Origin of the sequence: Exiguobacterium sp. RIT341 (assembly GCF_000632205.1) — a bacterium.
Taxonomy (GTDB): domain Bacteria; phylum Bacillota; class Bacilli; order Exiguobacteriales; family Exiguobacteriaceae; genus Exiguobacterium_A.
In genome coordinates this window covers 114,433-171,612 of sequence record NZ_JFYW01000009.1, presented here as the reverse complement: position 1 = coordinate 171,612, position 57,180 = coordinate 114,433, and the positions used below count along the sequence as shown (strand labels likewise).

Sequence of the window (57,180 nt, the reverse complement as noted above, 5' to 3'; positions counted from 1 at the left end):
CAACGGCAAAGGCGAAGACGGCAAATCAATGGTCCGTGTCGCACACTTTGCACCAGATGCACCTGCTGTTGATGTCGCACCAAAAGGTGGAGACCCACTCTTTAGCAACCTTGAATTCTCAAAAGTCTCTGACTACGGTACACTCGATGCAGGTACGTATGACCTCGAAGTCCGCCCTGCAGGCGCAACGGATGTCGTCAAAGCACTTGATGGCGTCAAACTCGACAGTGGCAAAAACTATACAGCTCTCGCAATCGGTTTACTAGAAGGCGAGCCAGCGTTTGATGTTCTCTTAATTCCAGATGGCGGTGAAATGGCATCAATGCCAGATACAGGACTTGGTGGTTCTGCTGATACGACTTCTGCTACACCATGGGCAGTCGCAGCAGCAGCTGCCTTGTTAGTAGGAACAGCGTATGTCGTCCGTCGTAAACAAAACGCTTAAGAGTAGTCTGCTTCTCTTACTCGTATTAGCCGGATGCCAATCGGGATCACCTCCAGGTACTACAAAGCCGGAAAAACCAAAACAAACTGAAACGACGTCTTCTTCGTCCACTCCATCCGAAATGGTGGACGAAGAAGCATTCATTCCAACGCGTATTATGATTCCGACGCTCGATGTGAAAGCAAACATCGAAGTCGTCGGGAAGGATAAGCAAGGACGGATGGATGTGCCAAAAAAAACGGATCAAGTCGCGTGGTATAAATACGGTGCGAAAGCCGGTCAAACCGGAAATGTCGTATTAGCAGGACATCTAGACGATGAAAAGGGACCTGCTGTCTTTTATGATTTAGCCAAGATGAAAAAAGGGCAACGGATTGAAGTGACAGGGAAAACAGGACAACAGGTGTCATACGTGGTGACGAACGTCATGTCCTATCCTGTCGATGAAGCACCAGTCGGATCAATCTTTGGTGCGACCGTCATGAACAAACTGACGCTCATTTCATGCATTGGTACGTTTACAAACTCAAAAGGGTACGATCAACGTCTTGTCGTCACGGCAGAACAAGACAATTAAAAATGAAACAGGTCTCTCACTTCGGCTATGACCGAAAAAGAGAGACCTGTTTTTTAGTGTGTTTCTGAAGCTGCGACAAGATCCGTCGTCAGTGTCGTCAAGCCTTGCGTCGTTTTACTGAGACCTTGGATCGTCTCGACGATTTGTCCAAGGTTTTCTTTATTACGACCAAACAACGTCAGTGAGTTTTCCATTTCACTCTTAACGGTTTGGATTCCTTGTTTGACTTGTTGTAATTCTTGCTGAGATGCAGTGTTGGCGCGTGTGATGTCTTCCATCTGAGAAACCAGTTGTGTAATGTTGCCATTGTTCTTTTGAATCAGACCATTGATGCTGCTACTTAATGACTTGGCATTTTCAGCAAGGTTCCGGACTTCCGTCGCTACGACAGCGAATCCTTTACCGTGTTCACCGGCGCGGGCTGCTTCAATCGAAGCATTTAACGCGAGTAAGTTCGTTTGATTGGCGATCGCTTCGATGCTTTGTGTCATCTGGACGATCTCATCCGACGTCGTTTTCAATTCGTGGATGCTTTCAAGCGAAGTACCAACTTGTTGTGTTGATTGAGCGAATTGTTGCTCCATCTGTTGCATCTGTCGTTCGTTAGCAATCGTCATTTGGACGAGTTGCTGGCTCGTCTGCTCCGTCTGATCTGTTTCTGCCAACACTTGTGAAGCACGTCGGCTCGTTTCGATGATGGCATGATCCGTATGTTCGACGGAGCTTGCGACTTCTTGACTGACACGAACGACGTCTGTCAGCAGTTGACGGCGCGACTCGTTCGCTGCCGTTACTTCATGAAGACGAGAATCGACGTACTGACTCGTTACGATTTGAGCATCTAAGTTCATCGCGTGAGTCAATGCAAGCACGGCTGTTGTCAGTTGCGCTGGGTCATGCTGATAATGTTCGACGATTTTAGGAATCAACAACGTCTGAAACGCAGCATATGAAGCGATGAACCAAGTGACGGGAACGAAGTTGTGTTTATGCGTCTGTCCCATCCGTGTCCGCATCGCAAGGAAGGATTCATCCATGTTTCCTGTCAGAAGACTCGTGAAGTAGTCTGCAAAGACTTTTTTCAATCGTTCGCGTGTCGATGATTGTTTCGCGATCGTTGCCATCTCTGGATTCAATAATAGATGGTCAAGCACTTGCTCGAGGACCTCATCTAAGATGCCTTGAACGATAGGTGCCATCGATTTAAGTGTCTGTAGCTGTTCTTCTGTATACCCCATGTATACGAGACGAGATGTAAGATCAGGATCTGCCGTCTTCGTGATGAGATGAGAATCAGGAAAGCCGATTGTAGCTTGATAAACCGAAGTAGTCTTACTTTTAAAAGGATTGCGCACGTAGTTGCCTCCAATACTCAAGATGTGAATAAAATGATGTCTGTTTCTTATCGGTTCATCTTGACGAAGCGATACTGGTTTTCGAAAAAAAGACGAGAATATTGAAAAACATTGACCGGAAACAAAAAAACTCATGGCAAGTGCCATGAGGAGAATGAAAAAAGACAGGATTAGACCGGTTGATCTTCCTGGAATGCTTTTTTGGCGTCCACGATCGAGCGCATTCGTTGAACGCAGGTTTGAACGAATTGAATATCGATGGAGGTGAAACGGGTGACAGGTCCACGAGCTGACTCGGCACTGAATGTGAAGGTTCCGAGATTCCAAAGTTCGATTTTGAATCGTTTTCCTTTGTTGTCGTCGAAGTGTTCTACGAATTCGATTTGCGGTACCATACGAACCCCTCCTTACTCCGTATATTCCCGCTTTTCAAAAAATAAAAAAGCCAAACTGCGTGTTAGAAGCAGTTTGGCATGGATGTTTAAGCAGTCGGCACATCATAGCCGATCTCTTCGATTGCATCGACGAGGCGCTCACGAGGAACGTCTTCATGCTGTACCGTCACTTGGTTTTGTTCCAGTGAGACAGTAGCATGTTGTACACCTTCGACTTCAGATAAAGCTGATTCGACACTCGCTTTACAGTGATTGCATGTCATACCGATAACAGATAACGTTGTTTCTTTCATGATGAAGTTCCTCCTTCAGATAGTGGGGTACGTTTTAATCGTAACGCATTCGTCACGACAGAGACAGAACTGAATGCCATGGCGGCGCCCGCAAGCCATGGAGCAAGCAGACCAAGAAAAGCAACAGGGATGCCAATCGTATTGTAGCCGAGTGCGAAAACGAGATTTTGACGAATGTTTTTCATTGTCTGCTCACTTAGTTCGATCGCAAGTAAAACTTGTTTTAAATCGTGTCCAAGCAACGTCACGTCGGCTGCTTCGAGGGCGACATCTGTGCCGCTGCCGAGCGCGATGCCGACGTCCGCCGTTACAAGAGCGGGAGCATCATTGATACCGTCTCCGACCATCGCGACACGTTTCGTTTGTTGAAGTGACTGAATGACATCTGCCTTTTCAACAGGTAAGACGTCAGCAAAGACGAACGCTCGATCAAGTCCGAGTTCTTCTGCTAGATGATCAGCAACTTCACGACGATCACCGGTCAAGAGATACACGTCCTTAGTCTCTCGCAACCGCTGGATTGTTTCTTTCGCTGAATCTTTTAACGCGTCACGGATGGCATATCCGGCAGCGACTTCTCCATCGACGGCGACATACACGAGTGTCGCTCCGAGTGACGTCCAGTCAGGAAGGGCGATGTTTCGTTCCTGAATCATTCGCGCTGAACCAACGATCAAATCATGTCCCATGATTTGTCCTGTGATCCCACGTCCTGATTCGACATGGAACTGTTCGATATCAAAAACGACATCCCGCTCTGCTGTGATGGCACGGGCAAGAGGATGTTCGGATTGACGTTCGAGCGCGGCAGCGAAATCGAGCGCTGTCTCCGTGCCAAACGTCTCGACGACGACAGGGCGACCGACTGTCAGTGTTCCAGTCTTATCAAAGACGACAGCATCGACATGTTGGAGGTTCTCCAGTTGAGCCCCCCCTTTAAAGAGAATCCCTCGTTCCGCTCCTTTTCCGGTTCCGACCATGATTGAAGTTGGTGTTGCGAGTCCGAGTGCACACGGACAGGCGATAACGAGAACCGCGATGGCAGGACGAATCGCTTCTGCAAAGGAACCGGTGAACATCCACCAAGCGGCTAATGTCAGAAGCGCGATGGCGACGACGATCGGTACGAACACACCAGAAATCCGATCGGCTTGGCGCTGAATCGGCGCTTTTTCGGTCTGCGCTTGCTCGACGACGCGAATGATTTGTGCGAGAACCGTTGCTTGCCCGATCTTTGTCGCCTCGATTTGTAAGGAACCGTTCGTATTCAGCGTACCACCAATGACGGATGCGCCAACAGTCTTATGAACAGGAACGGATTCACCGGTCAACATCGACTCATCGAGATACGCATCACCTGCGCGAACAATACCGTCTGTCGGAATTTTATTTCCGGGTTTTACGAGCAACACCATCCCGGCTTGGATCGCCTCAATTGAAACGATCCGTTCCTGCCCATCTTCCAAAACGATGGCTTCTTTCGCTTGTAAGGAAAGCAGACTTTTAATCGCTCCTGTCGTCTGTTGTTTCGCACGGTCTTCGAGAACCTTCCCAAGCAAGACGAGTGTAATCAGAATCGCACTTGTCTCAAAGTAGAGGTGTGGCATATCAGAGACGAACAGCATTTCAGCAACGGAATAGAAGTAGGCTGCCGATGTCCCGAGCGCGACAAGGACATCCATGTTAGCACTCCCGCTCCGTAAGCTTTTATAAGCCCCGCTATAAAAGGGCGCACCGATGATGAATTGAACCGGTGTCGCTAAAGCAAATTGTAGCCACGGGTTCATCAAGAATGGAAGATGGAATGGACTATTCGGAATATGTGTCAGCATGCTCGCGAGCAAAGGGAGCGAAAGAACGGCTGCGATGACGAAGCGATACAGCATCCGACGATTCGATTTTGTTGCGTGTGGTGCTTGTTTGACCGTGGCCTCGTAGCCGATTTTGCGAATTTTTTCGATGATCGCTTGATCATCATAGGCATCAGAAATCGAGACACGAGCCGTCTCGAGTGGTAAGTTGACCGTTGCTTCGACGCCGTCCATCCGGTTCAGGACTTTTTCAATCCGAGCGGAACAGGCGGCACATGTCATCCCTTCAATATCAAACTCAATCGTTTTTGACATCAGAAAACCCTCCTTACTTTTTCAGACGGGCAATGACTGCCATCAACTCATCGACGTAAGCGTCCGTACTGTCTTGACGAGTCGCGACCTCATGCATGCACATTTTGACGTGGCGTTCGATGATTTGTAGTTCGACCTGTCGAAGTGCTGCTTGAATCGATGCGGTTTGCGTCAAAATGTCGATACAATACCGGTCTTCAGAAACCATGTTGGCAATCCCGCGGACTTGTCCTTCGATACGCTTTAATCGTTTCATTAAAGCGTCTTGTTCTTCATGTGTTCGTGGGACGACAGGGTGATCGTGTGCCATAGTCGTGCCTCCTTTAGTAATCTTGTTGTTATCTTTACTCTAACATATAGGTATGGGGGGTACCAGTATATAGCTCAAACAATAAAAAAAGCAGTCGCGAGAGGCGACTGCTTTTGCACTTATTGATTGGAGACTTGCGGTTTGACGATCGTTTCGTTCAATGAGCGTTGATCGCTAATGATGTCTTCAGCTTGTGTCGCCCGTTTAATGAAGAAGGCGAGGACGAATGCTAGACCAGCAATGAACGTCGAGATGAAGAACGCATAGTTGATTCCGTCAAGCGTCGCTTGCATCGTAATCTGCTGTTTTAAAGCAGAAGCTGCTTCAGCTGTCGGTTGACTTGTCATGTTCTTCGCCGCTTCGGCCGCGAGCTCTGTGCCACGAGTCTTCGCATGCGTTGACATGATAGTTACGAGCAACGCCGTTCCGATTGCACCAGATACTTGTTGCAACGTATTGTTCATCGCTGTGCCGTGTGGATAGTAGCGTGTTGGTAACTGATTCAAACCGTTCGTTGAGACCGGCATCATGACCATTGACATCCCGAACATCCGTAACGAATACAGGATGATCAGATGCGTATACGTCGTATCCATCTCAAGTTGACTGAAGTAATAACTCGTGACGACTGTGATGAATAAACCAGTCAATGCAAGAGGACGACCACCAATCTTATCAAACAGCTTCCCGTTGATCGGTGACATGACGGCCATTAAGATGGCACCCGGTAACAGCATGAGACCCGCATCAAGTGGTGAAATACCGCGAATCGTCTGGACATAGATCGGAAGCAATAACATGCCCGAGAACATCGCCATCGTGACTACCATCGAGATCGCAGAAGACAAGGCGAACATCGGGTAACGATAAATCTTGAAGTTGAGCATCGGACGTTCCATATGCAGCTGACGATAAATGAATGTCACGAGTGCGATGACCCCGACGATCAGTGCTCCATAGACGTGGAAACTATCCCAACCTTTAGAGCCGGCAGAACTGAATCCGTACAATAAGCCACCGAAACCAAGTGACGAAAGTGCAACGGAAGCCAGATCGATCCGAGCGGCAGACCGTTCCTTGACGTCACGAAGTAAGAAGAAACCAGCGACGAGAACGATTAAGGCGATTGGTGTGATGAAGTGGAACAGCATCCGCCAATCGTAGTGCTCAATGATCCAACCGGATAACGTTGGTCCGATCGCTGGAGCCCCCATCATAATCAATCCGAAGAAGCCCATCGCAGTCCCGCGTTTTTCAATCGGGAAACTGACGAGCATGACGTTCATTAGTAGCGGCATCATGATGGCAGAACCCGACGCTTGAATCATCCGTCCTGCGAGCAACACAGGGAAGACGTCTGCGAATCCGGCAAGAATCGTTCCGGTCGAGAAGAGGGTCATCGCGAGTAAGAACAAGCGACGAACCGAATACTTTTGAATCAAGAAAGCAGATGTCGGAATTAAGACACCATTGACGAGCATGAAACCAGTCGACAGCCATTGAGCAGTAGCTGGTTCGATCGCTAGATCCTTCATGATTGAAGGAAGGGCGATGTTGAGCAAGGTATTATTTAAGAAAGCGATGAATGCCCCGATCATCAAAACGGCGAGGATGCCGTAAGGAGCTCGAGCTGTGTGAGTTGCACTTTGTTGCATGAATATCCTCCTAACTAAACTAACGGTACAGATTTCTATACGGTCGTTCTATCTGTAGTTTATCTTAATCCGATTTAGTTCGAATTACAAATAATAATAGCTAAGAAAGATAATTTTATTTTTTATGTAGTTTTGAAAGCGTTTTTCTAAATGAGGAAAATGATTCGTAGGAAATAAAAAAGCGCAATCCTTCTCGTTAGAGGAAAATTGCGCTTTGTCTTCAGTTTGAAACAGCCAGAAGCTTGTTTCATAGTTAGCGTTACTGAACGTTCGTTTCGAGTGCATCCTTTGTAATGTCGTAGTGAGATGCTGTCCAGACAGATTTGCCGTCCTGAATGAAAAGAACTTGTGGCGACTCATGTCGGACATTATAGTGTTCAGCGATGTGATTCGATAAGGTCCGAGCTTCTTGGACGAAGAGATATGCTGTCGGAACAGATGTTTCATCCGCGAACTTCGTATACTCTGAGAATCCTGCGGCACTGATCGGACACGTCGTACTGTGTTTGCAAATCACGAACGCGCTATGCTCGGACGCAAATTGATCAAAATCAGAAATAGACTGCAGTTTACGTGGTTGTGTCATAATATATCACCCTCCATACGTCCGGAGACGTTCACTTAACTTTAGATTTTCCCGGTAATCGACCGGACAGTCAATCAATACGGGTCCATCGCTCGCGAAAGCTTGATCAAGACAATGGGCAAGCGAACCGTGTTCACCGACGCGAAGTCCAAGCGCACCGAAAGCATGAGCCAGTTGAACGAGATCCGGATTATCAAAGGTGATGTACGATGATTTTCCATATGCTTGTTGTTGTTTCCATTCGATGAGACCATATGTCCCGTCTCGCCAAATTAATACGACGAGTGGCAGCTTCAAACGAACGGCGGTCTCGAGGTCCTGACCGTTCATAAGAAAAGCTCCGTCTCCAGCGGCGCAGACGATACGTCGGTCGGGGTAGAGAAGTTTGGCTGCGAGTGCACTCGATAAACCATAGCCCATTGAAGCAAACCCATTCGAAATGAACAATTGATCTGGATGTGTCGTTTGATAATGGCGAGCGAGCCAGACTTTATGTGCTCCGACATCCGAGAAAACCATTCCGGCTTCACCAACCGTCCGTTCGAGCTCACGAACGATGCTTTGAGGATGTAAAGGGAGCGCGAGGGAATATGTTTCTTGAATCTCTTGGCGCAACTTATCGCGATTCCGTTGCCAACCGCTCCAGGAACGCTTTGGAAGCAGTGGTGTCAAAACGGTCAATACATCTGAAAGATTGCCGACTAGATTTGCAACGACTGGATAGTAGGCATCGATTTCGTGAAGGTTCGTATCCAGATGAACGACCGGCGTCTTTTTCGGATTCCATTTTTCCGGGGGCAGTTCCGTGATGTCATAACCAATCGTAATGATTAAATCACTCGCATCAAGAATTCGTTGGTTGTAATCAACATCCGGCAAACCGATCGTATGCGCGGCAAGCGGATGTTGTGAGGAGATGGAGCCTTTTCCCATCATTGTCTCGACGACCGGAGCATCCAGCTGTTCGACGAATGCCCGAAACGCCTCAAGTGCGTGTTGACGGTGAATCCCGAAACCGGCAATGATGACAGGACGTTGCGATCGCTCGATCAATCGTAAAACGTCCGGATCATCAATCGTCAACGGATGAAGATATGTCGGAGCACTGTCGTTTTTGACAGGAGTCACAGGTTGATCTCGTTCTTGTTTTGCGACGTCTTCTGGGAAAGAGATATGCGTCGCTCCCGGCTTTTCGCTCTGTGCCGTCGCAAAGGCACGACGGACGATTTCCGGAATCACTTCTGGTGTCAGAACGGACGTACTTGACTTCGTGACCGGACGATATAGATCAACGAGATCAAACATTTGATGCGACGCTTTATGTTGCCGTGATAGTGCTCCTTGTCCTGTGATGGCAACGACAGGAGAATGGTCCATCGTTGCACTCGCAATTCCCGTCATCATGTTAGTCGCACCAGGACCAAGCGTCGATAAGCAGACACCCGGTCGTCCACTCAGGCGACCGAACATCGCTGCCATGAACGCAGCGTTCGTTTCGTGACGCGTCGTGATGAACGTGATCGACGAACGACTAAGTGATTCGAGCAATGTGATGTTCTCTTCACCGGGAACACCGAAGATATGCGTGACTCCCTCTGCCTCTAAACATTGGACGAACCAATCCGCCGCGTTCATGCTAGTCCACCGATTGAGATGTATTTTGTCTCGAGATACGCTTCGAGTCCTTCACTACCGCCTTCGCGTCCAAGACCGGATTGTTTCATTCCACCAAATGGTGCTTGTGCAGCAGAAGGAACCCCATCATTCCAGCCGACGATTCCATAATCAAGCCCTTCGATTGCACGAATGGCACGCGCGTAATCCTTCGTAAAGACGTATGAAGCGAGACCGAATGGTGTCTGGTTGGCGTAACGAACCGCTTCTTCATCAGAACTGACACGCTGGACGGGAGCGACAGGTCCGAACGTCTCCTCGTTCATGATCAACATGCCGGGTTTTACGTCAGCGAGCACGGTTGCTTCATAATAATAGACATCGTTCTCCTCGTCCGTTGTTCCTGTTCCACCCGTGACGACACGAGCACCGGCTGAAGTAGCGTCATCGACATGTTTTTTAACTTTATCGTAACCCGCTTTATTAATCATTGGACCGATCTTTGTTTCGGCATCCAGACCGTTCCCGGTTTTCAATTTTGCCGTCTCCTGACCGAGTTTTTCAACGAACGCGTCATAAATCGAATCAGATACATAGATCCGGTTTCCGCAGACACACGTCTGTCCGCCGTTTCGGAATTTCGACTTGATCGTCTCCGCAACAGCTAAATCGAGATCGCAATCATCAAAGACGAGAATCGGTGCATGTCCGCCGAGTTCAAGCGACATCGCTTTGATCGTCTCTGCTCCTTGAGCCATCAGTGTCCGTCCGACTTCGGTCGAACCAGTGAAGGTGATCTTATCGACATGCGGATGTGTCGCGAGTGATTCACCGAGTGCTTTCCCGCTACCTGTAACGGCATTGACGACGCCTTCTGGAATCCCGACTTCCTGACAAAGTTCAAGTAAACGAAGTGCTGTTAATGGAGTCGCGGTGGGTGGTTTGATGACGAACGTACATCCGGCAACGAGAGCCGGAGCCAATTTTCGGGTAATCATGGCTGCTGGGAAATTCCATGGTGTGATCGCGGCGACGACACCAACCGGTTGTTTGATGACTTGAAGTCTTTTAGAAGCATCGTGTGTCGGTATGACACGTCCGTATGCCCGTTTTCCTTCTTCTGCGAACCATTTGACGAAGTTTGCCGCATACTGGACTTCACCTTCTGATTCAGCTAGCGGTTTTCCCATCTCAAGCGTCATTAACCGGGCGAGTTCATCTTTTTTCTCGATCATTTTGGCATAGAGTTTTTCCAAGAGTTCAGCGCGTTCATATACTGTCCGCTTCGACCATTCTGGAAAAGCCTTCCGTGCTGCTTCGACAGCATCATTGACGTCTGATTTTGTTCCGTTTGGTACGCTACCGACGACTTCTCCGGTTGCTGGATTCGTGACATCTGTCCGTTCTCGTCCGTGATCCAGCCATTGTCCACCAATAAAGAATTGTCCCTTCATCTTGAAAATCCCCCTTTTTTACGTGCATTGGTTAGGGTATACCCGAACGAATAAAAAAAGATTCATTTTGGAAAGGAAAGGTTATGCAAAAAGGTAGAAATTGACCGATAAACAGTGTAGGATAATTCAGTAAATGTAATGTAAGTTCAACTGAAATATTCGATGTGAACGAAGAGTGATCCCCATTGATGTGAAATGGTGAAATCATCCTCGAGACATTGACTTTAAAAGTGGATTTGATAAGATAAAAGTAAAGGGTTTGCGCAATCGGTTGCGCAAAACAAAATGAAGGACGAACAAATATACCTAACTCCTACTAATGACTCACCTACGAGAGGATTTCTAACACATGACACAAATGATACCGCGCCCTGAGACGGCCCAACAAACAATTACACGAGCTTGGTGGAAAGAAGCAGTAGCATACCAAATCTATCCACGCAGCTTTTATGACGCAAATAACGATGGAATCGGCGATATTCCGGGTATCATCGCAAAACTGGATTACTTGAAGGATCTTGGCGTCGACGTTTTGTGGATTTGTCCGATGTTCAAGTCACCGAACGATGATAACGGATATGATATCAGTGACTATGAAGACATTATGGATGAGTTCGGAACAATGGCAGACTTCGATCTCTTAATGGAAGAAGCGCATAAACGAGACATCAAAGTGTTACTTGATCTCGTCGTCAACCACACATCTGATGAACATCCATGGTTCCTTGAATCGCGTTCGTCAAAAGACAACGAGAAACGCGATTGGTACATCTGGAAAGATGCGATCAATGGAGGAGAACCGAACAACTGGGAAAGTATCTTCGGTGGATCAGCATGGGAATATGACGAGAAGACTGAGCAATACTTCCTGCACGTCTTCTCCCGTCGTCAGCCAGACTTGAACTGGCAAAACCGCGATATGCGTCAAGCGGTCTATACAATGATCAACTGGTGGCTTGATAAAGGCATCGATGGTTTCCGAATCGATGCGATCAGTCACATCAACAAGGATCAGTCGTTCGGCGATCTCCCGAACCCACTTGGTATGCCGTATGTGCCGTCGTTTGACATGCATATGAACGTCGAAGGCATCCATGCGTATCTTGAAGAGCTAAAGGATGAGACATTCTCGAAATACGACATCATGACTGTTGGGGAAGCAAACGGCGTCTCGCCGGAAGAAGCGGATCTATGGGTCGGAGAAGAGAACGGCAAGATGAACATGGTCTTCCAGTTCGAGCACATGGATCTCTGGCGCGCAGACGCTGAAAAAGGCGTTGACGTCGTCAAACTGAAACAAGTGCTGACGAAGTGGCAAAAAGGACTTGAAGCAACCGGTTGGAATGCCTTGTACCTCGAAAACCACGATAAGGTACGTTCGGTCTCCCTTTGGGGTGACGAGGAACAGTACTGGAAAGAGAGCGCGAAGTCGCTTGCGATGATGTATTTCTTCATGCAAGGCACACCGTTCATCTATCAAGGTCAGGAAATCGGGATGACGAACGTTCAGTTCCCGGATATTTCGGATTATGATGACGTCGCGACGAAAAATATGTATGAGATGCAACTCGCTTCCGGGAAGACACATGAGGAAATCATGGAAGTCATCTGGAACTCGTCACGCGATAACTCACGCACACCGATGCAATGGACGAACGAGCAAAATGGTGGCTTCTCGAATCAATCCCCATGGTTCGGTGTTAACCCGAACTACGCGGACATCAATGTCGCGTCACAAGAACAAGACGAAGACTCGATTTTGAACTTCTATAAACGAATGATTCAAATCCGCAAGATGGAAGAGACATTGATTTATGGCGCGTATGATCTCATCTTACCGGAAGATACGAAAGTCTATGCCTATACACGGACGCTTGGTGACGAACAGTTCTTGATCGTTACGAACTTAAAAGGCGAAACAGCAGAAATCGATACGGATATCATCTTGCATTCGGATAATATGTTGCTTGGCAACTATCCGACGATGCACCACGAAGGAACAGAACTGGATCTTCGTCCATTCGAAGCTCGTCTGTACCGTGTTCGCTAAGATGTTTTGAACGGATTCGAAGTACATCGAATCCGTTTTTTTGTTGCGCGTAAGCAGAAGATGCATCAGACGAAAAAATCGTGTACGCTAAACGATGAGGTGATAGAAGTGAAACCAGTAAAGTACTCGGTGTCATTACGACAGGTGACGACGATTGAAGATGGTCCGATGCGTGAATCGGTCGAACTTGAGGCGGACGGCACGTTGTTCGAAACAAAGGACGGTTTTGCCGTGAAATTCGTTCAACCGGATGAACAACCGATTGATACGACGATCAAATGGTCAAAAGACCAGATCGCCCTGAATCGCAAAGGTCCTGTTGCGATGCATCATGTTTTCATTTTAAAAGAGACGACTAAAAGCCAGTATGGCAGTCAGTTCGGTCAAATGTTGATGGAGACAGACACGGAGACGATTGAGATGAAACCGCAGCAGATGAAGTTTCGCTATACATTAAAAATGAATGGACAAGCAGTCGGTACGTATACGATTGATTTAACTTGGAAACGGAGTGAGACGAATGGCATTTGAACAAACAGTACGTCAAATGGAACAGATGTTGGAAGAGGAATGGTTCGAGTGGCTCGAGAGCGATGAGCCGCGCTACAACGAATGGCGTGATCAACTCGAAGGACTCGCAGAGCAGGTCATCACGGAATACAATCCGAAGGTCGACCCGGAGTCAATCGATACGCTACTTTTAATCAATGAAGAATTACCTGTCTTATACGGTGAAGATACCGTCATGCTGTATACAGCGCTTTTGAAAGCACGTCAGGAAGACGATCAAGTATATGAGCGTTACTTGACGATCCTGGGTGCGTTTGCAGACGAACAGCATCCAGCGATCCGTGAAGTCGAAAAGTTAGTCGCGAAAAAGGATTATAAAAATGCCTTCGCACGTGCAGTCCGTCTGCCACAGTCGCTCGGTCTAGAATAAATAATCAGTGGACCATCTTGTTTTAGACAAGGTGGTCTTTTTAGGAGGAAGCGTCATGTATCCACTCTATCGAATCATCGTCGCGATCATCCGGAAGGGCGATCAACTGCTCATTGTCAACAATCAATCGGGTCAGGACAACCGGTGGAGCTTACCCGGTGGATAGATTGAAGCTGGGGAGACACTCGAGCAAGCACTTCGTCGTGAGGTTGCTGAAGAGACTGGCTTGGCAGTCACATCATCGTCGTTTGCCTTCTTGACGGAGAACTTCATGCCAACTTATCAAGCGCACAGTCTCGTCACTTATTTTGATTGCGAGGTGAGCGGAGTACTCGATCCGAATGATCCTGATGAAGAAATTAGCGAGACGAAGTGGATCAATCAAAGGGAGCTAACGGAATACATCACAAGTGAGGATATCCGTCTTCCGTTATATACATACTTAACAGAACAACACAAAGGTTATTATATGTTTGAAGAGATGAAGTGGTAAGCAAAAAGAACGGATCATCCTTATGAAGGAATGTATCCGTTCTTTTGCTTAGAATGCTGCTTCTTGACGAGCAGATGTTTCAGATAATAGACGTGTATGGATTCCGCGTTGTTTCAAAGCTTGTTGGAAGGAGGTGTCGATTGGACGATATCCTTTTTCAATCAACTCGTTGATATAGATTTTATTATAGATGAACGAAAATACGAGACTGACGAGACCTGTTCCAAAGCCTACCGTAGCAGTACCGACGACAAGTGCAAGAACGAGTTGAATCAATCCCCATTTAAAATCGCCTCGGAAAAAAGCTGGGAAAAAGCCGAAAAAGAATGTTGTCCAAGAAAAGCCTACTTTGACTTCTTTGACGAGACCGCTTGGATGTTGAAGAATACCTTGCATAATGAAAACCTCCTGATATGTATATAAATAAAATGACCATATATAAGATAACTTACTTTTTATGGATGTGTTTTATTTTTTTGACAGATTAAGTCAATGAATAAGTAAGAAATTTATTTAAAAATTTATGAATGAATAGTCATTCATTATATGCTATACTCATTTCAACACAACTGCTTTAGGGGGAAAGGGGTTTGTTCGAACATGAATACGTTTTTAATCATCAACTGGATTGCCTTCCTACTCGTCATCGGTTATGCAGGCTATCTGTTCACATCACTCGTCAAAAGTCGTTATGCCGCCATTAAACGGGGGAAAAAGGCGGAATGGACGCTGACGAATAAAGAACGACTAGACGCAGTTTTAGTTAACGTCTTTGGTCAAAAGAAACTATTAAAAGATAAGAAAAGTGGCGCCATCCACGTCATGATGTTCTATGGATTCTTACTCGTTCAATTCGGAGCGATTGATTTTATCTGGAAAGGACTTGCCGTCGGTCAGCGTTTTCCGCATGTCCCGCTCGGTCCACTTTATCCATTTTTTACATTCTTTCAAGAGATCGTCATGCTCGTCATCTTGATTGCCGTCGTCTGGGGTTTTTATCGCCGGTATGTCGAGAAGCTCGTCCGTCTGAAGCGAAATTTCTTAGCAGGTCTTGCCTTGATCTTCATCGGTGGCTTGATGGTTGCCGTCCTCTTCGGAAACGGATTCTTCCTTGTCTATGAGAACCACTCGACGCTCGGTGAACCCGTCGCTTCAAGCATTGCGTTCTTATTCGGCTGGGTACCGGAATCGGTCGCTTTCGGATTATTCGTCTTCTTCTGGTGGGCGCATCTTTTGTTCTTACTTAGCTTCATGGTCTACATCCCACAAGGTAAGCATGCGCACTTGATTGCCGGTACAGCAAACGTCTGGCTCGGGCGGACATCGAAAGTTGGTCGTTTGGCACCGATTGATCTATCCGTCATGGAAGAAGCAGAAGACGACGAAGCGGAATTCAGCTTCGGGGTCAATCGGATTGAAGATTTCAATCAAAAGCAACTCGTTGATCTATATGCCTGCGTCGAGTGCGGTCGCTGTACGAACATGTGCCCAGCAAGCGGAACTGGGAAGATGTTGTCACCGATGGATTTGATCGTTAAATTACGGGACCATCTTAATATGAAAACGGCAGCCATCACACAACGTTCACCATGGGCACCTGCTTTTGCGTTCGAAGGATCGCAAGGAAATCAGATTGCCTCGCTCGCAGCAGCCGGACAGATGGATATCGTCCCGGATTCATTGATTGGGAACGTCATTACGGAAGAAGAAATTTGGGCGTGTACGACGTGCCGAAACTGTGAGGATCAGTGTCCGGTCATGAACGAACATGTTGATAAAATCATCGACCTCCGTCGCCATCTCGTCATGATGGAAGGCAAGATGGATCCGGAAATGCAACGGACGATGGCAAACATCGAACGTCAAGGTAATCCGTGGGGGATGAACCGAAAAGAGCGCGAAAACTGGCGGAAAAACCGTGATGAACTCGTCGTTCCGACAGCGAAAGAAAAGAAGAAAGCAGGCGAAGAGTTCGAGTACCTGTTCTGGGTCGGTGCGATGGGATCGTACGATAACCGGAGTCAAAAAATCGCTATGGCGTTTGCGCGTATTCTGAACGAGGCAAATATCTCGTTTGCGATTCTCGGAAACGATGAGAAGAACTCGGGCGATACACCACGTCGAATCGGTAACGAAGTCTTGTTCCAAGAACTCGCGGAAGCAAACATCAAATCATTTGAGAAGTATGGCGTCAAAAAGATCGTCACGATTGATCCGCATGCCTACAATACATTCAAAAATGAGTACCCAGACTTCGGACTCAGTCTGGATGTCGAAGTCTATCACCATACCGAATTGCTCGCTCGTCTGATTGATGAGAAACGCATTACACCGTTACATGAAGTTAAGGAGCGGGTCGTCTATCACGATTCGTGTTACCTCGGTCGATACAATGATATTTACGACGCACCGCGTTATATTCTCGAGAAGATTCCAGGCATCACTCTCGTCGAGACAGAACGTAACCGTGAAAAAGGCATGTGTTGTGGTGCTGGTGGCGGTATGATGTGGCAAGAAGAAAAAGTTGGTGCACGTGTCAACGTCGCGCGGACGGAACAATTGTTGACCGTCCAACCATCCGTCATCGGGTCAGCATGTCCGTACTGTTTGACGATGCTTAGTGACGGTACGAAGGCGAAGGAAGTGGATGAAGCGGTCGCCACGTATGATGTCGTCGAATTATTAGAACGCTCGATCGTTGGTATAGCGGTCGAAGAGCCAATTGCCACAGTTTAAAATTAGAAGTGTATAAACGATTATTCTCGTATCAACGGGAGTAATCGTTTTTTTATTAAAAGCATGACGTTTTACTGTACGGTTTTGACATGATAAAATAAAAGGACTAACTATGGCAAGGAGGTGAGAATCTTTTGGGAAGGCGTTACTTCGAATCGGTCAGGTCGCGGAGACCACCGGCTTATCAAAACGAACGATTGATTACTACACATCACTCGGTCTCTTAACATCAGAGCGTACTGCATCGGGCTACCGTTTGTATGACGAATCGGTCATTCATCAAATCGAAAAGATTGAATATTTGAAGTCTCAACGGCTTTCCCTGCAAGAGATTCTTGCTTCTTTTACGGAACGAGAACAAAAAACAGGAGAGACGATTTATCAGGAAGTACAACAATTACAGACGACGGTTGAAGGACTCGAGCAACGTTTGTTGCAGTCGACGGAAGTCGAAAAACAAGCGATTCGCTTAGAACTGTCCCGGCGTCTGACATTGATTGCTTCTCTGATTGCACAGCTTTAATACAAAACAATGGAGGTGACCCCTGTTTAGGGGATTTTGGATACTATATTATTCATCAATTTATTTTTAGTGGTGTTGTTGATTGTGTTGACGGCGTTCTTCGTCGGATCGGAATTCGCTGTCGTCAAAGTGCGGATGTCGCGTTTGGATCAGATGATCCAGGAAGGCAATAAAAGTGCGGTCCTTGCGAAAAAAATCGCCGGTGATCTTGATTATTACTTGTCTGCCTGTCAGCTCGGTATTACCGTCACGGCACTCGGTCTTGGGGCACTTGGAGAACCGACAGTCGAAAAGATCTTGCATCCGGTCTTCGATGACTTCGGGATCTCTGCTGCTGTTTCAACACTCTTGTCGTTTGGTATCGCATTTGTATCCGTAACGTTCTTACACGTCGTCATCGGCGAACTTGCTCCGAAGACACTCGCGATTCAGTATGCAGAACGCATGACATTGTTATTTGCTCGTCCGCTGTATGTGTTCGGGAAGATCATGTATCCGTTCATCTGGTTACTCAACGGTTCAGCACGCATGTTCCTTGGTCTGTTCGGTGTCAAACCAGCAGGACATGAACAAGCCCACTCAGAAGATGAATTGAAAATCATCATGGCGCAAAGTTTCCAAAGTGGTGAAATCAATCAGACGGAACTTGCTCTCATGCAGAACGTCTTCGCCTTTGACGAGCATATTGTCAAAGACTTAATGGTTCCACGAATGCGGATGGAGACGATCTCGGAACGTTTGACGAAGAATGAACTGATGGAAATCTTCATGGATAATCCGTATACGCGTTATCCGGTCACAGAAGAGAACGATAAAGACCGGATTCTTGGATACGTCAACGTCAAGGAAGTCTTGACGGATTTTGCGAACGGGAACGAACATCCGGTGACACATTACGTCAAGGAACTACCGGTCGTTTCTGAAGTAACATCACTTCAGGACACATTGCGGAAGATGAAACGGACCCGGACACACCTCGTACTCGTCGTCGATGAATATGGTGGAACAGCAGGACTCGTCTCGATGGAAGACTTACTCGAAGAAATCGTCGGCGAAATCCGTGATGAATTCGATGCAGATGAAGTCGAAGAAATCGAACAAATCAAATCTGACGAATTTTTACTGGACGGTACTGTATTACTCGTGGATTTAGAAGAACGTTTCAACATTCGATTTACGAACGTCGAGGACGTGGATACGATCGGCGGCTGGATTCAGATGCACAACATTGATCTTCAACCCGGTGAGCACATCGATACACCAGACTTTTCGGTTGAAGTAATGGAGATGGAGAACTATCAAATCAATCGCGTCAAGATTTGGTTGCATCCAGCTGAACAAGTAGAAGCAGAAGGATAAGATGGTCGGTTCCTCATCGAGGAGCCGATTTTTTTATATCACATCAGTCAAAAAATTAAGAACTTGCGGATTGTGTGAACTTTCAGCGGTCATGATAGGAGAATGATGGAGTGAGCGGGAATGTAATCTACAACTACCGTATTGTCGATTCGCGTCCTATGAAACGAGGAGGTATTCCGTGCTTGATCAGATTCCATTCTTACTGAGTCGTTTAGGTATGTTAGCACTGTTAGCCTTTCTATTGTCCCAGTGGCGCATTTCTCGATACATATTCAAGATGGACCGCGGGATGAATGTACCACTTCTTTTAGCATTCGTATCATCTGGTATTTTAATGAACTATGCGGGAATCGTGCTTTCGAATGATACAACGATCGATCCGTTACTCGGGTTATCCGTCAAAAAGGATGCTTTATTACTTGATACACGTTTAGCAGTCATCGTGACGAGCGGTCTGATCGGTGGACCAATCGTCGGTGGGATCACAGGATGTCTAGTCGGGTTGCACCGCTATTTACTCGGTTCTCTAGGAGCAGAAGCAGGTTGGATCATTGCGATGATAGCTGGACTCGTGAGTGGATGGTACCGGAAACGTTGGCGCTTACGGGATGACTATGCCTTGATTCCACCAGTCGGCATCGTCTTAGCCGCATTGTTCTTTGAAAGTGGAATCACGTTGTTGCTGGCTCCAGACACGACGCAGGCGCTTGATTTAATCAGTCATGCGGTGTTTCCGCTATTGTTCGCGAACACATGTGGTGTGGTACTGTTTATCATGATTTTACGAACGCAACTTCGACTCGAAGGTGATCTCTTCGTCCGACAAACGGAGCGTTCTGATCGGTTATTACAAGCGTTGCAACCCTTACGAAAGCAGGGGTTGACGTCAGAAGTCGCCCGACAAATCGGAGCGACATTATTAAAGGAGACGAAAATGCAACGTGTCGTCTTACTCGGAGCGACGGAAGTCGTCATTGATATGACGGAACAGCAACCTGCTGTCTGTGGCGAACAACCGAGACGTGAGGAACAACAATGGATTGAGGCAGAAGAACCCGTCCGACAGGAAGATGAACTGACGGGACAGATTCTAAGCTTTCATCCAATACGCATCAACGGTCAAAAGGCGGGTGTCATCTGTTATTTCTCGAAAGATCTATTTGACGATACGGTCGAGCGAATGACGGAACAACTTGTCCGTTTATTAGCACGAGAGTTATACATGCACCGAGAAGAGCAGTTGCTCCGATTAAGCGGTAGAAAGATGAAACCTATGTTACACGTCAGTTATCTCAAAGGCATCATCGAAGAAATTCAGCGGACAGCCGATCCCGGAACTCCTGTAAAACATCAATTGAATGCGTTGCTTCAACTTTTGACGACAGCGACGCGGCACGATGAACATCCACTGCGTGAGGAACTAGCGACGCTAAAAGCTTATCTATCGCTCGAAGGTACACGCCGCCGTCCGAATCAATTGACATCCGCTGATATCACGGTCGATCTCGACATCGAGACTTCCGTTGAGGAATACTTCGTTTTCCCGTTCCTCGTGACACAGCTTGTCGATAATGCACTACGTCATGCGTTCGTAAGGGCAGGACGGCATCACCGGATTGATGTCCGCGCCTTTAAGTCGACGACGGGTTGGGTTATCGAAGTCGCAGACAATGGGCAAGGAATGCCGCTTGCTGTGATGCAACAACTGGATCAAAAAGAATCAGGTGATTCGAATCTGTTCTTGATTCGACGCGCACTGGATGTGACATATGGTCCGGCTGCGTCACTACGCGTCTATTCCATTATCCATCAAGGAACACGAATCGAAGTCCGGCTACCTTTTCCATCGCCTTGACGACAGTGGCACTTTGCTACTGTTGTTTTTTTGTGTTGCTTCAAGGGTAAATAGGAAAACAGCAAAACGTATTGTACAGGAGGAAGCAGATGATGATTACGACAACAGAAGTGGGTCAACTAGGAGATCAGTACTTGTTGCGGTTCACGTTAGAGAATGTTCATGGACATAGTGTCGATATCTTGAACCGAGGCGCAAAAATTCTTGCGATACGGGTTCCAGATCAGCAAGGAATGATTGAAAACGTCGTACTCGCATTTGATGACCTGTCAGAATACCAGGATGATCCACACCATTTAGGCGCAACGATCGGACGTGTCGGAGGACGAATCGCGAACGGAGCGTTCGCGCTCGAAGGAATGACGTATGTACTTGAACAAAATGAAGGCGAGCATCATCTTCACGGGGGAAGCGAGAATTGGGCGAACCGGATGTTCACGCACGAAATCAACGATGACCGACTTGTCCTACGATTAGATAGTCCGAATGGAGAGAACGGCTACCCAGGTCACTTATCGTTTGAGTTGACCTTCGAATGGACAGACGAGAACGTCCTGCATGTTCATTATGAAGCGGAGACGACGGCCTCGACACCGTTCAGTCCGACGAATCATACGTACTTCAATTTGACGGGTGAGGCGAAGACGACAATCGAACAGCACGTCCTGCGAATGGACGCCCCTTTTTATATTCCGTTGACGAAAGATGCCGTACCGACCGGTGACATTCTCCCGGTAACAGACACCGTTTTTGATTTTCTCGATGCCCGTTTTCTACATGAAGTCACACACGCACCAGACGAACAACTTCGTCAAGCGGGTAGCGGGGTGGATCATCCCTTCCTGCTTAGAGAAGGTGGGGAGATCGTTCTTGACGAACCAATCAGCGGGCGGCGGTTACGGGTCGTAACCGACCAACCGGGGGTCGTCGTCTACACGGCCAATCACTTGTCAGGCGAGTTCACGATTTGTGGAAGACGGGCAACGCCGTACCTGGGCATCTGTTTTGAGACACAAGGGCTACCGGATGCGATCAATCAACCAGATTTCCCTTCCGTTGTCTTGCGTGCCGGTGAGCACTATCATAAGCGTACATCGTTTCATTTTCAGATGATGTCATGAGGTATCTTGCGATTTCCACTCCTGTATATGGTAGGATAGAGCGAGAAGAATCTAACGGAGGCTAAGGAAAATGACTAAAATTGCATGGGTGACCGATAGTATGGCCTATTTCACGAAAGAAGAGGCGGAAGCGATTGGCGTCAATGTCGTGCCGATTCAAATTTTACTTGGTGATACGGCGTATCAAGAGAATGCCATTACGGTCGAGCGTCTGTTTCGTGCCCTGGATGCGGACAAAAAGCTGATTGCAAAAACTTCACAACCGATCTTTGGTGAGTTCGTCGGGACATACGAACGGCTAAAAGAAGAAGGATATGACTGCGCGATTGCAGTACATTGTACGAATGGCTTATCAAGTACCGTTCAAAGCTCAGCATCAGCAGCGGAAGCGGCAAGCTTCCCGGTTCATATCATCGATTCCCATACCGCGTTCGAAAACCAACAGGAATTCATTCGTTACGGAATGGAACTTGAGGCACAGGGGAAATCGGTCGAAGAAATCGTTGCGGCGTTACAAGCATTGACGAAAAAGACCCATTTTTATATGATTGTCGGTAATATGGAGACGATGCGTCGCGGTGGACGTGTCTCGTCAGGAGACCTGTTCCTTGCGAACTTACTCAGCATCAAACCGATCATCACGACGGATGAAGCGGGAAAAGTCGTACCATTCAAAAAAGCGCGTTCTCTTAAGAAAGCCTACATCGAGATGGTCAAACAAATCGATGAGTCGATGCGTCAACACACGTTCTATAAGAACCGGATATATGTTGCGACGACGATGGCACCCGAAATGGCAGCAGAACTGCGCCAACAGGTCGCAGCGAAATTCCCGGATCTGACAATTCTTGAAGGCACGTTCGGACCGGCAATTGGGACACATGCCGGAGCAGAGACGGTCGGTCTGTTCTGGATGAATGATTAAAATTACATGTAAGAGGCGATGGATTTTTCCATCGCCTCTTTTTTTTAATCAAGCGGTCAAGGTGATACCGAAAAAGGCAGCGAGGATTCCGAATCCATAACTGCATATCAAGTAGAAGGCGAGTACTTTACGGTTTCCATCTTGTAAGAGCTGTAACGTTTCAATCTTGAACGTCGAGAACGTCGTAAACGATCCGAGAAAGCCAGTACCAAGCAGTAACGTCCAGGTCGTATCGAGATGCGATCCGATGACGAGTCCGAGTAAAAACGAGCCAAATACATTAATCAGGAATGTTGCTAGTGGAAATTCATGTTTCCAGAACGTCTTCATCCATTGACTGACAGCAAAACGACTGATGGCTCCACAAAAAGCACCGATGGCAAGGGCGAGTAATTCCATTCACTCACGTCCTTTCGTCACGTGACGCAGTCGTCGTGTTCCGAGCGCGTAACCGACATAAGACAGGAATAGACCGCCGAATAGACTGACGAGTACGTAGAGGAACGCATCCGCTAAATGACGTTCGTTAAATAAGGTCACAGTCTCGACGCTGAATGTCGAAAATGTCGTGAATGAGCCGATGAAGCCCGTTCCAATAGCTGTAATCGCATATTGATGCAAGAGTTTCGTTCGAAATAGGAAGTGTGTCGCATAGCCGAGCAGAAAGCTACCGATCAAGTTGATCGCAAGCGTCGGCCACGGAAACGGACCGGTCGTAAAGTCGCCAATCAGCAGTCCAAGTCCATAACGTGCAGAGGCACCGAGAACACCTGCGAGACCTACGAGTACATAGAGCATAGGAATCCTCTTTTCTGAAAAAAGTCTACGTTAAACGTACTCCCGCTCTCAAGAAAGCGTCAAGAAAAAAAGTCATCCGAGGGACTTAACGATTGAATTCTTTCTGCCGATGAACAATTGTATGACTTTACTATGATGAAGGAGTTTGAACAAGATGGTATCTGCCCTCGAGCAACAAAGTACAAAGATTTTATCCCGTCTGATTGCAACGTTGATTACAATTGCGCATCCGTTGATTTTCGTATTTGCCCAAATGAATTACGTTCCCATCAGTGTGTTCTATCAGTTTTTAGTCGGTGGTCTGATCTTGACGGTCGCGTTGCTGGTCGGCAACCGCCTCCTCGGACATCGTCCGAGTGGGAAATATGTTCAAGTGACATTAACGTATCTCGTCCTCGCCTTGGTTTTGACGACATTACCGTCCCTAAGTATCTGGACGATTGCTTATCTTTATTTGACGATTTCGATCGTCTATTTGATTCCGCGTCTCGTCGTTCTGGCTGGGATCTTCGGACTACTTGAAATGGCGTTATTCACAGCCAACGGTACGATTGTTTTTACGAACACATTTGACTTGATCGTCGCATATGTCATCTACTTGATGATCTTCTCAGCGGCTGTCTTCGTTGCCGTCTTCGGACGGAACGTCATGCTGGCAGTCCGCCAAGAACAGGAACGGTCGGAAGCTTACGCGGCAACATCGCAAGTCGCCCTTGAGCAAACGGCAGCAACGGCAACGGAAGTGACGACGTTCACAGAAGAGATGAGTGAGACGGTCGACGCGGCGAAGGATTCCTTCAGTCAGGTCGATCTAGCGATGCAACAGCTGGCAAGTGAAGCGGCAGGCAGCGTCCAAGCGATTCGTGAAATCCGTCAACTGAACGAACAACAAGTTAACCGGATGCAAGAGGTAACGGTATCAGTCGACCGTGCGCTCGAGCGGAGTTCGTCATCGCGGACAACAGCTGAACAAAGCAGGCAGACGATCGGTCTTGCCGGACAATCGCTGCAACAATTGACGACAAGCATGGATGAATCGGTCACGTCATTCGGACAGCTCGCTGGGCGTTTCCAGGAAATCGTCGCGATCACGTCGAGCATCAATGCGATTGCGGCTCAGACAAACTTGCTCAGTCTCAATGCTTCCATTGAAGCAGCTCGCGCGGGTGAGTTCGGAAAAGGCTTCACGGTCGTTGCGCAAGAAATTCGCAACCTGTCAGCACAGACGGCAGAAGCGTCAAAAGAAATCAATGCGATTATCGAACGTGTTGATCAGGACGTCACACAAACCGGCAACTCGATTCATGCCAGTACGACCTTGTTACGTGAGCAGGAAGAACGGATGGCAGAGAGTCAGTTGGCGCTGCAAACGATTGAAACGGATGCGACCGAAGTCGTCGGTTCGATCCAGTCGGCGCAGATCCAATTCGCGACGATGACGAGCAGTCTTACTGCTATCACGACAGCAACTGGTCAACTTGATACGTTCATGAACGGCTTGCTCGCGCAAAGTGAATCGTTATCCGGTCTGACACGTCACCAAGTCGGACAGGTCATGGAACTGCAACAGGCGATTCATGCTTTGAACGAGACGGCGTCTACCCTTCAGCAAACGAATCGTTAACGAAACAGCTCCTCATCGATTGATGGGGAGCTGTTGTGTATCTTCAGACTGTTTGTCGGTGGAACGGACGGGGAAGAAGATAGGGAACGAATATTGAAGGAGGAGTCAACGGATGAAGGCAGCTTACATTGAACAGTATGGTGGATCGGAACAATTCAAGGTCGGAGAACTGGAAAAGCCGGTCATCGGACCAGATGATGTGTTAATCGAAGTCTATGCCGCGAGTGTGAATCCGGTCGATTGGAAACTACGCGAAGGCTACTTGCGTCAGATGTTGAGCTACGAAATGCCGCTCGTCATCGGTTGGGACGTTGCTGGTGTGATTCAGGAAGTCGGAGCGAATGTCTCGGATCTTCAAGTCGGGGACGCCGTCTTCAGCCGTCCGGAAATCGCTCGTCAAGGAACGTATGCGGAGTATGTCGCAGTCGATGCGCATTTAGTTGTGAAAAAACCAGAATCGCTCAGTTTCGCAGAAGCAGCGTCGCTTCCACTCGTCTCGCATACAGCGTGGCAAGTCATGTTCGAAGTGATGGATGCGAAGCCGGGTGACCGAATCTTCATTGGTGCCGGATCAGGGGGCGTCGGAACGGTCGCAATTCAACTTGCGAAAGCGAACGGTTTGTACGTTATCACGTCAACAAGTACGAAAAATGTCGACTGGGTAAAAGCACTTGGAGCCGACGAAGTCATCGACTACAAACAGGAAAATCCGGCGGATCGTATTCGCGACGTCGATTTTGTCTTTGACACGATGGGCGGCGACAAGCAAGGGGAACTGTATCAGATGCTGAAGCCGAACGGCATGCTCGTCTCGATTTCAACACCACCCGATGAGGAGCAAGCGAAGCAACATAATGCGCGTTCTGCGTATGTCTTCATGCAACCGACCGGTGAGCGTTTGCAACATATCGCTAAAGCCGTCGAACGTGGCGAGCTACAACCCGTCGTCGACCGGATCTTTGATCTCGACCAAATCAAGGAAGCGCATGATTATGGCGAAGAGGGACATGCAAAAGGCAAAATCGTCATCCGGGTCAAAGGAGAATAAGAAGAGGAGGGCGCTGAAATCAGCGTTCTCTTTTATTTTTGTCAATCTTTTTATCAAACCATAAACAAAAAATAACCTGGTTAAAAAAGTGTAAAGGATAAGGGGTTGCTTCTTCCTATACTAGGGCTATCAGACGTGAGTCAGCCACATTAAAAGGAGGAAGTAACATGAAAAAAGGATTGAAGTGGGCAGGAATCATCGTAATCGGAGCAGTCATCCTTGGAAATTTAGGAGATGATGAAGAACAAGTGGCACCAGAGAAAAAAGTAGAGGTCGAACAAGAAGCAGTCAAATCAGAAGCAAAACCAGTGAAAGCAAAAGCAGCGGCGAAGCCGGTCAAGAAAACCTATGGCATCAAGGATCAGGTAAAGGTCGGGAAATTGACGTATGTCGCCAATGACGTCAAGATGGTCGATACGTTGTCGAACGTCCTCGGCGAAAAGAAAACGTCAGGACAATTCTTGGTCATCGGTCTGACGATTCTAAATGGAGACAAGGAAGAACGGTTCGTTGATAGCAACATGTTTAAAGTCAATGTCGGCGATACCGAGTATTCAGCCGATACGGAACTCGATCTCTATGCGAATGAAGACGGCATGGGCTTCTTCCTAGAGACGATCAACCCGAATATCGAAAAAACCGGCAACATCGTCTTTGAATTACCGAAACAGGTCAAAAATCCGAAGCTTGAAGTCTCATCCGGTTTTGGCTGGGCAGGTGGACAATCAAAAGAGATTCAATTGACACGATGATAGGTGAGCAGACAAAGGAGTAGCAGGCAAATGCCTGCTACTCCTTTGTTGTTATCGTTTTACTTGTTGCATCGATAGTTCATGCGTTAATCGATCGAGTAAGTCGAGTGTTTCGGGATGCGTGACGAGCGTCCGATCGAGTGTCTTCCGTTCAGTCTCTAGACATGCCAGATAACGTTGAGCCGCTTCAGCATGCGTTGCGGGTGTCAAGACTTCATAGATTGATTCAAGAGAAAGTCGTGGACCGTCAGGCAATGTCGTCGGAATCGTCTTTAATCCGAGCTGCGCCCGATCTGGAGTATGGTGATGAAGCAAGACTTTCGCGAACTTGATCAAGGCGCTCCGGAGCATCTCGACTGCCCATAAGTCGTTTCCCCGTGCCGCTGCTTTTTTGTATTGGAATAAAAACCAGACGGCATCAATCGCTTCATCGGTCGCTTCTTGTGCGGAAAGCGTCAAGTCGCAAGTATCCGTAAAGTCCGTCAATTGCTGTTTTGGATCGTACAGGACACGTAATTGATCCTTATGGTTTAGCGAATCAAGCGTCACCGTGAATAAATCGATATGTAACAAATCATCATAGACGACGATCATCTGTGGTGCGATGATGTCGATCTCATCTTTCCAGATGATGGGGCGATAAACAGAGAGGTGGGACAGTCGACGTGATAAAAATTTCGTTTGGCGTTCTTTCGAGACGAGACAGTACAGATCGATGTCTGAATGAACGTCTTCTTCTCCTCGTCCGAAGGATCCTTTCAAGAAGATGGCTTCGACTGCAGGATCTTGTTTGAGCCGAGCAACGAGTTGCTCGATTGCATGGAGTTGATGCATGAGGACTCATTCCTTTCCGAAAACAGAAGTCTATTAGGTTAGTATACGGGGGAATAGACAGTTTATTCCATACAAAAATGAGAAATCACATCGAAATGGATTTCTCATTGGGAGGCAGAAGCTACTTTTTCTTTATTTTCAAGATGAATGACGTGCTGTTCGCCCCATGCATTGATGGCGTCAAGAACCGGGATAAGTGTCCGACCGTAATCCGTCAGCGAATACTCAACGCGTGGCGGGACTTCTTGGTAAATCTCGCGATGCACGATATCGTTTAGTTCGAGCTCGCGCAATTGAGCTGTCAGCATCTTTTGCGTAATGTTCGGCAATTGTCGTTTCAATTCACTGAAGCGGAGCGTTCCGTGTGTGATCAAGACGAGTAAAATCGACGGTTTCCATTTTCCGGTCAAGATTTCGAGTGCGGTCTCGACTCGACAGCTTGGTGTCTCTTCCATCGGTCTTCCTCCTTCATGGTATCGTTTAGGATACTATACCACTTATTCGTGCCTACTTCCGCTTCCATCACTTCCGCGTAATAATAGAGGTACAAGCTATTTCATTGAAGGAGGAAACAACATGTCGATTCACCCACAGATTACACTCGGTCCCGTTCGTTTACGCGTCACCGATCTTGACCGTTCCGTTTCATTTTATACAGCATCCCTCGGATTACGTATACTGACACAAACGGATCAGCTAACGGTTCTTGGCGCACAAGGTACACCACTCGTTGAGCTCGAAGTTCATCCGAATGCCCGCCGTTTCCCACCGAACTCGGTTGCCGGGTTATACCATTTTGCGATTTTGCTACCGAACCGAAAAGAACTCGGTTTCGTCATCCGCAATTTGATCGAACAAGGGATTGAGATTGGTCAAGGTGACCATCTTGTCAGTGAAGCCTTTTATCTATCGGATCCGGATGGGAACGGGATCGAGATTTATGCCGATCGTCCACGTGAGACATGGACGTATGAAGCAAATGGAGATGTTAAGATGACGACCGATCCTGTCGATTGGCAAAGTATGCTCGTCGAAGCTGGAGAAGAAGACTGGTATGGTATGCCGGCCGAGACCGTCATGGGACATGTCCATTTCCACGTCAAGACACTGGAAGCAGCGCGGACATTTTATGTCGATACGCTTGGCTTTGAGGTTGCGGCTGACGCTTCGCGAATGCGTGCGTTGTTTGTCGCTGCTGGCGGTTACCATCATCACATCGGTCTGAACGTCTGGTCGGGAGTTGACGCACCGACGAATCCGGAAGATGCGGTCGGACTTGTCTACTGGACGCTGCGTTATCCGGATCAAGCGACGCTCCGAGCAGCAATCGAGACGTTGAAGTCTTCTGCTTATACCGTTACGGATCAAGCAGATGCTGTCTATGTCACCGATGATGCTGGAATCACTGCTCGATTGACAACATAACTGAAAAAATCCCTTTGCAGAGAAAAATCTGCAAGGGGATTTTTTGTTTTATCGTGAAGATGACGTTGCATTACCGTCATACCGGCTGATCAGCTCATACGGTCTGACTTTATATAAGGCATGCGGGAAGTAGTGCGGATCCATGGCATCGAGCGTCCGCAACTGGAAATGATCCCGTTTGATGTATTCACTCAGCGAGTCACGTGTCAGCGGGAAGAAGCCGACATCTGTTGTTTCACCTTCTTGTGTCGCAAGTTCACCGCCAACCGCTTTTCCGCGGAAGCAGACGCACAGGACGTGACTCGAGACGTTTTGATAGATACCGGTAATTCCATCGATTGTGACATCAATCCCGGTTTCTTCTTTGACTTCTCGTTTGATCGCGCCAAGAATCGACTCATGATTTTCGACTTGTCCACCCGGCATCTCATACGTATCACCCCGGTGGAGGTTGCGAACGAGCAGGACTTCACCGGCATCGTTTGTGATGTACGCGGTCACACTGACGATGGCACGAGGAGGAGCGTACGTACCGGTCGCCGTCATGAAGTCTTCATACGACTTGATATAAAGATTTTTGCCGAGTCGGGCACGTTTTTTCATTGCTTCACGGCGTAAGGCACTGTTTCGGACATCACGATCGACTTGTTCGTAATGTTCACGGTCGCGGTATTCCCAGATAGCGATAACTTCATCTTCTGCTTCCGTCACCCAGCGACCAACGAGACGGGCACCATGACTGACTTGAAGCGGATACAGGTAGGTATGAAAAAACTCAGTGAATTCTTCTAGGCGTTCGGGACGAATCGTATAGGTCTTCCGGCGATGCAACATGGAAATTCCTCCTATCAGATGAGCGTTCGGATGTACGTTATACCCCTTCTCGAACGGATGGAGGAAACCCTTTTTCTCGATGTGGGAAAAGGATGTTTTATTAAACGATTGCGTATACATGTCATCCGGTCTAAGTGACTTTAAATCATCGATGATGATCTCTTTTGATCAGAAAAGTATAACTAAAGAAGAACTTAAGAAATGGATAGGGCTCAACTTCAGAAAAATCGGGGATACTGAATATAGAGAGAAACAGAAAGTAGGGATACGTGATGGATATCATGGCACTCGTCCGCCTGGCTAGCGGAATCATGTTCACCCCATTGTCGGACGATGTCTTGATGATGAGTTTTGCAGCACTGCGTTTAAGAGAAGGGATGTACCCGGTCGTCATCTGGCTGACCGCTTGGCCGGTCTTCTTCATCGCCTTTACGTGGTTTTATCTACTTGCTCGGTTCTTCCGTGAGATTCCGCTCGTCAAACGCTGGATGAAATCACGTTTCTTAGAACGAGCAGAAACAATCATTGAACGACGGGGATTATGGGCAATCGGACTATCGTTCTTCTTACCCGGCGTCAGACACCCGATTCATTATGTCGCCGGACTCCTCGGTTATCCGTTACCGCGCTATTTAGTAATGACATTCTTAGCAGCAGGCGTGTATACAGGACTCTGGACTTTTTTAATCGTCCGGATCGGAGAAGCCGTGACGTGGTCGGAGCTATGGAACTGGCTCCAGGTGAATCCTGGTGTCATTGGATCAATCATCGTGATCCTCATTGGAGCAGCGGTCATCGGAATCGTCCATCATCATCGTCAAAAGCAAGCATTAGAAGAAGAGTCCTCTATGTAAATCACATATAAAACGGCGAATCCGATAATGGATTCGCTTTTTAGGTTAAAGTTTGGTTTTATGAATAAGGATAGTTTTTTGAAATAAGAAGTAATCTACAAAAAAAGTGAAATCATTGTCAAAAAATGACGCACATCACTTCTTAAAAGCTACCTGATTTACACACTGGATTGGCAATTTATCGTCACAAGCAGTGCGTGGAAATGGATTGTAACCGCTTATACTAAAAGGTGTTCACAGAGTGGACATATTTTCTGTCGAAGGAGGATACATATGAATCTCATGCAGACGGAAGAGACGGTCAAAAAAGCACCGACTTCTTCTGCTTACCGGACGATTTGGCGGTGGCACTTTTATGCTGGTATCATTTTTGCACCGTTCCTCGTCATGCTTGCCGTGACAGGATCGATCTATCTATTTAAGTCGCAAATCGAAAACGTCCTGTATCAATCGTATTATGAAGTTACACCAAAAGCGGATCGCATTACGGCGACGGAACAAATCAATCGCGTCAAAGCGAAGTATCCGGACGCGCTCGTTACGTCATACCGACCGGGTGAATCGGACGATCGATCCAGTGAAGTGAACATCTCGTCACCTAAGATGTCGGCGACAGTCTTCGTCAATCCGTACTCCGGGAAAATCATCGGAACATTATCGGACGACGATCGAATCATGAACAAAATTGAAGAAATTCATGGAGAACTGATGGCAGGAACGACCGGTGACCGGATTGTCGAACTCGTTGCCTGTTGGGCAATCGTCTTGATCGTGACAGGATTATTCTTATGGTTCCCACGCAAGCAAAAGGGACTGTCAGGTGTTTTGTTCCCGCGTCTTCGTCAAGGTAAGAAGTTATTCCGTCGTGATCTTCACGCGGTTCCTGCATTTTGGATTACAGCAGGAATGTTATTCCTCATCCTGACAGGTCTCCCATGGTCCGGTTTCTGGGGAACGAACTTCCAGTCACTCGTCACGAACCAAGGACTGGGCTATCCACCGTCCATCTGGGGTGGGGAGGCACCGACGTCAACGCTTCAAACGAAAGATATCGCAGAAGTCCCGTGGGCCGCTGAAACACTTGATGTCCCTCAGTCGAAAGTCGAAGGAGCCGTTCCGGCTTCGATCGATGACATCGTTGCGATCGGCAAGCAACAGGGAATGGACCCAAGCTTTAAAATCAGCATCCCGAGTGATCCGAGTGGAGTCTACACCCTGTCCGCGTATCCCGCAAAGGCACAGGATGAAGCAACGATCCATCTCGATCAATATTCCGGTGCCGTCCTCGCTGACTATCGCTATGACAATTATGGCGTCGTCGGGAAGATCGTCGCGACCGGAATCACGCTTCACAAAGGAACGGAATTCGGCTGGTTCAACCAATTGATCAGCCTATTGATTTGTCTTGGGATCATTCTCGTAGCAGTCAGTGGTTTCTATCTGTGGTTGAAGCGAAAACCAAGTAAGGGGATGGGGGCACCAAAAGGTCCGAAAGCATTCATGTTGAAAGGATTCCTCGCTGTGCTTGTTGTGCTGGGAATTGTCTTCCCACTTGTCGGACTCTCGTTGCTCGTCGTCTGGTTACTCGATTTCCTCGTCATTCGTCGTATTCCGAGTGTAAGGAGGTTCTTCAATGCGTAAATCGATGCAAACATTCGTGCTTGGTGGACTGCTCGTCACGACGACGAGTCTTGCCGGCTGCGCCGTTGATTCTGATGCGGCGGAGCAGTACGCAGTCGTTCATCCGTTATCGATCAAAATGAATATCCCAAAAGACGTACAACCGGACGCAAAGAAAAAGCAAACGTTCGAAGCGACGGTTTGGCGTGAAGCGAAACCGGCTCAAAAAGTCGACTATGTCCACTTCGAAATCTGGAAAGCAGACGGAACAGTCCGCTATAGTATGGAACCGGCAGAAGAGACGAAGCCGGGTGTCTACACGATTGCGAAGACATTACCGAAATCCGGCTTGTATTATGTCAAAGCGCATGCGAGCAGTGAAGGTGCGATGATCATGCCGACACGGCAATTCATCGTCGGAAAACTGTCGGCGCAGGATTTAAAAATCTTACAAGGTGGAGCAAAACCCGCTGGTGGAAGTAGCGGTCACCATCATTAATAGGAGTATGAAAAAAGAGAGAGCGGAGTTTTCCGTTCTCTCTTTGTGTATTGAGGATCAATCATCATCACCGTGACCACCATGATCATCGCCATGATCATCGGAATCGTCATCGCCTTCATCCCCAGAATCATCCGATGCACCATCGTCATCCGCGTGTTCATCTTCCGATTCAAGCTCTTGTCCATTATAGAACTTGATCTGGACGTGTAACGTTTTGATGTTTGGTAATTGAAGCGCCTGTGCGACTAACGTTAATAATTCTTCTTCCGTCATCGATGGTGTGACGAGAAGACGATCTTTTAATGTCGCAACGTCAGTAATACCGATCTCGTCTTTAAAGCGTAGTTCTTTCCGTTGATGTTCATTACTGTAATGCCACTCGAACTTTTTCTTATTCGTATCCGTTACTTTGATCATGATCCGTTTGAGTTCTTGGTCATTCTGAACTCCGTCTTGATCCGTATCTTCCTGATCGTCTCGAGTCCCATCCTGATCGCTGTCTGCTTTGGTTGGATCAGAACCAAGTTCGAACTCGTCTTCATTCAGAAGCGTATCTTGATCGCGGTCCTCTTTGTTATCTTTGATGCCGTCACGATCTGAATCATTTTTCAGTGGCTGCGTACCCACGATGAATTCTTCTCGTGTCGTCAATCGATCTTTGTCTTGATCTTCTTTATCATCAGAAATACCATCTTGATCGGAATCCTTCTTCAACGGATTTAGATGCGCTGTGTATTCTTGTTGATTCGTAAGTAAGTCGCGGTCCGAATCCTCTTTCCCATCCTTGATTCCGTCGCGGTCCGAATCCGATTTTGTAGGGTTGAGGCGAAGTTGATACTCTTGTACATTCATCAAACCGTCGCGATCGTGATCTTTTGTTGCGACTTGTTTTCCATATCCCAAATGATATTGTTTTTGCCAAGCATCTGGAATCCCATTTTTGTCTCGATCGACTTGCACGACAGGTTTCTTCTTCGCTTTACTTTTTGCTTCGACAGGTCCAACTGCTTGCGAGACGACGAGGGAAGCGAGCAATGCACCAATGACGATTCGTTTCATGATTCCACTCCTGTTCTAAAAAATAAAAGATGCGGTTATAAGAAGATTCTAATGAATTGATTAGAAAATAAGTCAGCTGTTTCGTGAAATGAGTAAATAAAAACTAAAAATAATGAAAGTACTACATAAGTTTATTTCTGATTAAAAAATATTTTAAATAAAAAATGTAAAAAGATAAAACCATTCGTGAACTCCTTACGTTATCTATGTGAAGTCCAAAAAATCAAAGGGGTGTTCATAAGATGAAGATGAAAAAGTCGTATCTCGCTGTTCCGCTTAGTGCCGCATTGTTGATTCCAGCAGCAGGTGTTAGTGCACATGGTCATGAGGACCATAGTAAGATGTCTCACAGTTCAGGAAAAGTCTCCCTCGATGTCTCATCTCCAGCATCGGATTTACGAGCGACACTCGATCAAATTCTATCTGAACACGCATATCTCGCAGTCGTCGCGATGCAAAAAGGAATTGATGGTAAAAAAGATTTTGAACAAGCAGCCGGTGCCTTGAATCAAAATACGGATGATTTAGCGGCAGCTGTCGGTTCTGTCTACGGTGACGATGCAGGAAAAGCGTTTAAAGATATCTGGTCGAGCCACATCAGTTACTTCGTCGATTACGTCAAAGCGACTGGAGCAAAAGATGAAGATGCTAAACAAAAAGCATTGAAAGATTTGGATGAGTACCGTGTCGAGCAGGCTGCATTCCTTGATAAAGCAACAGGCGGGCGATTGAAAGCAGCAGATCTCGAAGCAGGGCTCAAAGTCCATATCACGCAATTGTTAACATCGTTTAATAGTTACGTTGCTGGTGATTATGACGCTGCCTACAGCAATCTACGTGAAGCAATCGAGCATATGTATATGGTCGGAGAAGGATTATCTGGTGCGATCGTCGATCAGTACCCAGATAAATTCAAAAATACGAAAGTCGATACACCAGCAGCCGATCTTCGTGCCGGGCTCAACCGGAACTTCTCAGAGCACGCAGCGCTTGCGGTGCTCGCGATGCAAAAAGGAATTGACGGTGCAAAGGACTTTGACGCGGCAGCCGGTGCCTTGAGTCAAAATACAGATGATTTGTCGGCTTCAATCGGTTCCGTTTACGGCAGTGAAGCAGCACAACAATTCAAGAAAATCTGGTCGAGCCATATCGGCTACTTCGTCGACTACGTCAAAGCAACAGGTGCAAAAGACGATCAAACACGCGACATGGCTGTAAAAGAACTCGATGAGTACCGTGTCGAACAAGCAGCATTCCTCGATGCTGCAACGGAAGGACGCTTGAAAGCAAAAGATTTGGAAGAAGGACTAAAGGTCCACATCGACCAACTCTTACTCGCCTTCAATAGCTACAATGAAAAAGATTACGACAAAGCGTACCCCGCGATTCGCGAAGCGTACGCGCATATGTACGGCGTAGGGGAAGGAACAGCGACAGCAATCGTCGATCAGTTCCCAGATAAATTCAAAGGTGCACCATCTGGTATGCCGAACACAGGTCTCGGTGGTATGCAAGAAGCTTCATCGACGACAGGTATCGTCTGGTCATTGCTTGGTATCGCAGCAGCATCGATCCTTGGATTCTTTGCACTCCGTCGTCGCCCGCAACAATAAAGGACGACCCGCTGGAAACAGCGGGTTTTCTTATACACATCAAGCAGAAAGGAGGTAAACGACATGCGTATCATCCGATTTGCACTTCTATTCCTCATTTGTCTGCTTCCCATCTCCGTTGAAGCACACACGAGTTTAAAAAGCTCCAATCCGGCAGAAGGAGCGGTGTTATCAGAGCCCGTCGATCGAATCCGCTTGACGTTTAGTGAGGCTGTTGAAAAAACAAGCACCTTACGTGTAGTAGACGCGAATGGCGTCGAACAGTCTCTCGCAAAACCGCTCATCATCGGAAATGAACTGAGTGCTGTCGTCTCAGAGCCTTTAACGGAAGGAAAATACACGATCAAGTGGGCATCGATTTCAGATGATGGTCATCCTGTTAAAGGAACGATTCGTTTTACGGTACTAGGTGCGGCAAAAGCTGAAACAAGCACCGTAGAAAAGGCTGAGCCGATGGAAACAAAAGCAGCAGTCGTTCCTGAAGCGGAGCCAGTTTCAAAAGGACTCGTTCCGACACTGCTCCCATGGATCGTCGGAGGACTGTTAATCAGTATCGTCATCCTTCTTTTGTTACGTCGTCGCACGACATGAGTGCGTTTCTAGGAGAACTACTCGTCTACATGGGTGGAGCGCTTTGGATGGGCTATTTGGTATTATGCTTCATCCCAAGGAAACGGAAACCGCCATTAATGGACGGTACGTCTTGGGCGGTAGCAGGACTCGGGATGCTCGTTCTTGGAACGAGCATCCCGGTCTTTGGTGCCGTTCGTTTTCTACTTTCGACGCAAACGATGACAGAGGCTCTACGAACGGGGTTACTTTTGCATATCGGTCAAATGTTTCTTGTCATTTACTTCTCTGCTTTACTCCTATTGATTGTATTCGCATGGCAAAAGCAACGGTCCATCCTGCTCGCACTCTTGACGATCCCGTTATGGATTGGTATCGCAGGAACGAGTCATGCGGCGGTCAAATACGGTGCGCTCGGGTGGACGCTTCAGTGTAGTCACTTCTTATGTGTGACAGCTTGGATCGGTGTCGTGTTTTGGGTAGCTGTTGGTGCCCGTTCGACCGCTCATTGGTCCGCCTTTTTAAACTGGTTCAGTCCGTTTGCCCGGATTGCTTTTACCGGTGTCATCCTGTCGGGTCTGCTACTGATGCAACTGGCGATTCCACTTGAACGTTATACGAATCTCTGGGGTGTGCCATACGGTCAAGCGTTGTTGCTGAAGCACCTCTTGCTGCTACCACTTTTGTTCTACGCATTCTGTAATGGAACGCTCGTAAGGCGTCGGTTACGTTTCGACTCGACATACGATCCACGTCCGTTACTCCGGATGGAGAGTATTATTTTAATACTTCTGTTCATGGCAAGTGCATCACTCAGTCGTTTGGAACAACCGACGTTAGGTCAACTACCGGTCAGTGGTCCAGCAGGGGACGGGTGGGTCTTGATGATTGGGATCGCCACCTTACCACTGCTCTTACTCGGATTCAGACGACATGCATTGGGTGTCTTGCTGAGCCTTCTTAGTGTCAGTCTGATCTACCTTGGACTACTTGCGACAGGGTGAACACGAAAAAACAAGGTAGCGGAACTATCTGCTACCTTGTTTGACGTGGTCTTATTTCGTTGAAACAGCGCAATTCGTTGCTTTCGCAAGAATCTTCGAATAGGCCCGGGCGCCCTTGATATTCAAATGGACACCATCTGCTTCGAAGTAAGATGGATGTTTGACAGCAATAGCATGCCAGTCGATCAGTTCGACCCGTTTCCGTTTTGATGCCTCTCGTAACATCTGATTGACTTCTGCTTCCCACGGGCGTGGCACCCGTGCTGTCACGAGATAGATGTGATCTGCATTTGCAAATTGGTCGAGTAAGCTATTCAACTGATCTTTGCGGAAGCTGCCGTTCGTTCCAAGATGGAGGATGACTTGGCGTCCATGTTGATTGTACGACGCATACTGTTCACTTAGCGGAATCGCTTCTCGTAGTTGCCGTCCGAGTTTCGCATCAATCGTCAGTTGTTTGAGTGTACTGCCGAGATAATCTTCGACACCGAGCAGGACGGAGTCACCAATCGCAAGCGTCGGTCGACAAATTTTTCGTTGATCAGGTTTTGCTTTCGGTGTCGTCGGTTTGAGGACCGGTTTCGGTTTTTCTTTTGGCGCCGCTATCTTATGGAAGGCGGGTTCTGGCTTCGGTGTATCGGAAACAGCAAGAATCGATAAGTTACCAATGAAGCTGACGATAAGGATTGTCAACACGGCAACACTCGCCCACTGTATCGTTGAGAACTGACGTAACTGTTGCGGATGTAGCGATAAACGCTTCAAGTAACCAGACAGTCCGAGTTGACGAATCGGACGCTCGATGAAGCGATACGACGCTTCTGTTAACGCAACAAGAATAACTATGATCAATATAGTCCGTAGTACCGAGAATGTTCCAATTTGCTCGACCGGTGTCAGCAACGTGATGACGGGAAAATGCCATAGATATAAGCCGTACGACCGTTTGCCGATCGCAATAAGTGATGGATGCGCAAACCAACGACTCCAAATCGACGCCGGGTGGGCGATCGTAGCAATCAATAGGGCGGCAAGGAGCGAAACGATGAAAAAGCCACCGCGGTATAAAAAGCTTCCGAACTCACTCGTGACAACCATCAGTAAAAGTAAGAGTGGCAACGTGACAGCACCTGTTTGATTCAACAATCGAACACCACGTTTTGGGATATCAATCTTAAAGCGGGTCGGTTGCCACGCGAACGCGAGCAAGCTCCCGATCAATAAGGCGAATAATCGTGTATCGGTACCGTAGTAGAAACGACTCGGATCCTCACCCGGTGTGAATTGAATCGCCATCGCGAGCACGGATGCGCCGATCGCGACACCAATCAATTGAAGGAACAGGCGACGATTTTTCATGCCGAACCAAAGTAGGATCGGGAATAGCAGGTAGAACTGTTCTTCGATCGCGAGCGACCAAAGGTTTTGGATCGGTGACGGTTTCCCGAACGACTCGAAATACGAGACGTCATGGAAGATATACCACCAGTTTGTTCCGTAAATAAGCGCAAAGGCACTATCTTGACGAACTGTATGCAATAGCTCGCGTTCAAAGACGGTTACATATCCGAGAACGAGTAACAGCATGACGAATAGAGCTGGGAACAAACGACGGAAACGATGAATCCAAAACCGTTTCAAATCGAGGCGCCCGGTCGTTTGCCACTCGCGTAACAAAAGACCAGTAATCAGGTAACCGGATAGGACGAAAAAGAGATCAACACCGAGGAAACCACCAGAGAAGAATGAAACAGATAAGTGGTAGAGAATGACAGACAGGACAGCGAAAGCGCGTAAGCCGTCAAGCCCTGGCATATATGTAATCGAACGAGACGAGGATTTCATAAGACACGAACAACTCCTTTAAAACGACAACTAATTTCTAACAGTCTTTAGTGTATCGAATTCCAATTTCAAAGAAGTGTCTAAGAAGTAACAACCTAACCCAAAAAAGCACCCGACGAGAGCATCGGATGCTGACTTACGAATGACGCGGAAAACGACACGTGACGGAAAAGCGGTTGTCTGTTGAAGTGAGCTGGACACTTCCGTGATGGCGCGCCATGATTTGTTGAACAATCGACAGACCAATATCGGAACCGCCGGAAGAACGCGATGCGTCAGACGTTCCGAACGGCGTCAGTCACGCGTTTAGTTCCTCTAGCGTATAGATCGTTTCAATCGCATTCGAGCAAATCAGTTGGATGCCTTGTGCTCCTTCTTTGATTGAAATCCGAAGATCACCGATTCCGTGAAGTGTTTCTTTTAAAAAAATCAAACATGAAACCCTATTTTCCGTTGAGTATAGCATGTAGTATGCACGTCGTCCCTTTCGAAAACAGGAGGAGAATTCTTAACTGAATCTTAAACAGATCAATGCCTGATTTTCGGCGACATCGTAACCGGACAAGCCGTTATACTAAAGGCAAAGGAGGAGAAAGCGATGGAACATCACACGTATTACGAAGCACTCGTTCGACGAGACGTGACGTACGAAGGAACGTTTTTCGTCGGGGTCAAGACGACCGGTATTTTTTGCCGCCCGACATGTCCGGCACGAAAACCGAAAGCGGAGAACTGCGAGTTTTTCGAGACGGCGCAAGAGGCATTGCTTGCCTCTTATCGACCGTGTCGGCGGTGTCATCCGCTCGCTTATCCAGGCGATCACGGTACGATTCAACGTTTGATCGAAGCAGTCGAGGCAGAACCAGATAAACGGTTCAAAGAAGCTGATTTCCGAGCACTTGGTTTGGACGAATCAACAGCACGGCGCCAGTTCAAGAAACGGTTCGGGATGACGTTCGTTGCCTATGCTCGGGCACGGCGGATGGGGTTAGCGATGAAAGAGATTCGGACTGGGAAGCCGGTCATCGAAGGGCAGTTAGCAGGAGGCTATGAATCAAGCAGTGGTTTTCGTGAAGCGTCAGCACGGATGCTCGGGGAAGCACCGTCTCGTTTTGACGGACAGGTCTTGCGCGCGAAATGGCTCGATACACCGCTCGGTTCGATGCTTGCGATTGCGGATGAACAACACTTACATCTCCTTGAATTCGTCGATCGACGGGGACTTGAGCGAGAAATTGAACAATTGCGTCAAAAAGCGCGTGCTGTCATCGTGCCTGGGGAGTCACTCGTCTTTAAACAGATTGAAGGGGAGCTCCGTCGTTACTTCAAAGGAGAACCGTTCTTGTTTCAGACGCCACTGATGCGGTACGGAACGCCCTTTCAACGCCGCGTCTGGGAAGAACTTGAACGGATTCCGAGTGGCGAGACGATCTCGTATCAGGAACTGGCCATCCGAATTGGTCAACCAACCGCCGTCCGCGCTGTCGCACGAGCAAACGGAGCAAATCAACTAGCAATCATCATTCCATGTCATCGGGTCATTCGAACGAATGGAGATTTAGGTGGATACGCCGGGGGACTTGCACGCAAGGAAACATTGCTCAAACTGGAGCGTACACGGAAGGGACTAGATATAGGATGAGTTTGATTAAAGATGTGTTTTCACCGAGTTGGCTCGATGAATTAGAAGAAGCGGTCGATGTACCAGACTTTCGCAGACGAGTCGAACGGGAGGACTGGGACGAGCTTGCGTTTAAACAACGCGTCCGTCGTGTTACGGAGACGCTAGAATCCGTCCTGCCACCGTTTCCGGACTCGGTGCCGGAGCTAGAGCGGCTCGCACCGCAGTTTACCGGACTACCGGGAATTGTTTTTCCCGAGTATGTCGAGCGGACAGCAACACTCGTTGACTGGAAGCTTGCGTTAGAGACACTCGCTAAATTGACACCGTATTCGACGTCTGAGTTCGCTGTCCGGCGTTTTCTACTCGCTGATCAAGAGCGTTATCTCGAGCAAGCACTCATGTGGGCAACATCAGACGATGAACATGTTCGGCGCTTAGCGTCGGAAGGGACACGACCGCGTCTGCCATGGGGACAAGCGATTCCGAGTCTGATTGCTGATCCGCGACCGGCATTACCAATTCTTGACGCCTTACTACAGGATCCGTCACTCTACGTCCGAAAAAGTGTCGCCAATCACTTGAACGATATTTCAAAGACACATCCGGAATATCTGATTGAGCGGATCGAACGTCACTTAGGAACAGATCCGAACACGGACTGGATTTTGCGCCACGCCTCCCGGACGTTACTCAAACGCGGAAATCCAGAAGTCTTACAATTGTTCGGTCACGTTACGCAAGGTGAGGTCGAGATTACAAATTTAGTCGTCTCGCCGGTTACGATTGGCAAAGAGCTCGACTTCTCGTTCACCGTGACGAGTTCTGTTCCACAACGTTTACGCTTGGAGTACGCGATCGATTACGTCAAACAACGCAGAACGAGTCGGAAGGTGTTTCAACTGCGGGAGCGGGAAGTTAAAGGTGTCTTACAAGTCGAAAGACGCCAATCGTTTCGGAACATGACGACGCGTGTCCATTATCCTGGTACACACACATTGACGATTTTGATTAACGGAGAGGCTTACGCGACAGCAACGTTTGAGGTCGAGGAGGAGAGCTGAATGCAAGGACGGCATCCGGATTTTAAAACGTCACGATTATTTGTCGAAGCAACGGATGAAGAATCGGGTTGTAAGTGGACGCTACATGCGATACGTGAGAAAAAGGTCGTCGGAACGATTATCTTCACTTGGAATGCATCCACCGGAACCTTACGTTACACGACGACTGATGAGGACGATCAGCACGGGTACATCACGGAAGCACTGACATCGATTTTGTCTTATCTCGCACGGACGTTATTACTGAAGCGTGTCTATAGTGAAGCGGGCAGTGAAACGGTCTGGCGTCGGAATGGATTTCAGTTGCAGGCGAATCGATATGCACGCGAACTTCATCATTAAAGCCCCGTCTGCTGAGCAGAACGGGGCTTATTTGTGATTAGACCGTTGTTTTCGACCAGTTGAAATGTTCGCAAATCGCTTCAGCGCTTTCACGCGCACTTAACTGTTCCGTATCAAGGAAGAGATAATTGACGTCCGGTAGTTCGCCTGGCAGCGAGCGTGTCCGGTATCTGTCCGCCGTCTCGCGTAAGTCTTGTTCAGAAGCGGCGAGGTCACGCTTCGTTACTTTGTGCGTCAATCGGTTTTCGGTCGTGTTCCGGTGCAGACGGGTTGCGACCGGCGCATCCAGTTCAACGATATAGACGTCAGCACCTGCTTGTTCGAACAACTCAACCGTTTCTTCGATGAACTCGAGACCACCACCTTCGACGCCGAATAGACAGACGAATGTAAACAAGACACCTTCAAGCGAACTGTTCGCCATTTCCTTGAACATCTCGCGCCGAATCGTATCTTTTAAGCGGTGATGGGCGGGTTCAGAGAAATCAAAATAAGGCAATAACAAGTCGATCGTCTGGTGGTTATGGAAGACTTTCATCTCCGTCAACCGTTCGATTTCCTGACCAATCGTCATCTTTCCGACTGCTTGGGGACCAAGTAACAAGACAAATTTCATGGACGAACCTCATTTCCTTTTTCTGCTAAGAATAGCACATTCCGATGAGTGACATCACTAGAACGTTTGTTCGTGATTTGGTATAATTCAGGTATGAAGTCCCGTCGTGTCCTTGTCTGAAGGAGGACAACTATGCAAGAGCAATGGAAGGCCGTCATCGGCTATGTAGGTATATATGAAGTCTCGTCACTTGGTCGCGTAAGGTCGCTTGATCGGACAATCGTGACGTGTCGCGGCGTCCGACAACGCCGAAAAGGTGTCTTGCTCCGACCGCGGCTCAATCGGGAAGGATATCGGAAAGTCACGCTCTATCAACGGGGGCGAGGAGAACGAGTGCAGGTCGGTCTACTCGTTGCGCAAGCTTTTCTGACGGTTGACGTCACGGAAGCGCGACTCGTCCGACGCAACGGTAAACGAGCTGACGATCAGTTATCGAACTTGGACGTGTTGCCTTCATTTGATCAGCAGTATACCGAACTACTTGGTGAGTTTGATCTCTTATTAGAACAACATGTGACACTGTCATCATTCCAGATTCGAGCGATTCGCGCCCAATATGAAAAAGGGAAGACGATTCGTCAACTGGCGGAGCAGTATCAGGTGACGGAGAACCGGATTCGCAATATCATCGATAAAAAGGAAGCACGTTATATCGGCTGAGAACAGAGGAAAAGAGCGCTTGCCAGGAATGGCAGGCGCTCTTTTTGTTAAGACGATGATTCGCTCGAGCGAACGGTCTGTTGCAACGAACTGATCCGTGACTCGAGTACCGCGCTATGTGTCTTCAATTCCGTTTGCTGAATGACGTGGTGTTGCATTTGATCCCCGAGTACTTGGCTATAGGACGAGAGCTCTGACATCAACTTTTGGACAGATTGTAGATGCTGTTGCATATTCGACTGGACTTCTGCGACGATTTGACGTTGGTGTTCAACGGTCCACAGTGTCGTCTCGATCGTCGTCGCTTCAGTCAGCATCTGTTGCAAGTGCTCTGTTGCCGTCTCGAGCTGTTGTGACGTCGAGAGAAACCGTTCCGTCATCTGCGAGAGCGCTTGTTCGACTTGAGTGAGCCCTGCCGTCCACGTCTGATTGACCTGACGGATATGGTCCGTACTCGTCCGGATATCAATTGCTAGTTTTTCGACTTCCTTGGCCACGACCGTGAAGCCACGACCGGCTTCGCCAGCACGAGTTGCCTCGATCAGCGCATTCAGCGATAGGCGGCGCGTCTCTTCAGCGACACGCTGGATGTGGGAAATCGAGGTCTCCATCTGTTGCTGCAGATGTGAGGTCTGTTGCAAGATTTGCTCTGTCGTCGCGGATTGTTCCTTCAGCAAGTGGCTTTCTTGTTGTAATGTCCCAAGTGTCGCGTGATTCGTCTGAACAGTCTGTTGAAAACGAGTTACGGCACGTTGGCTGTTCAGAAGTGTCGTTTGCATTTCGCTTAACGCATCGTGTCCTTGGGCAGTCAAACGTGTGGAGGCGATGATCGTCTGATTCATCTGCGTCGATTGCGTAAGTAAGGAACCGGCGACTTCATCGACGGCATGCACCGACTGATCCATCGCGGATAAGTGCGATGAAAAGTGGGGCTGGACGGATTCAAGTTCCTGACTGGCTTGTTGCATCTCGACCGTCAAATCCCCAATCTGTTGCATCAATTGATTGTATTGAAACGTCAGCTGTTGTAACTCAAAGGTCGTCGTCTTAAGCGTTAACGGACGATACGATCGCTTCGCATGGGCTTCTTCAATCTGTAGGGCGAGTTTCGATAACGGTGCCAGTTGTCGTTGAATTCGCCAGCGGATCAAGAGGCTGATGCTGACAAGTGTGACCACGCTCACCCAGATGAGTGTCCAAGCTAAATCTCGAGCAGGAGCGATTAATTTATCGCGATCGGTCGTCAGCAAGATGACGTCATCGAGTTCCGGAATCGTCATCGCGACAAGAAACTGGTCTTGATTTGAAAAGGCATATGTACGAGCTGTTTTTAAATGCTGTAGTAGTTGTTTCCGTTTTGCTGGGTCGAGTGTCAACGGTCGGAACGCCTCACTCGCGTTCAGGCTTTGAAAGCGAGTTGTGTAGTCATCACGTGATAAGTCGGTTCGCTGTTGCTGTTGCAATCGTTTAATGGCACGCGTACGGTCTGTTGCATCATTCGGATATGCGAGAAACGTTGCCCGGACGTTCGCATCAAACATCGTTAATTCACGCATCAGCCGTTCCTCAGTCGCTGCGACGGATTGTTGGTACGACGCGTAAACGCTTAGACCACTGATCACGATCAGTCCGATAGCGACGATCGGAATCAACCATCCATTTAATTGTTGTGCCAGTAATCGTTTTTTCTTTGGCATAAAATATCTCCTCCCGTATTCCTATCGGGAGGAGATAGCTCAACATGTATGAAGGCGTTGTACGACTTGTGTAAAGGTCTTGTGAATCTAGTTCACGTAAATCGGAAGGACAGTCGCAAGATGTGTCATAAGTGCTTGTGTCTCTTCTTTTGGTTCAGACGTCACATAAATGATCAACGCAGCAGCAACGATGACAAAGATGGCAATGACAAGAATGATGAAGAACGGCATCTTACTTTTTCGTTTTTCGGCTTGACGGTCCATGAAAGATTCCCCCTTAATAATGTATACGATAGATATATTTAAGGGATTCCCTGTTCATTACTTTAAAAACACAACAACTGTCCGGTAATGAAAAAAATACTGTCTTGTCTGACGAGAGCATTGGACAGGGCAGTATATTACGTTCAACTAAGGAGAGACCAGACATCATATCGCTCAAAATCAGCCAAAATATTTGGTGCGATCAACTGACGGATCATTTCTTCGTCCGCCCAGAGATAAGCGTCGTGTTCTGCGGATAACTGAACGCTCGTCTGGTTCGTCGAGCAGACGTACATCAACAAAATGATTTGCCGATCGGGATGCGTTAGGAAGCTCGAGGCATAGAGTAGACGCTCCGGCGTAACCGTCAACTGTGTCTCTTCTTTCATCTCGCGAACGAGACTGTCGAGCGGCAGTTCACCGAAGTCGATCTTTCCACCTGGACACTCCCATGTTCCGCCGCCGAAGTCAGCGACAGCCCGGCGGACGATCAGGAGACGTTGCTCATGAATGATGATGCCTTTGACAGCAGGGACGATCGCCGTCATCTGACGGGACTCCGCGATAACACGACGGGATCGGTTCCTTCTGTTTCGATCAAGTACTGATCGCATAGATAGATCCCGCTTGCGTCGGCAAGTCCGAAGGCACGGCTCGTGCTTTCTTCCGTAAAGGATTGCACGAGGTGGGCGGCTTCGCCCCACGTCTCGTAATGCACACAGACGACTGCGTCTTTCAGTAGGGCAAGACCAGGCAAGCGAAGACGTCGATTGTCGCGTTGGTCGATCTCCGGAATCACACAACGTTCGGGTGCAACGAGGGCACCGGCAGAAAAGCTGGCGACCGGAACACCGTTTACGAAACGCGACTGGATGATGTCACCAATCGGTGTCGCGACCAAGTATTGCTGATACAATTCGGTCTCGCCACCGGAGATGATGATTCCTTGACATTGCTGTAGTTGCGCGAGCTGTTCATCCGTTGGCGCGTCAGACAGTGGTAGATGGACGAAGGACGAAATACCCTCTTCCTGCAACGCTTCCGTATAAATCGAGGCGTAGGTCACCCAGTCCTTACCAGTACGTGGGACATACAGGATCGCGACCGGACCACCATTCGTTAATGCAGCAAACCGTTTTTGCAAATTCGGTGTAAATGGAGGACCGCCTCCGAATAAGAATAAATGAGTACGCATGAAGTCATCCCTCCAACCATGTATTAGAAAAAGTATAGCAGAAATCAATCAATTGGAAATATGCTGGTAGAATGATTGTCTGCGGAACCACGTGTGATGTTGTTTCCGTTCTTGAAAGAGAACGAATAGCACGAAGGCGATGACGAGTCCGCGTCCGATCCATGGTAAGACGAGAAGACCGTAGTTCATCGCAGCGAACAGCTGGAGCAAGAAGCGGCGCTTACTCGGATCCCGCAGATACGTGAGCAGTGGGAGTTGATGGTGCGTCTGCTTGAATAGTCGCAGATGAAGCAGCGGTCGCTTTCGATGAGAGGATTTTGGTAAGGACCCGTTCAATTCAAGGACGGTCGCGGATAAACTCGACTGTCGTTTCATCGACAACAGGATATCCTCCGTTAATCCGTCCTCACGCCGTGACCAGTGCCGGACATGAAGAGATCCGAACAGCAATATACATAGTGCGACAACGAAGAGGACTGGATGCGGTTGAAGCCACAGCAGAAGCAACAAGGTGATGCGTCCTGTTGCAAGGACGAGATGACCGCTCCATTTCCGCAAAAACCGTTGCCCGGATAACCGGTATGTCCAGAAGCTAAAAAACGGTTGGAGTAAAGAAAGTGCGAGACTAGTCAGCAGTACGGTGATGCCAGATTGGTCAAACCGGATACTATGTAATGGAAAACAAAGTAGATGTAAGCCGGCAGTTAATAGAAAAATCCGCACGAAATGGTACCGAACAGAATATCGCTTCATCCGGACAATTACTCCAGGAACCGGTTTGAAAAAGAGACGATCCGCCGGTTCGAACCAAGCATAAAAGGCGGGCAGGAACCCGTACAGCATCCATCCGAGTAAAATCCAAGCGACCGGAACGGTTTGGACCCAGTCCGCTTGACCATTTAAGATCTGAATCGTCTCATAGATGATGAATAGAACGACTGGAACGACAAGATACAGCAAGATCGTCCAGTCGAAGATTTCCCGAAAGAAGCGACGTTGTTCAGCGTGCCGTCGACGGATCCGTTGCTTCAGAAAGGTTTCAATCATGCTCGAGTACCATCGCTTCCATGATGTCGAATAAGCGAGCGCCTGGCTGACCGGAGGCTTCACCAATTTGAGCGAGTGTTCCTTGATGTTTGATGCGCCCCTGATCAATCCAGACGAAGTCGTCACACAGGCGTTCCGCTGAATCAAGGACATGGGTGACGAGCAGAATCGCCACGCCACGCGTTCGTTCTGCTTCAAGTAAATGCAACAAGCGAATCGTCGCGACCGCGTCAAGACCAACGAACGGTTCATCGATGATCAGGCAGTCTGCGCGTTGCATCAAGGCACAGACGAGCATCACCTTCTGTTTCATTCCTTTAGAGAAAGAGGATACGTAGTCACCTGTGACAGCATGCAGTTCGAATGTCTTTAAAAGTCGTTCCGTGTAAGCGTGATCTGTCTCGTGAAGTGAGGCGACCAGCTCAAGGTGCTCGGCGAGCGTCAAATATTCATAATAGGTCGGCTGTTCCGGAATATAGGCAAGGGAGACCGGTAAATCGATTTCTCCTTCGACCCAAGGCAACGTACCGAACATCGCTTGAATCGTTGTACTTTTTCCTGCACCGTTCGTACCGATCAAACCGGTGATGGATCCAGGCTGTAAAGAAAACGCAATCTCTTGTAAGACGGGTTGACCGACGTCATAACCGGCTTGGTGAATGGATACATGCATGTGAAACATCTCCTTTCAATACATCTACTGATAGAAGGAGAAAAATGTTTCACAGCAACAGAAATCAGCAGAACCGTAGTAAAAAATGTAACAGGTTAATAATATCAAATGGGCTATAATGGAAATATCAATTTTAGAGGATGATCACGATGCAAACAGTCGAACGAATTTATTTCCGAGAGTCCGGCATGGGAAGAGGACAGACGTTTTGGTGGCACCGTGCAACTCGAACGGTTCGTGCGGAAGATGAGGAAGAAGTATTAGCACCATGGATTCCGCATGGATTAATTTTACCTGACGAAATGGATCCGTTACTTATAAAACTGACGGAAGAGGATATCTATTTGATCGACATGTGGTCAGATTTGTTCGATGCCGAGAAATGGCGGGAATACTCGGATCCTGAAAGTCTTACGATTATGGACGGAACGGATTGGGAAATTCATGTGACGACAGAACACGGTACAGAAAAAGTGTCACGTTCAAATGTGTTTCCACCAGGGTGGGAGATGATTCGGGAACTCTTATACGGTTACTATGATGCCGGGAGTAACCGAGAAGATGAAGAAGGAGAGGGTGAACAATGAAACGAGCACTATTGTACTTGATTCCGTTTGCTTGGCTTGGACCTTACCTCGACTGGAAAGAGGGTTCGATACTAGGGTATGCCTTATTTTTATTTGGACTTGGTGTTCTGTCGTATTCACTTGCGCGGAGTGGGAAACCGAAATACATCGTCATCGGCAACATGGCTTCGTTTGTAATTTCGTACGCGATTGCACTCAGTGTAGGGGAAGGATACGGCGAAGGATACTTCAATCCATTGACAGCCAGTCAACTGGTTCTTGGAGTCAGCGCCTTGAATCTGGTCGTGCAAATACCGATTATGATGAATGCGATTCAAAACAAAGTGATGAAAAAGGAGTTAGGTGAAGAAGGCAGATAGTATTTAATCACTCTAAGTAGAAAAAACGCTACGCAACGAGTGCGTAGCGATCAGATTACACGAGTCCTAAGATCTCGACTTCGACCAATGCACCTTTTGGTAGTTCCCTCACAGCGATACAAGAACGTGCTGGGAAGTGATCATGTGGTGCGAAGTAATCGGAGTAGATCGTATTAAAAGAAGCGAAGTGTTCCATGCTTGTTAAGTAGCATGTCGTCTTGACGACGCGGTCAGGTGTCAGTCCTGCTTCTTTCAGGATGGCATCGACGTTTCGCATGACTTGTTCCGTCTGCTCCGTGATTCCGCCTGGTACAAGTTCACCTGTTGCCGGATCAATCGGGATTTGACCGGAAGCATAGAGTGTTCCGTTTGCGATAAAGCCTTGCGAATAAGGACCGATCGCAGCAGGGGCGTTTGTTGTGTCGATCTGTTTGAATGTAGACATGAAAAGAACCTCCTCTTATAAAATACATATGTACGACACCGAGTGATTCGACTCGGATATCCCTCAACCCTTCAAAGGAGTGAATTGATATGCCACTTTATCATAAATTAGTTCGAGACGCGATTCCAAACATCATCGACCAAAACGGAAAAAAAGCGACGTTCCGAACGCTGAACGAAAATGAATTCCTAGTGGAAGCGAAAAAGAAATTGCATGAAGAACTGGCTGAATACGAGGAAGCAACGACGGAAGCAGACGCTGTCGAGGAGTTAGCTGATTTACTGGAGCTCATCCAAGCGTTAGCGAAGACACATGGCGTGACAGTCGAGGAACTGGAAGCCGTCCGAACGAAGAAACAGCAACAACGCGGCGGATTTGAAGAACGCCTCTACCTGATCGAGGTCGAAGATTGATCCCGGAAGCGAAGCTGACGACGCATCACTTATATGACTCACTGGTCGAGGCAATTGATCAGGCGGAGGAAGTCTATATCGTCGCAGCGTTTGCCCAGAAGTCAGGCGTCGCCTTACTCGTCCCGGCATTTCGTCGCGCCTTGCAACGAGGAGCCGAGATTCGGCTGTTGATTGGCGATTATCTACATATCACCGATCCAGAAGCATTGGCGCAGTTGCTTGCGCTGGATGGGTTGTCAGTTCGCTTTTATCGGTCAGGCGGACGCTCGTTCCATCCGAAAGCGTATCTGTTTCGAAACGCAGAGACTGGCTTATCAATCGTCGGTTCGTCGAACATCTCGAACAGTGCACTTCGGTCTGGAATCGAATGGAACGTCCATCTACCACAAGCTGTCGCTCCACAGATCCTTGATGATGCGATTGATGCCTTCATGGATCTTTACCTCAGCGAATCGGCAGAAGAACTGAATCCGGTTGTCTTAGATGCTTATCGTCAAGAGTACGCGGCACGTCAATATGTCGCGGAACCAGAAGTCGAGTATGACGAAGGAACAGTCGTCGTTGCATCAGAAATCCTGCCACACCGGGTGCAGGAAGAAGCGCTGCACGCGTTACGGGAAACGATGGAAGAAGGACGGACACGTGCATTGGCAGTGCTTGCGACTGGATTAGGGAAGACCTATCTGAGTGCGTTCTTTGCGGGAGACTTTACACGAGTCCTATTCCTGGCACATCAAAAAGAACTATTAGTGCAAGCAGAGCGTTCGTTTCAAAAAGTCAATCCGGCTTGGCAGACCGGCTTTTATATCGGTAGTGATCGGACCGTCACGGAGACGACAGAGATCGTCTTCGCTTCCGTCCAGACGTTGGCGCAAAAGCGTCACTTGGACCGTTTTGCAACGAACCAGTTTGATCTCATCATTGTTGACGAGTTCCATCACGCGGCAGCAACGAGTTATCGGAAAATCATTGATCATTTCACGCCTCGTTTCTTGCTTGGTCTGACGGCAACACCAGACCGGATGGACGGAGCGGATGTCTATGCGATCTGTCACCATAACGTTGCTTTCCAGATGCACTTCACAGCAGCGATTGCTGAAGGGTTTTTGACACCGTTTCATTATTACGGTATTCATGACACGATCGATTATTCCCAGATTCGACGAATCGGTCGGACCTATGATGCGACGCAACTCGAGCATCGACAACTTGATCGTGAGGTCGCAGATAATATCTATCATTCATGGGGAAAACATCGTCAAACGAAAACGATCGGCTTTTGTTCGTCGATCAAGCAAGCGGAATATCTGGCGCAAGTATTCCGGGATAAAGGAACGACGGCGTTTGCACTGACAGGGCAGACGACGAATCGCGCGCAATATATGCAAGCATTCGAGCAGGGCGAGATTGACGTCCTTTTTACCGTCGATTTGTTTAACGAAGGTGTTGATATTCCGAAAGTCGATACACTCCTGTTCTGTCGTCCAACTGAGTCTGTCGCCATCTATACGCAACAAATCGGACGCGGCTTACGCTTGGCACAGCACAAATCGCACTGCGTCATCATTGACTTGATTGGGAACTATCGCAACGTCGAAACGAAGCTGAAGCTGCTCGGAACGATGAAAGAGTCGTTCAAGCGAGGAGAAATAGAACCGATTGCGCCACCGCCCGGCTGTGTAATTGAGTTCGATACGCGGGCACTGGAATTGATTCATCGACTCCGGCAACCGAGTCAGCGGAAGTTACGATTGATTGAACAATACGAGCAAATCAAATACGAACTTGGTCGTCGACCATCGTATGTTGAGATTGGAGAATATGCGGCAGTTCCACAAGGCTATAAACAGGAGTGGGGTTCTTACGTTGGGTTCTTGAAGGAGCATCAGGAGCTATCAGACGAAGAGGTCAAAGCGTACGACGCAAATCGTGAATTGATTGAACAAGTCGAAAAGACGATCATGAATCGGAGTTATAAGATGGTCGTCTTGCTAGCGATGCTTGAGCGGGGAGAAGAGCGTTGGATGGAGCCGATTACCGCAGAGGAAGTAGCACCGTTCTTTTATGAGTATTTGCATGCAGAGAAGTATCGAGAGTTGAAGGATGCGCAAACGGCGGAGTTAAAAGGACCGTTTGATTCTTCAAAAGTAGAATGGTTATTGAAGAAGATGCCGTTTCCAAAGATGGGGAAACCGTTTGAGTTTGATGGTGACGTGTTATCAATCGAAAACCAAACATCAGGACGGAAACTATTTAATGTCATAAATGACATAATTCACTTCCGACTGCATATATATTTTTCGAATTAATTAGATACTTTGTGAGCTGAATATAACAAGAAGCAAGGGAGAGAACGTGAATGGCGATGTATAAGTATTATGCAGTACTGACAAAAATAGAAGAAGGTGAGGGATTTGGTGATGAAGGTAATGATGGATACTATGTTTCTTTTCCAGATTTAGAAAATGTATTCACGGAAGGAGAGACATATAAACATGCACTATTCATGGCGAAAGATGCTCTAGAATTAATGTTAGAGAGTATGTTGACGCATGGGGAATCGTTTAATAAGCCATCTACATTACAGCAGTTAAATCTTAAGGATTCGAAAGAAGTTCATGTCGAATTGATTGAAGTGGATGTAGAACCGCGACCCGATTCAAAATTAGCGACACCAGACTCTTATTTATTGAAGTATGTGGATGCGAGAAATAAAGACGTTGAGATTGGCTTAGATAGTAAATTTTTGATGGAGTCTATTACTCGCGTACTGGATGCAGGAGGAACAATCATTTCTCTAGGTGATTATGATATGGATGAAGATGAAGTGTTTTATACAGGGCGGGTCGTAAAATGACATTAATATAAGATGAATAAAGATATGATTACTCGCTTCATAAATCAAATAAAAAATTCATCTAGGAAAAATAGTGAATTAATAATCTGTAATGAAGGTAGAAGAACGCTATTTTTAACGGAAATTCTATTATTGTGTAAGGAAATATAAAAAAGACTTTCCGTATTTTTTATCGGAAAGTTTTTTTATTTCTTTTAAGGTGTTACCTGCAATATTGAAGATGATATACTAGCATATTTCGCTAAATCTTTATTCAAAATAGTCGTCATCTCTATTTGATGCTCATTTGCTTTTTCTGTCGTCCACTTCTCTTCACTAGATATCGTTATAGTCTGCATAATCGCTAGTTTTAGACTCTGTTTAATTAGGTTTGGATAAGAGTCAATTTTACTGAGCGGAGATAAATTCGAGAATTTCGAGTTTCCGGAAATCGTTATTAACGCTAGGTTACCTAAGCTATGCAAATCACGGTCATCCCATTTCATTCCGTCAATCGGATGTTGTGGATAGAAGTGCTCGATGGAATTTCTGAACTGGAACTGCCAGTCATCATTTAATGGAAATACGAGTTGTTTGTTATTATATGAGTAGCCATCGCGAAAGATTAAATAATCTAGATAAGAAAAAACGATTCGTTCTATTTTAAACCCTGATTTCGTTTCATAATTAGATTCGCTGACTTTCTCACAGCAGTAATGCTCGAGTAATTCAATGAGATCCGTTGATTCATCATCTAGTAATTCAGAAAGGACTAGTGATATCCAGTGCATGGTTTTCGGAGAAGTGTAGGTGATACGCAAACAAGATTGAAGCATTCTTAATTTTTGATTCTGCTTTTCACGTTTCAGTGTTCTAACATACGCTGGTTTATCACTTTTTCTTTTTGTATCCCGGTACTTTTCTAACATTTGCAAAGACCACTTGCCTGTTTCTTTATAATCTTTGACGAATTCACGTTTTACAATGTATTTGTCATACAAGACACGACATTTCAACAAAGTGAACAAAAAGTGCTTGGCATTGTCAGGGCTTGTCCAAGACCATTTTAAAGTTTGGAGAAAGTGTTTGTCGTCTAGACTAGCGCTTGAGTGAGAATCTTTTAAGACAGCATTCACCTGTAGTAAGAAATCAGGAAAAGAGATGGTTGATTCGAACCGTTCATTTTCGTCTTCAAGTTCTTTGCTCTTCGTGTCTGGTGTTTTGCTGCTATCTAGAATAGCAAGTAACGATTTTTTAGATTGTGAGATGTTCTTTTCGTTATCGATTTGATCAACGATCGTATCAAAACTCTCAATTTTAGATTGAAGACTACTCCAATTATGGGTGAAGAGTATCCTTCTGTGATTTGGATTAAAATTCATTTGTACGTAAGAATTCATATTTGAACAAGTTTCCCAAATCATTGAGCCAATGTGCTTATCCTGATCGGTTTTAAGCACTTCGAGTAATTTTGCTTTTACGATTTCGTGAAGTTCTAATTGCTCGCCACGCGTATTCATAATCTCGAAGTAATGATTTAAATTAATATTTTTTGGAACTTGGACTCGAATCAAAAATACGGATTCTAGTTTTTTAGAAAATTTTTCTTTATTGATTGGATTCGTTTCGAAGTAATTTTGAATGATATGATAACCATTTAAAATTTCAGCCGAAGCTAATTCTTCTGGTAATGTGTGGACCTTACAATCACTAAGGTGAGCGAGTGTACGATTTGATGTATCACGCGCTTCGAAACGAAGGGCGTCTTTTGAAAAAGAAAACTTCAGATAGCGTTCGAGTAAATACAACGTCGTTAAACGTTGTTGACCGTCAATGACTTCGTAGACGTTATTGTCGGTCTGATTGACGATTAGATTTCCGAGGAAATATGTACGGTCTTCATCATTAAGAATGGCGCTATCAATATCCTCGATCAACTGGAGGATTTGAAGTTCGTTCCAAGCATAATTCCGTTGATAAATCGGAACTGAATAATTAGTATTTGCGAATACATTTGCTGCTGGTATGACTTTTAGATTATCGGTCATATTAGCACCATCCATTCAAGTGATAGAGTTTGTCATACACTGCTTGATAATTCTCTTTGTTATTTGAATTAACGATTGGTTGTTCTAGTAAATATAAATCTAATTCTGCCGGTGTATTCATTTCACTGATAATCGTGAAAATATCGAATCCCTCGTTGAGACGTTCATGCTTACCTTTTGCGTACTTGTTAGTCGTTTCTTGATAGACAGCATTCATGACTAATCGGAGAGAGTAACTCCAAGTATAAAAGTAATCGAGTACCGATTTATTCAAGCTTTCAATCCCAAAACGATCAGCAAAAAATAGCAATGAGCATTCAAACAATTGCATGATGTAAGTATCACCGGTTCCTTTACGTGGCATTTGGTTTTTGTGTTCTGCATAGGACTTAATGAGCTTCTGGATTTGTTCTAGTAGCTGTCCATAATGAAGGATGTAGTCGAAAAAACGCTTTCCGGCAACTAACGGTTGTGTCAGTTGGAACTGATTCAAAGAATTTGAAGCGAGCAGTTCATGATGACCATTTTTATTAAATTGTTCTATGAATAAATTACTAGCTTTATGGTATAACGCATAATTGTAGACGTGCGTGGCGTCGATTCCCTTGAAAGCATCAATTTTACTCGAGGAATAACCGAGACCATGTTTTCCTTTATACCATTGAGTTAACGGATATAAGTAGTTTTTAAATAGGTTACTCAAATCCTCTTGATTGACAGCCTCCCAGCGACTAATGACATTCACCTTTTGTGACTCATCTTCGGCTGTCATTTCGCGGAGATGATAAGATTTGAGGAGATCATGAGGGGCTAACGCTTTTCCTCGTGAATTTTGAGAATCAAAAAATTGAAAAGCTTCTTGTTCCTTATCTGTGACGATTTGAACAGTTGTGCATTTTTCTAAAAGATAATTTTTAAAGCGAGTTTGTTCATCAGGGTTTAACTCATTAGTTTTTCTAGAGAGAACGCTGTGATTCGTCAGTATTGCATTTGTAGATAGTTCGGAATACTCTTCTTGCAATAATGATTGATATGTATCACCTAGACAATAAAGTAATATCGAAAGTGTAGTGAGTCGTTGTTGACCGTCAACGATATTGTATGTATTGCTTTGATCTTTTTGAAGAATGACAGACCCAAGACGGTATTCCTCTAAATCATTTTGAAATGCTTTGTAAGTATCGATGAACAAAAGATTGGTTGAGCGTGCACTCCATTTATAAGGTCGTTGATACGAAGGAACACGGAGAGGAATGTTGAACAAATCACGTAATGGAAGTATTTCTAGCTCGTTTGTTAGTAAAGCCATTAAGAGTCTCCTTTATTTTTTCTTTTAATTATACCTATTTTTTACATATATACCGCTTTTTTATTATTTTATGTACGATAAAGATGAAGTATCAAAAAGTGAAGCGAAAATGATTTGAGGAGTGTATAGTATGAAAGCTAAACTTTATCTAATGGAAGGGCTACCGGGTTCAGGCAAAACAACAACAGCTGAAGCGTTGACTCGTCTACTACAAGAGCAACAAATCAATACGCGTCTTCATATCGAAGGAGACCTCAACCATCCTGCGGATTATGAGAGTGTCGCTTACTTAACGCTTAGTGAATGGGTAGAGTTTCAAAGTAAGTACGCTTCACTCGAGGTCTTACGATTTGCTGAGGTGTTCAATGATTATGTGCTTGTATCATATCGTCAGTGGCAGTCAAAACAGAATGTTGCTGAAGCTGCGCTTTCATTTTTGCAAGCACGTGATATCTATGAACTACCGTTCGAGTTACATCAATCACTGATACTAAAGAAATGGGAAGCGTTCGTTGCTCAAGCTTTGATAGCGAATACAACGTATATTTTTGAATGCTGCTTTTTACAAAATCCATTGACGATGGGGCTCATCAAATACGATCTACCGGAAGCGACGTTACAAGCGTACATTGAACGCATAGCGACAATCATTACGCCGCTACAACCTGTTCTTGTCTATGTTGATCAACAGGATGTAGAGAGAAGCTTCCGTAAAGCATTACAAGAGCGTCCGACAGAATGGGCAGATGGATTCGTATCGTATTACACCGAGCAAGCATTTGGTGTAAATCGCTCGCTGTCAGGAGTAAA

Annotated in this window: 61 protein-coding genes (2 of these 61 cut by a window edge); 32 read left to right on the top strand and 29 right to left on the bottom strand. The window is 47.0% G+C overall.

What is annotated here, in order from left to right; translation table 11 throughout:
* Both BW42_RS11815 and BW42_RS11810 read left to right on the top strand, forming a co-directional pair.
* A protein-coding gene (locus BW42_RS11815) for a DUF4397 domain-containing protein (protein WP_035411338.1) crosses the window boundary here: on the top strand, positions 1-445 show its 3' portion. Its footprint begins 344 nt before the window's first position; 445 of the gene's 789 nt are visible here — the last part of the coding sequence; its start codon lies beyond the left edge, outside the window; its stop codon occupies positions 443-445.
* Positions 417-1,022, top strand: coding sequence for a class F sortase (locus tag BW42_RS11810; RefSeq protein ID WP_052019137.1), 606 nt, complete (start codon positions 417-419; stop codon positions 1,020-1,022). Before BW42_RS11815 ends, BW42_RS11810 begins: the two co-directional genes overlap by 29 nt.
* A 53-nt stretch (positions 1,023-1,075) precedes the next feature.
* Here the strand turns inward: BW42_RS11810 and BW42_RS11805 are convergent, their stop codons facing one another.
* The 9 genes from BW42_RS11805 to BW42_RS11765 form a co-directional block, all read right to left on the bottom strand.
* Positions 1,076-2,377 (bottom strand): globin-coupled sensor protein, encoded by a 1,302-nt coding sequence (locus tag BW42_RS11805; protein WP_035411335.1) that lies wholly within the window; start codon positions 2,375-2,377, stop codon positions 1,076-1,078.
* 170 nt (positions 2,378-2,547) lie between these two features.
* A complete protein-coding gene (locus tag BW42_RS11800) occupies positions 2,548-2,772 on the bottom strand; it encodes a hypothetical protein (RefSeq protein ID WP_035411332.1) in 225 nt (74 codons plus the stop codon).
* 86 nt (positions 2,773-2,858) lie between these two features.
* On the bottom strand, positions 2,859-3,065 hold the full coding sequence (locus BW42_RS11795) for a heavy-metal-associated domain-containing protein (RefSeq protein WP_023466808.1): 207 nt from the start codon (positions 3,063-3,065) through the stop codon (positions 2,859-2,861).
* Positions 3,062-5,191 carry a cation-translocating P-type ATPase gene (locus tag BW42_RS11790; protein ID WP_035411329.1) on the bottom strand — a complete coding sequence of 710 codons (2,130 nt, stop codon included), beginning with the start codon at positions 5,189-5,191 and terminating at the stop codon, positions 3,062-3,064. The genes BW42_RS11795 and BW42_RS11790 overlap by 4 nt, the downstream gene beginning before the upstream one ends.
* A gap of 13 nt (positions 5,192-5,204) precedes the next feature.
* Complete coding sequence (locus tag BW42_RS11785) at positions 5,205-5,501, bottom strand: metal-sensitive transcriptional regulator (RefSeq protein WP_035411326.1); 297 nt, start codon at positions 5,499-5,501, stop codon at positions 5,205-5,207.
* Positions 5,502-5,620: 119 nt separating this feature from the next.
* Positions 5,621-7,156 (bottom strand): DHA2 family efflux MFS transporter permease subunit, encoded by a 1,536-nt coding sequence (locus tag BW42_RS11780; RefSeq protein WP_035411324.1) that lies wholly within the window; start codon positions 7,154-7,156, stop codon positions 5,621-5,623.
* A 259-nt stretch (positions 7,157-7,415) separates the two neighbouring features.
* Positions 7,416-7,742 (bottom strand): bacillithiol system redox-active protein YtxJ, encoded by a 327-nt coding sequence (gene ytxJ / locus BW42_RS11775; RefSeq protein WP_035411320.1) that lies wholly within the window; start codon positions 7,740-7,742, stop codon positions 7,416-7,418.
* A 6-nt stretch (positions 7,743-7,748) separates the two neighbouring features.
* On the bottom strand, positions 7,749-9,377 hold the full coding sequence (locus BW42_RS11770) for an acetolactate synthase large subunit (RefSeq protein WP_035411317.1): 1,629 nt from the start codon (positions 9,375-9,377) through the stop codon (positions 7,749-7,751).
* Positions 9,374-10,810: an NAD-dependent succinate-semialdehyde dehydrogenase gene (locus BW42_RS11765; protein ID WP_035411314.1), complete on the bottom strand. Its 1,437-nt coding sequence runs from the start codon at positions 10,808-10,810 to the stop codon at positions 9,374-9,376. The genes BW42_RS11770 and BW42_RS11765 overlap by 4 nt, the downstream gene beginning before the upstream one ends.
* A gap of 349 nt (positions 10,811-11,159) precedes the next feature.
* On the opposite strand from BW42_RS11765, the gene BW42_RS11760 reads away from it, so the two are divergent.
* From BW42_RS11760 to BW42_RS11745, 4 genes are all read left to right on the top strand, one after another.
* On the top strand, positions 11,160-12,860 hold the full coding sequence (locus tag BW42_RS11760; protein WP_052019136.1) for an alpha-glucosidase: 1,701 nt from the start codon (positions 11,160-11,162) through the stop codon (positions 12,858-12,860).
* 108 nt (positions 12,861-12,968) lie between these two features.
* Positions 12,969-13,391 (top strand): DUF1934 domain-containing protein, encoded by a 423-nt coding sequence (locus BW42_RS11755; protein WP_231496909.1) that lies wholly within the window; start codon positions 12,969-12,971, stop codon positions 13,389-13,391.
* Positions 13,381-13,800: a hypothetical protein gene (locus BW42_RS11750; protein ID WP_035411309.1), complete on the top strand. Its 420-nt coding sequence runs from the start codon at positions 13,381-13,383 to the stop codon at positions 13,798-13,800. The genes BW42_RS11755 and BW42_RS11750 overlap by 11 nt, the downstream gene beginning before the upstream one ends.
* Before the next feature lie 166 nt (positions 13,801-13,966).
* On the top strand, positions 13,967-14,293 hold the full coding sequence (locus tag BW42_RS11745) for an NUDIX domain-containing protein (RefSeq protein WP_081780422.1): 327 nt from the start codon (positions 13,967-13,969) through the stop codon (positions 14,291-14,293).
* Positions 14,294-14,341: 48 nt separating this feature from the next.
* Here the strand turns inward: BW42_RS11745 and BW42_RS11740 are convergent, their stop codons facing one another.
* Complete coding sequence (locus BW42_RS11740; protein ID WP_035411302.1) at positions 14,342-14,689, bottom strand: hypothetical protein; 348 nt, start codon at positions 14,687-14,689, stop codon at positions 14,342-14,344.
* 204 nt (positions 14,690-14,893) lie between these two features.
* Between BW42_RS11740 and BW42_RS11735 the strand changes: the two genes are divergently transcribed.
* The 6 genes from BW42_RS11735 (at position 14,894) to BW42_RS11710 (ending at position 22,812) form a co-directional block, all read left to right on the top strand.
* Complete coding sequence (locus BW42_RS11735) at positions 14,894-17,029, top strand: (Fe-S)-binding protein (protein WP_035411299.1); 2,136 nt, start codon at positions 14,894-14,896, stop codon at positions 17,027-17,029.
* 154 nt (positions 17,030-17,183) lie between these two features.
* On the top strand, positions 17,184-17,552 hold the full coding sequence (locus tag BW42_RS11730) for a MerR family transcriptional regulator (RefSeq protein ID WP_035411297.1): 369 nt from the start codon (positions 17,184-17,186) through the stop codon (positions 17,550-17,552).
* Positions 17,553-17,588: 36 nt separating this feature from the next.
* Entirely contained in the window at positions 17,589-18,911 is a 1,323-nt protein-coding gene (locus BW42_RS11725; protein ID WP_035411294.1) for a hemolysin family protein, read from the top strand.
* 178 nt (positions 18,912-19,089) lie between these two features.
* On the top strand, positions 19,090-20,766 hold the full coding sequence (locus tag BW42_RS11720; protein WP_035411291.1) for a LytS/YhcK type 5TM receptor domain-containing protein: 1,677 nt from the start codon (positions 19,090-19,092) through the stop codon (positions 20,764-20,766).
* An 89-nt stretch (positions 20,767-20,855) separates the two neighbouring features.
* Entirely contained in the window at positions 20,856-21,887 is a 1,032-nt protein-coding gene (locus BW42_RS11715) for an aldose epimerase family protein (RefSeq protein ID WP_035411287.1), read from the top strand.
* A gap of 70 nt (positions 21,888-21,957) precedes the next feature.
* Positions 21,958-22,812 (top strand): DegV family protein, encoded by an 855-nt coding sequence (locus BW42_RS11710; RefSeq protein ID WP_035411284.1) that lies wholly within the window; start codon positions 21,958-21,960, stop codon positions 22,810-22,812.
* Positions 22,813-22,860: 48 nt separating this feature from the next.
* On the opposite strand, the gene crcB (BW42_RS11705) is transcribed toward BW42_RS11710, so the two are convergent.
* Complete coding sequence (crcB, locus tag BW42_RS11705; RefSeq protein WP_035411282.1) at positions 22,861-23,211, bottom strand: fluoride efflux transporter CrcB; 351 nt, start codon at positions 23,209-23,211, stop codon at positions 22,861-22,863.
* Positions 23,212-23,610, bottom strand: a complete 399-nt coding sequence (gene crcB, locus BW42_RS11700) for a fluoride efflux transporter CrcB (protein WP_035411280.1) — start codon at positions 23,608-23,610, stop codon at positions 23,212-23,214. It abuts the gene before it with no gap.
* A gap of 154 nt (positions 23,611-23,764) precedes the next feature.
* Here crcB (BW42_RS11700) and BW42_RS11695 point away from each other — a divergent pair, with 154 nt between their 5' ends.
* The 3 genes from BW42_RS11695 to BW42_RS11685 all read left to right on the top strand — a co-directional run bounded on the left by BW42_RS11695 (position 23,765) and on the right by BW42_RS11685 (position 27,034).
* Positions 23,765-25,234, top strand: coding sequence for a methyl-accepting chemotaxis protein (locus BW42_RS11695; RefSeq protein ID WP_035411278.1), 1,470 nt, complete (start codon positions 23,765-23,767; stop codon positions 25,232-25,234).
* Positions 25,235-25,346: 112 nt separating this feature from the next.
* Positions 25,347-26,282: an NADP-dependent oxidoreductase gene (locus BW42_RS11690; RefSeq protein WP_035411275.1), complete on the top strand. Its 936-nt coding sequence runs from the start codon at positions 25,347-25,349 to the stop codon at positions 26,280-26,282.
* 167 nt (positions 26,283-26,449) lie between these two features.
* Positions 26,450-27,034 carry a DUF4352 domain-containing protein gene (locus BW42_RS11685; protein ID WP_052019135.1) on the top strand — a complete coding sequence of 195 codons (585 nt, stop codon included), beginning with the start codon at positions 26,450-26,452 and terminating at the stop codon, positions 27,032-27,034.
* Between the two features lie 51 nt (positions 27,035-27,085).
* On the opposite strand, the gene BW42_RS11680 is transcribed toward BW42_RS11685, so the two are convergent.
* Together BW42_RS11680 and BW42_RS11675 are read right to left on the bottom strand one after the other, a co-directional pair.
* Positions 27,086-27,868, bottom strand: coding sequence for a nucleotidyltransferase domain-containing protein (locus BW42_RS11680; RefSeq protein WP_035411273.1), 783 nt, complete (start codon positions 27,866-27,868; stop codon positions 27,086-27,088).
* Positions 27,869-27,972: 104 nt separating this feature from the next.
* The gene (locus BW42_RS11675) at positions 27,973-28,323 is read right to left on the bottom strand and encodes a helix-turn-helix domain-containing protein (protein WP_035411270.1); all 351 of its coding nucleotides are present in this window, start codon (positions 28,321-28,323) and stop codon (positions 27,973-27,975) included.
* Positions 28,324-28,444: 121 nt separating this feature from the next.
* On the opposite strand from BW42_RS11675, the gene BW42_RS11670 reads away from it, so the two are divergent.
* Entirely contained in the window at positions 28,445-29,293 is an 849-nt protein-coding gene (locus tag BW42_RS11670; RefSeq protein WP_035411267.1) for a VOC family protein, read from the top strand.
* Between the two features lie 48 nt (positions 29,294-29,341).
* Here the strand turns inward: BW42_RS11670 and BW42_RS16060 are convergent, their stop codons facing one another.
* Positions 29,342-30,127 carry an NUDIX domain-containing protein gene (locus BW42_RS16060; RefSeq protein ID WP_052019134.1) on the bottom strand — a complete coding sequence of 262 codons (786 nt, stop codon included), beginning with the start codon at positions 30,125-30,127 and terminating at the stop codon, positions 29,342-29,344.
* A 272-nt stretch (positions 30,128-30,399) separates the two neighbouring features.
* Here BW42_RS16060 and BW42_RS11655 point away from each other — a divergent pair, with 272 nt between their 5' ends.
* The 3 genes from BW42_RS11655 to BW42_RS11645 all read left to right on the top strand — a co-directional run bounded on the left by BW42_RS11655 (position 30,400) and on the right by BW42_RS11645 (position 33,100).
* Positions 30,400-30,981, top strand: coding sequence for a DedA family protein (locus tag BW42_RS11655; RefSeq protein WP_035411262.1), 582 nt, complete (start codon positions 30,400-30,402; stop codon positions 30,979-30,981).
* Between the two features lie 273 nt (positions 30,982-31,254).
* Positions 31,255-32,622: a PepSY domain-containing protein gene (locus tag BW42_RS11650; protein WP_035411259.1), complete on the top strand. Its 1,368-nt coding sequence runs from the start codon at positions 31,255-31,257 to the stop codon at positions 32,620-32,622.
* Complete coding sequence (locus tag BW42_RS11645; protein ID WP_035411256.1) at positions 32,615-33,100, top strand: FixH family protein; 486 nt, start codon at positions 32,615-32,617, stop codon at positions 33,098-33,100. Before BW42_RS11650 ends, BW42_RS11645 begins: the two co-directional genes overlap by 8 nt.
* Before the next feature lie 57 nt (positions 33,101-33,157).
* On the opposite strand, the gene BW42_RS16055 is transcribed toward BW42_RS11645, so the two are convergent.
* Positions 33,158-34,162 carry a hypothetical protein gene (locus tag BW42_RS16055; RefSeq protein WP_052019133.1) on the bottom strand — a complete coding sequence of 335 codons (1,005 nt, stop codon included), beginning with the start codon at positions 34,160-34,162 and terminating at the stop codon, positions 33,158-33,160.
* A gap of 242 nt (positions 34,163-34,404) precedes the next feature.
* Here BW42_RS16055 and BW42_RS11635 point away from each other — a divergent pair, with 242 nt between their 5' ends.
* From BW42_RS11635 to BW42_RS11625, 3 genes are all read left to right on the top strand, one after another.
* Complete coding sequence (locus BW42_RS11635; protein ID WP_035411254.1) at positions 34,405-35,775, top strand: hypothetical protein; 1,371 nt, start codon at positions 34,405-34,407, stop codon at positions 35,773-35,775.
* Positions 35,776-35,838: 63 nt separating this feature from the next.
* Positions 35,839-36,366: a copper resistance CopC family protein gene (locus BW42_RS16050; RefSeq protein WP_052019132.1), complete on the top strand. Its 528-nt coding sequence runs from the start codon at positions 35,839-35,841 to the stop codon at positions 36,364-36,366.
* The gene (locus tag BW42_RS11625) at positions 36,363-37,349 is read left to right on the top strand and encodes a CopD family protein (protein WP_197026241.1); all 987 of its coding nucleotides are present in this window, start codon (positions 36,363-36,365) and stop codon (positions 37,347-37,349) included. The genes BW42_RS16050 and BW42_RS11625 overlap by 4 nt, the downstream gene beginning before the upstream one ends.
* Before the next feature lie 51 nt (positions 37,350-37,400).
* Here the strand turns inward: BW42_RS11625 and BW42_RS11620 are convergent, their stop codons facing one another.
* The 3 genes from BW42_RS11620 to BW42_RS16645 all read right to left on the bottom strand — a co-directional run bounded on the left by BW42_RS11620 (position 37,401) and on the right by BW42_RS16645 (position 39,627).
* The gene (locus BW42_RS11620; RefSeq protein ID WP_035411248.1) at positions 37,401-39,194 is read right to left on the bottom strand and encodes an acyltransferase family protein; all 1,794 of its coding nucleotides are present in this window, start codon (positions 39,192-39,194) and stop codon (positions 37,401-37,403) included.
* 136 nt (positions 39,195-39,330) lie between these two features.
* Positions 39,331-39,492: an ATP-binding protein gene (locus tag BW42_RS16700; RefSeq protein WP_081780420.1), complete on the bottom strand. Its 162-nt coding sequence runs from the start codon at positions 39,490-39,492 to the stop codon at positions 39,331-39,333.
* The gene (locus BW42_RS16645) at positions 39,493-39,627 is read right to left on the bottom strand and encodes a hypothetical protein (protein ID WP_255344371.1); all 135 of its coding nucleotides are present in this window, start codon (positions 39,625-39,627) and stop codon (positions 39,493-39,495) included. It lies immediately after the preceding gene.
* A gap of 165 nt (positions 39,628-39,792) precedes the next feature.
* Here BW42_RS16645 and BW42_RS11615 point away from each other — a divergent pair, with 165 nt between their 5' ends.
* From BW42_RS11615 to BW42_RS11605, 3 genes are read left to right on the top strand one after another with little or no spacing between them, the layout of a single operon-like run.
* Entirely contained in the window at positions 39,793-40,836 is a 1,044-nt protein-coding gene (locus BW42_RS11615) for a bifunctional transcriptional activator/DNA repair enzyme AdaA (protein ID WP_052019131.1), read from the top strand.
* Positions 40,833-41,879 (top strand): DNA alkylation repair protein, encoded by a 1,047-nt coding sequence (locus BW42_RS11610; RefSeq protein ID WP_035411242.1) that lies wholly within the window; start codon positions 40,833-40,835, stop codon positions 41,877-41,879. Before BW42_RS11615 ends, BW42_RS11610 begins: the two co-directional genes overlap by 4 nt.
* Complete coding sequence (locus BW42_RS11605) at positions 41,880-42,221, top strand: GNAT family N-acetyltransferase (RefSeq protein WP_035411239.1); 342 nt, start codon at positions 41,880-41,882, stop codon at positions 42,219-42,221.
* 37 nt (positions 42,222-42,258) lie between these two features.
* Here the strand turns inward: BW42_RS11605 and BW42_RS11600 are convergent, their stop codons facing one another.
* On the bottom strand, positions 42,259-42,837 hold the full coding sequence (locus BW42_RS11600; protein ID WP_035411236.1) for an AAA family ATPase: 579 nt from the start codon (positions 42,835-42,837) through the stop codon (positions 42,259-42,261).
* 132 nt (positions 42,838-42,969) lie between these two features.
* Here BW42_RS11600 and BW42_RS16045 point away from each other — a divergent pair, with 132 nt between their 5' ends.
* Positions 42,970-43,497 carry an NUMOD4 domain-containing protein gene (locus BW42_RS16045; RefSeq protein WP_052019130.1) on the top strand — a complete coding sequence of 176 codons (528 nt, stop codon included), beginning with the start codon at positions 42,970-42,972 and terminating at the stop codon, positions 43,495-43,497.
* 47 nt (positions 43,498-43,544) lie between these two features.
* On the opposite strand, the gene BW42_RS11590 is transcribed toward BW42_RS16045, so the two are convergent.
* From BW42_RS11590 to BW42_RS11570, 6 genes are all read right to left on the bottom strand, one after another.
* Entirely contained in the window at positions 43,545-45,194 is a 1,650-nt protein-coding gene (locus tag BW42_RS11590) for a methyl-accepting chemotaxis protein (protein ID WP_035411233.1), read from the bottom strand.
* Positions 45,195-45,281: 87 nt separating this feature from the next.
* Entirely contained in the window at positions 45,282-45,458 is a 177-nt protein-coding gene (locus tag BW42_RS16450) for a hypothetical protein (RefSeq protein ID WP_023466867.1), read from the bottom strand.
* Between the two features lie 143 nt (positions 45,459-45,601).
* Positions 45,602-46,006 (bottom strand): NUDIX domain-containing protein, encoded by a 405-nt coding sequence (locus tag BW42_RS11585; RefSeq protein ID WP_035411230.1) that lies wholly within the window; start codon positions 46,004-46,006, stop codon positions 45,602-45,604.
* A complete protein-coding gene (locus tag BW42_RS11580) occupies positions 46,003-46,653 on the bottom strand; it encodes a Type 1 glutamine amidotransferase-like domain-containing protein (RefSeq protein ID WP_035411228.1) in 651 nt (216 codons plus the stop codon). Before BW42_RS11580 ends, BW42_RS11585 begins: the two co-directional genes overlap by 4 nt.
* Before the next feature lie 48 nt (positions 46,654-46,701).
* A complete protein-coding gene (locus tag BW42_RS11575) occupies positions 46,702-47,700 on the bottom strand; it encodes an ABC transporter permease (protein WP_035411226.1) in 999 nt (332 codons plus the stop codon).
* A complete protein-coding gene (locus BW42_RS11570) occupies positions 47,693-48,373 on the bottom strand; it encodes an ABC transporter ATP-binding protein (protein ID WP_052019129.1) in 681 nt (226 codons plus the stop codon). The genes BW42_RS11575 and BW42_RS11570 overlap by 8 nt, the downstream gene beginning before the upstream one ends.
* Positions 48,374-48,522: 149 nt before the next feature.
* On the opposite strand from BW42_RS11570, the gene BW42_RS11565 reads away from it, so the two are divergent.
* The gene (locus BW42_RS11565; protein ID WP_035411221.1) at positions 48,523-48,960 is read left to right on the top strand and encodes a hypothetical protein; all 438 of its coding nucleotides are present in this window, start codon (positions 48,523-48,525) and stop codon (positions 48,958-48,960) included.
* Entirely contained in the window at positions 48,957-49,319 is a 363-nt protein-coding gene (locus BW42_RS11560) for a hypothetical protein (protein ID WP_035411219.1), read from the top strand. The genes BW42_RS11565 and BW42_RS11560 overlap by 4 nt, the downstream gene beginning before the upstream one ends.
* Before the next feature lie 55 nt (positions 49,320-49,374).
* On the opposite strand, the gene BW42_RS11555 is transcribed toward BW42_RS11560, so the two are convergent.
* Positions 49,375-49,764, bottom strand: a complete 390-nt coding sequence (locus BW42_RS11555; protein WP_035411216.1) for a RidA family protein — start codon at positions 49,762-49,764, stop codon at positions 49,375-49,377.
* A gap of 89 nt (positions 49,765-49,853) precedes the next feature.
* On the opposite strand from BW42_RS11555, the gene BW42_RS11550 reads away from it, so the two are divergent.
* From BW42_RS11550 to BW42_RS11540, 3 genes are read left to right on the top strand one after another with little or no spacing between them, the layout of a single operon-like run.
* A complete protein-coding gene (locus BW42_RS11550; protein WP_035411213.1) occupies positions 49,854-50,177 on the top strand; it encodes a nucleoside triphosphate pyrophosphohydrolase in 324 nt (107 codons plus the stop codon).
* Positions 50,174-52,486 carry a DEAD/DEAH box helicase family protein gene (locus BW42_RS11545; protein WP_052019128.1) on the top strand — a complete coding sequence of 771 codons (2,313 nt, stop codon included), beginning with the start codon at positions 50,174-50,176 and terminating at the stop codon, positions 52,484-52,486. Before BW42_RS11550 ends, BW42_RS11545 begins: the two co-directional genes overlap by 4 nt.
* A 50-nt stretch (positions 52,487-52,536) precedes the next feature.
* The gene (locus tag BW42_RS11540; RefSeq protein WP_035411210.1) at positions 52,537-53,034 is read left to right on the top strand and encodes a type II toxin-antitoxin system HicB family antitoxin; all 498 of its coding nucleotides are present in this window, start codon (positions 52,537-52,539) and stop codon (positions 53,032-53,034) included.
* A gap of 194 nt (positions 53,035-53,228) precedes the next feature.
* Here BW42_RS11540 and BW42_RS11535 read toward each other — a convergent pair whose 3' ends face one another.
* Both BW42_RS11535 and BW42_RS11530 read right to left on the bottom strand, forming a co-directional pair.
* Positions 53,229-55,061, bottom strand: coding sequence for a DUF262 domain-containing protein (locus tag BW42_RS11535; RefSeq protein WP_052019127.1), 1,833 nt, complete (start codon positions 55,059-55,061; stop codon positions 53,229-53,231).
* 1 nt (position 55,062) lies between these two features.
* Positions 55,063-56,370: a DUF262 domain-containing protein gene (locus BW42_RS11530; protein WP_035411207.1), complete on the bottom strand. Its 1,308-nt coding sequence runs from the start codon at positions 56,368-56,370 to the stop codon at positions 55,063-55,065.
* A gap of 130 nt (positions 56,371-56,500) precedes the next feature.
* Here BW42_RS11530 and BW42_RS11525 point away from each other — a divergent pair, with 130 nt between their 5' ends.
* Positions 56,501-57,180 carry the 5' portion of a hypothetical protein gene (locus BW42_RS11525; RefSeq protein WP_052019126.1) on the top strand. 175 nt of this gene lie beyond the right edge of the window, so 680 of the gene's 855 nt are visible here — the first part of the coding sequence; the start codon lies at positions 56,501-56,503; the stop codon falls past the right edge of the window.

Excerpts from the sequence above, each read along its gene's own strand:
- BW42_RS11810 (WP_052019137.1), top strand. The coding sequence starts at position 417 with ATGTCGTCCGTCGTAAACAAAACGCTTAAGAGTAGTCTGCTTCTCTTA.
- BW42_RS11800 (WP_035411332.1), bottom strand. The coding sequence starts at position 2,772 with ATGGTACCGCAAATCGAATTCGTAGAACACTTCGACGACAACAAAGGA.
- BW42_RS11795 (WP_023466808.1), bottom strand. The coding sequence starts at position 3,065 with ATGAAAGAAACAACGTTATCTGTTATCGGTATGACATGCAATCACTGT.
- BW42_RS11790 (WP_035411329.1), bottom strand. The coding sequence starts at position 5,191 with ATGTCAAAAACGATTGAGTTTGATATTGAAGGGATGACATGTGCCGCC.
- BW42_RS11785 (WP_035411326.1), bottom strand. The coding sequence starts at position 5,501 with ATGGCACACGATCACCCTGTCGTCCCACGAACACATGAAGAACAAGAC.
- BW42_RS11780 (WP_035411324.1), bottom strand. The coding sequence starts at position 7,156 with ATGCAACAAAGTGCAACTCACACAGCTCGAGCTCCTTACGGCATCCTC.
- ytxJ (WP_035411320.1), bottom strand. The coding sequence starts at position 7,742 with ATGACACAACCACGTAAACTGCAGTCTATTTCTGATTTTGATCAATTT.
- BW42_RS11770 (WP_035411317.1), bottom strand. The coding sequence starts at position 9,377 with ATGAACGCGGCGGATTGGTTCGTCCAATGTTTAGAGGCAGAGGGAGTC.
- BW42_RS11765 (WP_035411314.1), bottom strand. The coding sequence starts at position 10,810 with ATGAAGGGACAATTCTTTATTGGTGGACAATGGCTGGATCACGGACGA.
- BW42_RS11760 (WP_052019136.1), top strand. The coding sequence starts at position 11,160 with ATGACACAAATGATACCGCGCCCTGAGACGGCCCAACAAACAATTACA.
- BW42_RS11750 (WP_035411309.1), top strand. The coding sequence starts at position 13,381 with ATGGCATTTGAACAAACAGTACGTCAAATGGAACAGATGTTGGAAGAG.
- BW42_RS11740 (WP_035411302.1), bottom strand. The coding sequence starts at position 14,689 with ATGCAAGGTATTCTTCAACATCCAAGCGGTCTCGTCAAAGAAGTCAAA.
- BW42_RS11735 (WP_035411299.1), top strand. The coding sequence starts at position 14,894 with ATGAATACGTTTTTAATCATCAACTGGATTGCCTTCCTACTCGTCATC.
- BW42_RS11715 (WP_035411287.1), top strand. The coding sequence starts at position 20,856 with ATGATGATTACGACAACAGAAGTGGGTCAACTAGGAGATCAGTACTTG.
- BW42_RS11710 (WP_035411284.1), top strand. The coding sequence starts at position 21,958 with ATGACTAAAATTGCATGGGTGACCGATAGTATGGCCTATTTCACGAAA.
- crcB (WP_035411282.1), bottom strand. The coding sequence starts at position 23,211 with ATGGAATTACTCGCCCTTGCCATCGGTGCTTTTTGTGGAGCCATCAGT.
- crcB (WP_035411280.1), bottom strand. The coding sequence starts at position 23,610 with ATGCTCTATGTACTCGTAGGTCTCGCAGGTGTTCTCGGTGCCTCTGCA.
- BW42_RS11695 (WP_035411278.1), top strand. The coding sequence starts at position 23,765 with ATGGTATCTGCCCTCGAGCAACAAAGTACAAAGATTTTATCCCGTCTG.
- BW42_RS11690 (WP_035411275.1), top strand. The coding sequence starts at position 25,347 with ATGAAGGCAGCTTACATTGAACAGTATGGTGGATCGGAACAATTCAAG.
- BW42_RS11685 (WP_052019135.1), top strand. The coding sequence starts at position 26,450 with ATGAAAAAAGGATTGAAGTGGGCAGGAATCATCGTAATCGGAGCAGTC.
- BW42_RS11680 (WP_035411273.1), bottom strand. The coding sequence starts at position 27,868 with ATGCATCAACTCCATGCAATCGAGCAACTCGTTGCTCGGCTCAAACAA.
- BW42_RS11675 (WP_035411270.1), bottom strand. The coding sequence starts at position 28,323 with ATGGAAGAGACACCAAGCTGTCGAGTCGAGACCGCACTCGAAATCTTG.
- BW42_RS11670 (WP_035411267.1), top strand. The coding sequence starts at position 28,445 with ATGTCGATTCACCCACAGATTACACTCGGTCCCGTTCGTTTACGCGTC.
- BW42_RS16060 (WP_052019134.1), bottom strand. The coding sequence starts at position 30,127 with ATGTTGCATCGCCGGAAGACCTATACGATTCGTCCCGAACGCCTAGAA.
- BW42_RS11655 (WP_035411262.1), top strand. The coding sequence starts at position 30,400 with ATGGATATCATGGCACTCGTCCGCCTGGCTAGCGGAATCATGTTCACC.
- BW42_RS11650 (WP_035411259.1), top strand. The coding sequence starts at position 31,255 with ATGAATCTCATGCAGACGGAAGAGACGGTCAAAAAAGCACCGACTTCT.
- BW42_RS11645 (WP_035411256.1), top strand. The coding sequence starts at position 32,615 with ATGCGTAAATCGATGCAAACATTCGTGCTTGGTGGACTGCTCGTCACG.
- BW42_RS16055 (WP_052019133.1), bottom strand. The coding sequence starts at position 34,162 with ATGAAACGAATCGTCATTGGTGCATTGCTCGCTTCCCTCGTCGTCTCG.
- BW42_RS11635 (WP_035411254.1), top strand. The coding sequence starts at position 34,405 with ATGAAGATGAAAAAGTCGTATCTCGCTGTTCCGCTTAGTGCCGCATTG.
- BW42_RS16050 (WP_052019132.1), top strand. The coding sequence starts at position 35,839 with ATGCGTATCATCCGATTTGCACTTCTATTCCTCATTTGTCTGCTTCCC.
- BW42_RS11625 (WP_197026241.1), top strand. The coding sequence starts at position 36,363 with ATGAGTGCGTTTCTAGGAGAACTACTCGTCTACATGGGTGGAGCGCTT.
- BW42_RS11620 (WP_035411248.1), bottom strand. The coding sequence starts at position 39,194 with ATGAAATCCTCGTCTCGTTCGATTACATATATGCCAGGGCTTGACGGC.
- BW42_RS11615 (WP_052019131.1), top strand. The coding sequence starts at position 39,793 with ATGGAACATCACACGTATTACGAAGCACTCGTTCGACGAGACGTGACG.
- BW42_RS11610 (WP_035411242.1), top strand. The coding sequence starts at position 40,833 with ATGAGTTTGATTAAAGATGTGTTTTCACCGAGTTGGCTCGATGAATTA.
- BW42_RS11605 (WP_035411239.1), top strand. The coding sequence starts at position 41,880 with ATGCAAGGACGGCATCCGGATTTTAAAACGTCACGATTATTTGTCGAA.
- BW42_RS11600 (WP_035411236.1), bottom strand. The coding sequence starts at position 42,837 with ATGAAATTTGTCTTGTTACTTGGTCCCCAAGCAGTCGGAAAGATGACG.
- BW42_RS16045 (WP_052019130.1), top strand. The coding sequence starts at position 42,970 with ATGCAAGAGCAATGGAAGGCCGTCATCGGCTATGTAGGTATATATGAA.
- BW42_RS11590 (WP_035411233.1), bottom strand. The coding sequence starts at position 45,194 with ATGCCAAAGAAAAAACGATTACTGGCACAACAATTAAATGGATGGTTG.
- BW42_RS16450 (WP_023466867.1), bottom strand. The coding sequence starts at position 45,458 with ATGGACCGTCAAGCCGAAAAACGAAAAAGTAAGATGCCGTTCTTCATC.
- BW42_RS11585 (WP_035411230.1), bottom strand. The coding sequence starts at position 46,006 with ATGACGGCGATCGTCCCTGCTGTCAAAGGCATCATCATTCATGAGCAA.
- BW42_RS11580 (WP_035411228.1), bottom strand. The coding sequence starts at position 46,653 with ATGCGTACTCATTTATTCTTATTCGGAGGCGGTCCTCCATTTACACCG.
- BW42_RS11575 (WP_035411226.1), bottom strand. The coding sequence starts at position 47,700 with ATGATTGAAACCTTTCTGAAGCAACGGATCCGTCGACGGCACGCTGAA.
- BW42_RS11570 (WP_052019129.1), bottom strand. The coding sequence starts at position 48,373 with ATGCATGTATCCATTCACCAAGCCGGTTATGACGTCGGTCAACCCGTC.
- BW42_RS11565 (WP_035411221.1), top strand. The coding sequence starts at position 48,523 with ATGCAAACAGTCGAACGAATTTATTTCCGAGAGTCCGGCATGGGAAGA.
- BW42_RS11560 (WP_035411219.1), top strand. The coding sequence starts at position 48,957 with ATGAAACGAGCACTATTGTACTTGATTCCGTTTGCTTGGCTTGGACCT.
- BW42_RS11555 (WP_035411216.1), bottom strand. The coding sequence starts at position 49,764 with ATGTCTACATTCAAACAGATCGACACAACAAACGCCCCTGCTGCGATC.
- BW42_RS11550 (WP_035411213.1), top strand. The coding sequence starts at position 49,854 with ATGCCACTTTATCATAAATTAGTTCGAGACGCGATTCCAAACATCATC.
- BW42_RS11540 (WP_035411210.1), top strand. The coding sequence starts at position 52,537 with ATGGCGATGTATAAGTATTATGCAGTACTGACAAAAATAGAAGAAGGT.
- BW42_RS11535 (WP_052019127.1), bottom strand. The coding sequence starts at position 55,061 with ATGACCGATAATCTAAAAGTCATACCAGCAGCAAATGTATTCGCAAAT.
- BW42_RS11530 (WP_035411207.1), bottom strand. The coding sequence starts at position 56,370 with ATGGCTTTACTAACAAACGAGCTAGAAATACTTCCATTACGTGATTTG.